54 protein-coding genes (1 of these 54 cut by a window edge) are annotated in these 56521 nt (G+C 61.3%); 27 read left to right on the top strand and 27 right to left on the bottom strand.

Annotated features, from left to right (window positions below; all coding sequences use genetic code 11):
- Nucleotides 1–1089, bottom strand: the 5' portion of a protein-coding gene (locus ASF70_RS06645; protein WP_062578544.1) for an ABC transporter substrate-binding protein. The gene continues 168 nt to the left of window position 1, outside the view; the window shows 1089 of its 1257 coding nt (coding positions 1–1089); its start codon is at nt 1087–1089; its stop codon lies beyond the left edge, outside the window.
- Nucleotides 1090–1107: 18 nt separating this feature from the next.
- Nucleotides 1108–2031, bottom strand: a complete 924-nt coding sequence (locus ASF70_RS06640) for an N-acetylmuramic acid 6-phosphate etherase (RefSeq protein ID WP_062578542.1) — start codon at nt 2029–2031, stop codon at nt 1108–1110.
- 205 nt (nt 2032–2236) lie between these two features.
- On the opposite strand from ASF70_RS06640, the gene ASF70_RS06635 reads away from it, so the two are divergent.
- Genes ASF70_RS06635 through nagA form a run of 4 tightly spaced genes read left to right on the top strand, consistent with a single transcriptional unit; the run spans nt 2237 to nt 6081 of the window.
- Nucleotides 2237–3130 carry an N-acetylglucosamine kinase gene (locus tag ASF70_RS06635; protein ID WP_062578540.1) on the top strand — a complete coding sequence of 298 codons (894 nt, stop codon included), beginning with the start codon at nt 2237–2239 and terminating at the stop codon, nt 3128–3130.
- Complete coding sequence (locus ASF70_RS06630; RefSeq protein ID WP_062578538.1) at nt 3127–3891, top strand: GntR family transcriptional regulator; 765 nt, start codon at nt 3127–3129, stop codon at nt 3889–3891. The genes ASF70_RS06635 and ASF70_RS06630 overlap by 4 nt, the downstream gene beginning before the upstream one ends.
- Before the next feature lie 10 nt (nt 3892–3901).
- Nucleotides 3902–4930 carry an SIS domain-containing protein gene (locus tag ASF70_RS06625; RefSeq protein ID WP_244473987.1) on the top strand — a complete coding sequence of 343 codons (1029 nt, stop codon included), beginning with the start codon at nt 3902–3904 and terminating at the stop codon, nt 4928–4930.
- Nucleotides 4927–6081, top strand: coding sequence for an N-acetylglucosamine-6-phosphate deacetylase (nagA, locus tag ASF70_RS06620; RefSeq protein WP_062578533.1), 1155 nt, complete (start codon nt 4927–4929; stop codon nt 6079–6081). Before ASF70_RS06625 ends, nagA begins: the two co-directional genes overlap by 4 nt.
- A gap of 12 nt (nt 6082–6093) precedes the next feature.
- Here nagA and ASF70_RS06615 read toward each other — a convergent pair whose 3' ends face one another.
- The 3 genes from ASF70_RS06615 to ASF70_RS06605 all read right to left on the bottom strand — a co-directional run bounded on the left by ASF70_RS06615 (nt 6094) and on the right by ASF70_RS06605 (nt 8741).
- Nucleotides 6094–7476, bottom strand: a complete 1383-nt coding sequence (locus ASF70_RS06615) for a sensor histidine kinase (RefSeq protein WP_062578531.1) — start codon at nt 7474–7476, stop codon at nt 6094–6096.
- A complete protein-coding gene (locus ASF70_RS06610) occupies nt 7473–8150 on the bottom strand; it encodes a response regulator transcription factor (protein ID WP_062578528.1) in 678 nt (225 codons plus the stop codon). Before ASF70_RS06610 ends, ASF70_RS06615 begins: the two co-directional genes overlap by 4 nt.
- 84 nt (nt 8151–8234) lie before the next feature.
- On the bottom strand, nt 8235–8741 hold the full coding sequence (locus ASF70_RS06605) for a DUF1993 domain-containing protein (protein ID WP_062454227.1): 507 nt from the start codon (nt 8739–8741) through the stop codon (nt 8235–8237).
- Between the two features lie 165 nt (nt 8742–8906).
- On the opposite strand from ASF70_RS06605, the gene ASF70_RS06600 reads away from it, so the two are divergent.
- The 4 genes from ASF70_RS06600 to ASF70_RS06585 all read left to right on the top strand — a co-directional run bounded on the left by ASF70_RS06600 (nt 8907) and on the right by ASF70_RS06585 (nt 13174).
- A complete protein-coding gene (locus tag ASF70_RS06600) occupies nt 8907–9974 on the top strand; it encodes an ABC transporter substrate-binding protein (RefSeq protein ID WP_062578526.1) in 1068 nt (355 codons plus the stop codon).
- A 230-nt stretch (nt 9975–10204) separates the two neighbouring features.
- Nucleotides 10205–11149: a tripartite tricarboxylate transporter substrate binding protein gene (locus ASF70_RS06595; protein WP_062578524.1), complete on the top strand. Its 945-nt coding sequence runs from the start codon at nt 10205–10207 to the stop codon at nt 11147–11149.
- A complete protein-coding gene (locus ASF70_RS06590; protein ID WP_062454230.1) occupies nt 11146–11634 on the top strand; it encodes a tripartite tricarboxylate transporter TctB family protein in 489 nt (162 codons plus the stop codon). Before ASF70_RS06595 ends, ASF70_RS06590 begins: the two co-directional genes overlap by 4 nt.
- 22 nt (nt 11635–11656) lie before the next feature.
- Nucleotides 11657–13174: a tripartite tricarboxylate transporter permease gene (locus ASF70_RS06585; RefSeq protein ID WP_062454231.1), complete on the top strand. Its 1518-nt coding sequence runs from the start codon at nt 11657–11659 to the stop codon at nt 13172–13174.
- Nucleotides 13175–13252: 78 nt separating this feature from the next.
- Here the strand turns inward: ASF70_RS06585 and ASF70_RS06580 are convergent, their stop codons facing one another.
- The 6 genes from ASF70_RS06580 to ASF70_RS06555 are packed head-to-tail and all read right to left on the bottom strand — an operon-like array spanning nt 13253 to nt 18674.
- On the bottom strand, nt 13253–14185 hold the full coding sequence (locus tag ASF70_RS06580; protein ID WP_062578522.1) for a glutaminase: 933 nt from the start codon (nt 14183–14185) through the stop codon (nt 13253–13255).
- A gap of 3 nt (nt 14186–14188) precedes the next feature.
- Nucleotides 14189–14875, bottom strand: a complete 687-nt coding sequence (locus ASF70_RS06575; protein WP_062578521.1) for an ABC transporter ATP-binding protein — start codon at nt 14873–14875, stop codon at nt 14189–14191.
- Nucleotides 14872–15621 carry an ABC transporter ATP-binding protein gene (locus ASF70_RS06570; RefSeq protein WP_062578519.1) on the bottom strand — a complete coding sequence of 250 codons (750 nt, stop codon included), beginning with the start codon at nt 15619–15621 and terminating at the stop codon, nt 14872–14874. The genes ASF70_RS06575 and ASF70_RS06570 overlap by 4 nt, the downstream gene beginning before the upstream one ends.
- Nucleotides 15614–16591, bottom strand: a complete 978-nt coding sequence (locus ASF70_RS06565; protein WP_062578517.1) for a branched-chain amino acid ABC transporter permease — start codon at nt 16589–16591, stop codon at nt 15614–15616. Before ASF70_RS06565 ends, ASF70_RS06570 begins: the two co-directional genes overlap by 8 nt.
- A 13-nt stretch (nt 16592–16604) precedes the next feature.
- On the bottom strand, nt 16605–17528 hold the full coding sequence (locus ASF70_RS06560; protein WP_062578515.1) for a branched-chain amino acid ABC transporter permease: 924 nt from the start codon (nt 17526–17528) through the stop codon (nt 16605–16607).
- Nucleotides 17529–17537: 9 nt separating this feature from the next.
- Nucleotides 17538–18674 (bottom strand): ABC transporter substrate-binding protein, encoded by a 1137-nt coding sequence (locus ASF70_RS06555; RefSeq protein ID WP_062578513.1) that lies wholly within the window; start codon nt 18672–18674, stop codon nt 17538–17540.
- Between the two features lie 222 nt (nt 18675–18896).
- Here ASF70_RS06555 and ASF70_RS06550 point away from each other — a divergent pair, with 222 nt between their 5' ends.
- Nucleotides 18897–19721 carry an alpha/beta hydrolase gene (locus tag ASF70_RS06550; protein WP_062578511.1) on the top strand — a complete coding sequence of 275 codons (825 nt, stop codon included), beginning with the start codon at nt 18897–18899 and terminating at the stop codon, nt 19719–19721.
- A 10-nt stretch (nt 19722–19731) separates the two neighbouring features.
- On the opposite strand, the gene ASF70_RS06545 is transcribed toward ASF70_RS06550, so the two are convergent.
- The 4 genes from ASF70_RS06545 to ASF70_RS06530 are packed head-to-tail and all read right to left on the bottom strand — an operon-like array spanning nt 19732 to nt 23214.
- The gene (locus tag ASF70_RS06545; protein ID WP_062454239.1) at nt 19732–20253 is read right to left on the bottom strand and encodes a winged helix DNA-binding protein; all 522 of its coding nucleotides are present in this window, start codon (nt 20251–20253) and stop codon (nt 19732–19734) included.
- A 55-nt stretch (nt 20254–20308) separates the two neighbouring features.
- Nucleotides 20309–21292: a TRAP transporter substrate-binding protein gene (locus tag ASF70_RS06540; protein ID WP_062578509.1), complete on the bottom strand. Its 984-nt coding sequence runs from the start codon at nt 21290–21292 to the stop codon at nt 20309–20311.
- 20 nt (nt 21293–21312) lie between these two features.
- Nucleotides 21313–22626 (bottom strand): TRAP transporter large permease subunit, encoded by a 1314-nt coding sequence (locus ASF70_RS06535; RefSeq protein ID WP_062578507.1) that lies wholly within the window; start codon nt 22624–22626, stop codon nt 21313–21315.
- A 3-nt stretch (nt 22627–22629) separates the two neighbouring features.
- Nucleotides 22630–23214 carry a TRAP transporter small permease gene (locus ASF70_RS06530; protein ID WP_062578505.1) on the bottom strand — a complete coding sequence of 195 codons (585 nt, stop codon included), beginning with the start codon at nt 23212–23214 and terminating at the stop codon, nt 22630–22632.
- Between the two features lie 197 nt (nt 23215–23411).
- On the opposite strand from ASF70_RS06530, the gene ASF70_RS06525 reads away from it, so the two are divergent.
- The 3 genes from ASF70_RS06525 to ASF70_RS06515 all read left to right on the top strand — a co-directional run bounded on the left by ASF70_RS06525 (nt 23412) and on the right by ASF70_RS06515 (nt 29122).
- A complete protein-coding gene (locus ASF70_RS06525; protein ID WP_062578503.1) occupies nt 23412–27038 on the top strand; it encodes a hydantoinase B/oxoprolinase family protein in 3627 nt (1208 codons plus the stop codon).
- A gap of 16 nt (nt 27039–27054) precedes the next feature.
- Nucleotides 27055–28266, top strand: a complete 1212-nt coding sequence (locus ASF70_RS06520) for a TIGR03862 family flavoprotein (protein WP_162237980.1) — start codon at nt 27055–27057, stop codon at nt 28264–28266.
- 67 nt (nt 28267–28333) lie between these two features.
- On the top strand, nt 28334–29122 hold the full coding sequence (locus tag ASF70_RS06515) for a YdcF family protein (RefSeq protein ID WP_062578500.1): 789 nt from the start codon (nt 28334–28336) through the stop codon (nt 29120–29122).
- 18 nt (nt 29123–29140) lie between these two features.
- On the opposite strand, the gene ASF70_RS06510 is transcribed toward ASF70_RS06515, so the two are convergent.
- On the bottom strand, nt 29141–29605 hold the full coding sequence (locus ASF70_RS06510) for a hypothetical protein (RefSeq protein ID WP_092664052.1): 465 nt from the start codon (nt 29603–29605) through the stop codon (nt 29141–29143).
- 121 nt (nt 29606–29726) lie between these two features.
- On the opposite strand from ASF70_RS06510, the gene ASF70_RS06505 reads away from it, so the two are divergent.
- Nucleotides 29727–30380 carry a trimeric intracellular cation channel family protein gene (locus ASF70_RS06505; protein ID WP_062578498.1) on the top strand — a complete coding sequence of 218 codons (654 nt, stop codon included), beginning with the start codon at nt 29727–29729 and terminating at the stop codon, nt 30378–30380.
- On the opposite strand, the gene irrA is transcribed toward ASF70_RS06505, so the two are convergent.
- Nucleotides 30377–30793, bottom strand: coding sequence for an iron response transcriptional regulator IrrA (gene irrA / locus ASF70_RS06500; protein WP_062454247.1), 417 nt, complete (start codon nt 30791–30793; stop codon nt 30377–30379). The genes ASF70_RS06505 and irrA overlap by 4 nt on opposite strands.
- A 306-nt stretch (nt 30794–31099) precedes the next feature.
- Between irrA and fabA the strand changes: the two genes are divergently transcribed.
- Genes fabA through fabI form a run of 3 tightly spaced genes read left to right on the top strand, consistent with a single transcriptional unit; the run spans nt 31100 to nt 33696 of the window.
- A complete protein-coding gene (gene fabA / locus ASF70_RS06495; RefSeq protein WP_062578496.1) occupies nt 31100–31615 on the top strand; it encodes a 3-hydroxyacyl-[acyl-carrier-protein] dehydratase FabA in 516 nt (171 codons plus the stop codon).
- A gap of 46 nt (nt 31616–31661) precedes the next feature.
- Nucleotides 31662–32885, top strand: a complete 1224-nt coding sequence (fabB, locus tag ASF70_RS06490; RefSeq protein ID WP_062454249.1) for a beta-ketoacyl-ACP synthase I — start codon at nt 31662–31664, stop codon at nt 32883–32885.
- Between the two features lie 4 nt (nt 32886–32889).
- The gene (fabI, locus tag ASF70_RS06485) at nt 32890–33696 is read left to right on the top strand and encodes an enoyl-ACP reductase FabI (RefSeq protein ID WP_062578494.1); all 807 of its coding nucleotides are present in this window, start codon (nt 32890–32892) and stop codon (nt 33694–33696) included.
- 37 nt (nt 33697–33733) lie between these two features.
- On the opposite strand, the gene ASF70_RS06480 is transcribed toward fabI, so the two are convergent.
- The 7 genes from ASF70_RS06480 to ASF70_RS06450 form a co-directional block, all read right to left on the bottom strand.
- Complete coding sequence (locus ASF70_RS06480; RefSeq protein ID WP_062578492.1) at nt 33734–34381, bottom strand: tetratricopeptide repeat protein; 648 nt, start codon at nt 34379–34381, stop codon at nt 33734–33736.
- Between the two features lie 83 nt (nt 34382–34464).
- A complete protein-coding gene (locus ASF70_RS06475) occupies nt 34465–35472 on the bottom strand; it encodes a class I SAM-dependent methyltransferase (protein ID WP_062578490.1) in 1008 nt (335 codons plus the stop codon).
- 92 nt (nt 35473–35564) lie between these two features.
- Nucleotides 35565–37697: a polyribonucleotide nucleotidyltransferase gene (gene pnp / locus ASF70_RS06470; RefSeq protein ID WP_062454253.1), complete on the bottom strand. Its 2133-nt coding sequence runs from the start codon at nt 37695–37697 to the stop codon at nt 35565–35567.
- Nucleotides 37698–38036: 339 nt separating this feature from the next.
- Entirely contained in the window at nt 38037–38306 is a 270-nt protein-coding gene (gene rpsO, locus ASF70_RS06465) for a 30S ribosomal protein S15 (protein ID WP_062454254.1), read from the bottom strand.
- A gap of 144 nt (nt 38307–38450) precedes the next feature.
- Entirely contained in the window at nt 38451–39380 is a 930-nt protein-coding gene (gene truB, locus ASF70_RS06460) for a tRNA pseudouridine(55) synthase TruB (protein WP_062578488.1), read from the bottom strand.
- Between the two features lie 16 nt (nt 39381–39396).
- Nucleotides 39397–39807, bottom strand: a complete 411-nt coding sequence (rbfA, locus tag ASF70_RS06455; protein ID WP_062454256.1) for a 30S ribosome-binding factor RbfA — start codon at nt 39805–39807, stop codon at nt 39397–39399.
- A gap of 170 nt (nt 39808–39977) precedes the next feature.
- On the bottom strand, nt 39978–41666 hold the full coding sequence (locus ASF70_RS06450; RefSeq protein WP_062578486.1) for a hypothetical protein: 1689 nt from the start codon (nt 41664–41666) through the stop codon (nt 39978–39980).
- 349 nt (nt 41667–42015) lie between these two features.
- On the opposite strand from ASF70_RS06450, the gene yghU reads away from it, so the two are divergent.
- Both yghU and ASF70_RS06440 read left to right on the top strand, forming a co-directional pair.
- A complete protein-coding gene (yghU, locus tag ASF70_RS06445; RefSeq protein WP_062578485.1) occupies nt 42016–42915 on the top strand; it encodes a glutathione-dependent disulfide-bond oxidoreductase in 900 nt (299 codons plus the stop codon).
- A 36-nt stretch (nt 42916–42951) separates the two neighbouring features.
- The gene (locus ASF70_RS06440; protein WP_062454259.1) at nt 42952–43329 is read left to right on the top strand and encodes a hypothetical protein; all 378 of its coding nucleotides are present in this window, start codon (nt 42952–42954) and stop codon (nt 43327–43329) included.
- A gap of 60 nt (nt 43330–43389) precedes the next feature.
- On the opposite strand, the gene ASF70_RS06435 is transcribed toward ASF70_RS06440, so the two are convergent.
- Nucleotides 43390–44508, bottom strand: coding sequence for a mandelate racemase/muconate lactonizing enzyme family protein (locus tag ASF70_RS06435; protein WP_062578483.1), 1119 nt, complete (start codon nt 44506–44508; stop codon nt 43390–43392).
- A gap of 29 nt (nt 44509–44537) precedes the next feature.
- A complete protein-coding gene (locus tag ASF70_RS06430; RefSeq protein WP_062578481.1) occupies nt 44538–45530 on the bottom strand; it encodes a GntR family transcriptional regulator in 993 nt (330 codons plus the stop codon).
- Nucleotides 45531–45640: 110 nt separating this feature from the next.
- On the opposite strand from ASF70_RS06430, the gene ASF70_RS06425 reads away from it, so the two are divergent.
- The 8 genes from ASF70_RS06425 to ASF70_RS06390 all read left to right on the top strand — a co-directional run bounded on the left by ASF70_RS06425 (nt 45641) and on the right by ASF70_RS06390 (nt 54356).
- Nucleotides 45641–46741, top strand: coding sequence for an Ldh family oxidoreductase (locus ASF70_RS06425; protein WP_062578479.1), 1101 nt, complete (start codon nt 45641–45643; stop codon nt 46739–46741).
- A gap of 63 nt (nt 46742–46804) precedes the next feature.
- Entirely contained in the window at nt 46805–47518 is a 714-nt protein-coding gene (locus ASF70_RS06420; protein ID WP_062578477.1) for a FadR/GntR family transcriptional regulator, read from the top strand.
- Between the two features lie 65 nt (nt 47519–47583).
- Nucleotides 47584–48555, top strand: a complete 972-nt coding sequence (locus tag ASF70_RS06415; RefSeq protein WP_062578475.1) for a sialic acid TRAP transporter substrate-binding protein SiaP — start codon at nt 47584–47586, stop codon at nt 48553–48555.
- A 70-nt stretch (nt 48556–48625) separates the two neighbouring features.
- Nucleotides 48626–49204 carry a TRAP transporter small permease gene (locus ASF70_RS06410; protein WP_062454265.1) on the top strand — a complete coding sequence of 193 codons (579 nt, stop codon included), beginning with the start codon at nt 48626–48628 and terminating at the stop codon, nt 49202–49204.
- Between the two features lie 4 nt (nt 49205–49208).
- A complete protein-coding gene (locus ASF70_RS06405; RefSeq protein WP_062578473.1) occupies nt 49209–50615 on the top strand; it encodes a TRAP transporter large permease in 1407 nt (468 codons plus the stop codon).
- A gap of 74 nt (nt 50616–50689) precedes the next feature.
- A complete protein-coding gene (locus tag ASF70_RS06400; RefSeq protein WP_062578471.1) occupies nt 50690–51754 on the top strand; it encodes an L-idonate 5-dehydrogenase in 1065 nt (354 codons plus the stop codon).
- Entirely contained in the window at nt 51751–52950 is a 1200-nt protein-coding gene (gene uxuA, locus ASF70_RS06395) for a mannonate dehydratase (protein WP_062578469.1), read from the top strand. Before ASF70_RS06400 ends, uxuA begins: the two co-directional genes overlap by 4 nt.
- The gene (locus tag ASF70_RS06390; RefSeq protein WP_062578467.1) at nt 52947–54356 is read left to right on the top strand and encodes a mannitol dehydrogenase family protein; all 1410 of its coding nucleotides are present in this window, start codon (nt 52947–52949) and stop codon (nt 54354–54356) included. The genes uxuA and ASF70_RS06390 overlap by 4 nt, the downstream gene beginning before the upstream one ends.
- 91 nt (nt 54357–54447) lie before the next feature.
- Here ASF70_RS06390 and ASF70_RS06385 read toward each other — a convergent pair whose 3' ends face one another.
- Entirely contained in the window at nt 54448–56034 is a 1587-nt protein-coding gene (locus ASF70_RS06385) for a gamma-glutamyltransferase family protein (protein ID WP_062578465.1), read from the bottom strand.
- Nucleotides 56035–56335: 301 nt separating this feature from the next.
- Here ASF70_RS06385 and ASF70_RS24435 point away from each other — a divergent pair.
- Nucleotides 56336–56521, top strand: a 186-nt coding sequence (locus tag ASF70_RS24435; RefSeq protein WP_210166803.1) for a hypothetical protein, incomplete at its 3' end; no start/stop codon positions are given.

Below are 56521 nucleotides of genomic sequence, written 5' to 3'. Positions count from 1 at the left end.
GTATTTTTCACGCCAGGAAACGAATTCCTGCGCCATCGGATCGGCCATCTTCACCGGCGACGAATTCAGGCTGAAGAAGCCCGGAAGAGAATTGGCGTAGATCTCGGCGAATTCCGGCGAAGCAACCCAGGTAAGGAACTTCTTGGCTTCTTCCGGATGCTTGCTCTTGGTGTTCAAGCCAACGCCGATATCCGGATGGTCGGAGATGTAGCCGGTTTCGCCAGCCTTCAGGACCGGCGGCGGGAACGCGCCCATCTTGAACTGGGCCTGGCTGGTGAACAGCGCGATTTCCCACGAACCGGCTGGGAAGATCGCCGCGCGGCCGAGCGTGAAGAGGTTCTGGCTATCGGCATAGGTCTGGGCTTCGAAACCGTCGCCGAGATAGGGCTTCCATTTGGCCAGCTCTTCGTAGGGCTTGACCCATTCCGGATCGGTCAGCTTCTGCTTGCCTTCGATCAGCGCCTTGCGGCCTTCCTCGCCCTTCCAGTAGTTCGGGCCGATGTTCTGGTAGCCCATCGTTGCGGCTTCCCAGAGATCCTTGGTGCCCATGGCAAGCGGGATGAACGTACCGTCAGCCTTGATCTTGTCGAGCGCGGCGTAGAATTCCTCGTTCGTCTTCGGCACCGCGATCTTCAGCTGGTCGAAGGCGTCCTTGTTGTAGATGAAGCCGTGGATGACGGATGCCATCGGCACGCAGAAGGTGGACTTGCCGTCGTCTGTCGACCAGGCGGCCTTGGCGACCGGCGAGAAATTGCTCATGCCCGACAGGCTGGTGAGATCGACGAGCTGCTTCTTGTTGAAGAGTTCGAGCGAGGCATCGAACGGACGGCACGTGATGATGTCACCGGCAGAGCCTGCATCGAGCTTGGCGTTGAGCGACGCATTGTACTCGGTCGGTGCGGTCGGCGAGAAGTTGAGCTTGATGCCGGGGTTCTTCGCTTCGAAGGCCGGGATCAGCTTTTCTTTCCAGATCGCCAGATCGTCATTGCGCCAGCTCTCGATGTTGAGCGTGACATCGGCCGCAGACGCTGCGCCCGCAGACGCGATCACCGTCGTGGCCAAAAGAATTGTTTTCAACAGGCTGTTCATGCTGTTCTCCCTTATTGGTTAGCGCCTTGCGGCGCGAGTCTCGGTCGTTTCCGTCATCTTCAGTTCCGCAAGTGCTTTCCTCAACACCTGATCGAAACGAATAAGCAGCGATTGTGCGGCGTCGATATCGGGGGCGCCTTCAGCCAGAAGCACGGCGATCTTCACCGATCCGTCCGCCACCTGCAGATATCTTACCGCCTCGTCGGCAGTCACGCCTGCGATATCGGCAACCATGCCGGCGGCGCGGGTGCGCAGCTTGGCATTGTCGGCGCGCAGATTGACCATGTGTCCGTCATGCACGTGACCGAGCTTGATCGCAGCCAGCGTCGACAGCATGTTGAATGCAAGCTTCTGTGCGGTCCCCGCGCCCATGCGCGTCGATCCAGCCACCATTTCCGGCGGCGTTTCGAGGAGGACGGCGACATCGGCATGATTGAAAAGGGGTGCATCGGGATTGTTGGCGAGTGCCACGACCCTGGCGCCACGGGCCCGCGCGAGCTCGGCGATCTTCAGAACGTAAGGCGTCGAGCCGCTTGCAGAAACGGCGAGAACGCAGTCTCCCGCCGCAATGACCGCTGCATCCTGATCGGCCAAGGCGACATCATCCTCCGGCGCGCCTTGTAGGTCGGCCAGAACGGACGTTCCGCCGGCAAGAAGAAGGACGATCTGCTCGCGTGCAATGCCGTAGGTTCCGGGAAGCTCGAGCGCATCGGCCATGGCCATCAGGCCGGAGCTGCCGGCGCCTGCATAGACAAGCTTTCCGCCACGCCTCAGAGCCGACGCAATGAGTTCCGCGGCATCCGCAAGAGCGGGGATCGCCGCATCGACGCTCTTGGCCGCCTGCTGCTGACCGGACGCCAGAAGCCGAAGGATTTCGGTCGGGGCGCGCGTATCGAGCCCTTCCGTATTCCCATGCCTGGCTTCGGTGGCTGTTTGGCTCATCCGTTTCTCCCTCAAGCAAAATGATGCCAAAAAAATACCAATTGTCCAGCAGGAAATTAACGAAAGTTACCAACTGAAACATGGCAGCTGGCGCTTAGGACTAATAATCGAGTTAAATTAGCGTGTTAGCGCCGCTCTGTCCGCATCAATAATTTCGCGCTTGGTAAATGGTATTTTTTTGGTATCATTCTTCGTGGAGGTATCCATGGCGGATTACGTGATCGGGATAGATGGCGGCGGGACAAGCTGCCGGGCGGCGCTGGCCGATAGGAACGGCACCCTGCTCGGCCGCGGCAAGAGCGGTGCCTCCAATATCCTGACCGATCCCGACACTGCCCTCAGGCATATTGCTGAAGCCGCAGAGCTGGCGTTCGAAGATGCTGGGCTCACGCCGGATCTTTCATCCGCATCTGCAATCCTGGGTCTTGCCGGCAACAATGTCGGCGGCGCGGTGGGCTATGTGACCGAACGTCTCCCCTTTGCCAGATCGCAGATCGTTTCTGACGGCGTCATCGCCTTGCAGGGCGCGATCGGTGACGAAGACGGTGCGATCGGCATCGTTGGGACCGGGACCGTCTACATCATCCGCAGCCACGGTCAGTTCAGATCCGTCGCCGGCTGGGGGTTTCAGGTGAGCGATCTGGGCAGCGGCGCAAGGCTCGGGCAGCTCGCGCTGCAGGAAACCCTGCTTGCCTTCGACCGGATAAGGCCGATGACGCCGCTCTGCGAGGCGATCTTGGCCGAGTTCGACAACAATCCGGAACTGATCGTCGATTTTGCCAGGCTGGCCAAGCCTGGCGACTTCGGGCGTCAGACGCCAAAGGTCTTCGACTTTGCACGGCGTGGCGACGAGACGGCTTTGCGTATTTTACATACCGGTGCAGCCGGCATCGACGAAGCGCTCGATACCGTTACCGCGCTGTCGGGCGACAAAACAAAACTCTGCCTGCTCGGCGGTCTCGCACCGCTCTATCCTCCCTATCTTGCCGAGAGGCACAGGCTCCGTCTTTCCGAGCCGCGGGCCGACGCACTGACCGGCGCCGTTGAACTGGCTGTGAAGGCCTTCGCAACCGGAGCCCGGATGGAGGCGTGCGCATGAGCGACACGCTGACGGCCATCTTGCCCCTCGACGGCCTGCAATCCGGTGGCTCCGGCCCGCTTTATCTCAAGCTGCGCCAGAGCCTGGAAGATGCGATCCGGTCCGGCAAGCTCGGCCATGGCGACGCGCTTCCTGCGGAGCGGGATCTTGCCGACTATGCCAGCGTCAGTCGCGTCACGGTGCGCAAGGCCGTCGATGATCTCGTCCGGGACGGGCTTCTGACCCGCCGCCATGGATCCGGGACCTTCGTGGTAAAACCGCTGTCGCGCGTCGAGCAACCCCTGACCAAGCTGACATCGTTTACCGAGGACATGGCACGGCGTGGCCTGGTTTCCCGATCGGAATGGCTGGAGCGCGGACTGTTTCATCCCTCGCCTGAGGAAATGATGATGCTGGGTCTTGCGCCCGGCACGATGGTTGCCCGGATAGGACGGCTGCGCTTCGGCAACGACATGCCGCTTGCGATCGAGCGCGCCAGCATATCGGCTGAATTCCTGCCCAACCCGGTGTCGCTCCAGCAGTCCCTTTATGCGGAACTGGAAAAGAAGGACGCGCGGCCGGTGCGTGCCATCCAGCGGATTTCCGCAACCAACCTGAAAAAGACAGACGCCGGCCTGCTTGAAGTGCCCATCGAGGCGGCGGGACTGTCGATCGAACGCGTTTCCTACCTGGCCTCCGGCCGGGTGGTGGAGCTTACCCGCTCGCTTTACCGCGGCGATGCCTATGATTTCGTGGCCGAGCTTTCGCTCGGCGACAGCTGATCAGACGAGGATGACGATGAAGACCCATATGCGCCAGGAAATCGACGAGATACCGGAGGCGACGGCCCGATTGCTCGACCGTTCGGCGGCAGACATTGCCAAGGCCGGCCAGGCCCTGCGCGACAAGGATCCGGCCTTCCTGGTAACGATCGCGCGCGGCTCCTCCGATCATGCCGCGACGTTCATCAAATATGCGATCGAGCTGACGGCGGGGCGCCCGGTTGCCTCGCTCGGACCGTCGCTTGCCTCGATCTACGGTGCCAATATGCAGCTTGGCGGTGGCGCTGCGATCGCCATCTCCCAGTCCGGCAAGAGCCCGGACATCGTCGCGATGGCGGAGGCTGCGACCCGGTCAGGAGCGGTGACGATTGCGCTGACCAATACGCTCCCGTCGCCGATCACCGAGGCATCGCTTTATGGGGTCGACATCAATGCGGGTCCGGAAATTGCCGTTGCGGCAACCAAGTCCTTCGTCAGCTCGATTGTCGCCGGTCTCGCCCTTCTCTCCGAATGGACCGGTGACGACGGGCTGAAGGCGGCGGTTCGCGCCATGCCCGGCCATTTCGATGAAGCCATCAAGCTCGACTGGAGCGCGTTTGCGAGCGAACTCGGCGACGCTGATTCGCTCTATATGCTCGGCCGTGGCCCGGCGCTAGCAATCGCCAGCGAGGCTGCGCTCAAATTCAAGGAAACGTCCAACATGCATGCGGAGGCCTATTCTGCGGCCGAAGTCCTGCATGGTCCGGTGGCGCTCGTCGAAAAGCGCTTTCCGGTGCTGACATTTGCCGCAAGGGACGCGGCGGAAGCTTCCGCCGTCCAGATCGCAGACAGTTTCGCGACCAAGGGCGCGCTCGCCTACGCGACCTCCGACCGAGTCACGGCTGCCCGAAAGCTGCCCTTCGTCGCAACAGGCCATCCGCTGACCGACGCGCTGGCGCTGATCGTGCCGTTTTACGGTTTCGTCGAAGCATGGTCGCGCTCTAAAGGGTTTGATCCCGACCAGCCGGCAGCCCTTAACAAAGTCACTGAAACCCTATGACCGACCTCAAGGCTCTGACTGCAAACCGCATCTTCGACGGCGCCGACTGGCATGAGAATGCCGCGGTCGTGTTTTCGAACGGCCGGATCGATCACATCCAGCCTTCGGCTTCGCTCGCACCTGAGATCGAGAGGATCGACGGTGGCGAGATCATCGCTCCGGGTTTTATCGACCTGCAGGTCAATGGCGGCGGTGGCGTGCTCCTCAACGAAGAGCCGACGGTCGAGGGTATCGCCACGATCTGCGCCGCCCATGCGAAGTTCGGGACGACGGCACTGTTGCCGACCTTGATCACCGACACGCCTGACATTTCCGCCCGGACTGTTGCCGCCGGTATCGATGCGAAGACGCGGGGCATTCGCGGCTTTCTCGGACTGCATCTGGAAGGACCGCATCTGTCCGTTGCCCGCAAGGGAGCGCATGATCCTACGCTCATCCGTCCGATGGAGGATCGCGACCTCGATCTGATGCTCTCCTGCGGACGGGCGCTCGATGTGCTGATGGTGACCATTGCGCCGGAAAGCGTGACACAAGAACAGGTCACAAAGCTCGCTGACGCCGGCATCATCGTCAGCCTCGGTCACACGGAAGCAAGCTACGATACGGCGGCGGCCTATGCCAAGGCCGGCATTCGCACCGTCACGCATCTCTTCAACGCCATGAGCCCGCTCGGTCACCGCGAACCGGGGCTGGTCGGGGCGGCGCTCGATACCGGAGCGCTTTATGCAGGCCTGATCGCCGATGGCATCCACGTCCATCCCGCGGCAATGGGGGCAGCGTTGCGCGCCAAAGCCGGTCCGGGAAAGATATTCCTGGTGACCGATGCGATGTCGACGATCGGGACAGACATGACATCCTTCACGCTCAACGGCCGCGAAATTCTGCGCAAGGATGGCCGGCTGACCCTTGCCGACGGGACACTGGCCGGCGCCGATATCGACATGATCTCGTCGGTTCGATACGTGCACCGCAATCTAGGCCTGTCGCTGGAGGAGGCCCTGCGCATGGCATCTGCCTATCCCGCGCAAGCTGCTCGCATCGAGAACCGGAAAGGCTTTCTGAAGCCCGGATATGATGCGGATTTCGTCGTGCTTGGCGCGGATCTTTCCATGAAAAGCACCTGGATTTCAGGAGAATGCGCGTACGCTTAAGGGCTGAAGGGCCTATCCCGCCAGCGGGAAATCGATCCGGACTTTCAGGCCTGTGCCGCCTGAGCCATCGTGAAGCGACAGGGCAGCGCCGTGAAGGCGGGCGATCTCTTCGACGATCGGCAGTCCGAGACCGGTGCCGGATGCATCGCCACGGCCGAGACGTCCGAACCGTTCGAGTACGATAGCTCGTTTCTCAAGCGGAATGCCCGGACCGTTATCCTCCACCTCGAGCCGGGCCGTCTCGTCGATCCGTTCGATGCGGACGGTGACCTCCGTGCCGGAGCCGGCATGAAGGATCGCATTGACGATCAGGTTCTTCACCAGTTCGCCGATCAGCAGCGGCTCGACGTTGACTTGCGCTGCGCCCTCTCCTTCGAACCCGAGGTCGATGCCGCGATCGGCGGCGCCCGGAACATGATCGCCCGTCAGGCCACGGACCAGATCGGTGAGATCGAGCCTGCGGAACGCTGCAGAGCGCCCGGCGGCATCGATCTTTGCCATCAGCAGCAGTTGCGCGAGGATATGTTCGGCACCGGCGACAGCTTCATCCGCCTTGCGGACCGCCGTCTTTGCCGTTGCCAGATCGTCCGCCCGGTCGGCAAGTGCGAGCTGTGTGCGCACGATTGCAAGCGGAGTTCGGAGCTGGTGGCTGGCATTGCCGGTAAAGTGGCGCAGGGCATTCAACGCGCTTTCGAGCCGCACCATGAATGAATTGACCGTATCGACCAGACCCTGGACCTCGTTCGGCACTCTTTCTCCGATCGGATGCAGATCGTCCGGGCTGCGCTCGGCGATCGCTTCGCTGAAGCGATAGAGCGGACGAAGCGACAGCGTGACGGCGATCCAGACGATCACGGCGGCACCGATGATCATGAAGAGAATTCGCAGCGCCGAGCGTATCAGGATGGTGCGCGTCAGCTGTTCACGGGCCATGGTGGTTTCGGCGACCGTGACGACGAAGGGAACCGAGCGGATGCCGGTCGACGCGGATCTGGCAAGGACGGCGACCCGGATGGGCTCGCCCCGAAAGCTGGCGTTCTCGAACGCCACCGCCTGGCCCTCCCGACGCGCGATGGAGGGAAGGTTCTGGTAGCCGGTGATGAAGGTGCCGGGCGGCCCGTCGACGCGGTAGAAGACCCGGTCCTGCGCGGCAGAGGTCAGCATTTCCAGCGCCACATAGGGGATGTCGACCTCGAGCGCTCCGTCTTCCGCGACGATCACGCGCTCGGCGATTGCGAGAGCCGACCCCGCAAGCACGCGATCGGACACTTCATTGGCCGTATCGAGCGCCTCATCCCATGTGTCGAACATGGCGACGCCACCGATCAGCGCCGTCGAGAGAAGCAGCCACGCTAGGAGGCGGCGGCGGAGCGAATAGGCGGCTGTCGGCGTCATTCCGGAGAGGCCATTTTCTCGAGATAATAGCCGATGCCGCGGGCGGTCTTGACGGTCAGGCCGTAGACCGCAAGCCGCTTTCTTAGTCGGCTCACATACTGCTCGATCGCATTGGACGAGAGGTCTTCGTCGAACCCTGTCAGCGACCGAATGATCGCCTCCTTGGACACGACCTTTCCGGCCCGCATGAAGAGGAGTTCGAGAAGGGCCACCTCGCGGGCAGGGATATCGAGCGGTACGCCCTGGCTCGAAAAGGTTCGCGACGTCAGATCGAAAGTAACGCCGCCATAGGTGACGACAGAGCTTCGAAGGCCCGCCTGGCGGCGAAGAAGGACGCGGATGCGCGCCTCGAACTCCGGCACGTCGAACGGTTTCGTCATGTAATCGTCGGCGCCGAGATCGAGGCCTTTGACCCTCTCTTCCGGCGTGCCGCGGGCGGTGAGGATCATCACCGCCGCCCGGTTCTGGCGGGCGCGCATGGCCTTCAGAACATCGAGACCATCCATTTCGGGAAGGTTGAGGTCGAGAATAACCAGATCGTAGCTTTCGGCGGCGACCGTTGCCTCCGCCGACGTTCCGTCGGCCACGAGATCGACCACATAGCCGCTGCCGCGCAAAATCGCGGCAAGGCCCGATGCCAGCGTCTGATTGTCTTCGACAAGAAGGATACGCAAACCGTCATTTCCCCGTTCCGGCTGACTCTTATCGCCGGGACGCGGGGTTGTCACTGGACAGAGCAGCGTCTGCCGATAGCTCGCCTAGCTACGGCCGAGATAATCGGTCTTGCCGATGGGTACGCCTTTGTGGCGGAGGATCGCGTAGGCGGCGGTGAGATGGAAATAGAAGTTGGGCAGGGCAAACCCGAGAACGTAGTCGGTGGCTGTGAATTTCATCTCGCCGGACCGGGTCTTCAGCACGACCTCGGCCTCGTCGCGACCGGACATGCTGGCGGGAACGACGGTCTTCAGGAAGGCGACCGTCTTGTCGATGCGGGCATGGAGATCCGCAAACGTGACTTCGTTATCCTCCATCGCGACGTTTTCGAGCTGGCCGACGCGCACCGGGACGAACTTGGCCGTGTCGCTAGCGCGCTGGATCTGACCCGTCAGCGGCAGCATGTCCTCGATCAGGCACGCTTCGAGAAGCTGGCTGTGGGGAATGCCCTTCTCGTCGGCGAAGGCTTCGGCCTTCTTCAGGATCTCGGAGAGATTGGCAAATCCACGGATAAAGGCCGGGACGGAGACGTCGTAGAGGGAAAGCGACATGGTTATGACCTCAAAGGGCTGGTGGGGAAATCGCCATTGACAGGTAATAACGGCGACCGGCAATACAACAGGGGAGCGGTAAACCGCGAGCCCTGCATTCCGGACGCCAGTGATGGATTTCCAACGGCTTGCCGCAAGCGCCCGGGTCGGGCATTCTTGCCCGCAATGAAAAAGCTTCTCCTCTGTCTTTGTCTCATCGCTGCGCCGCATCTGGCCGTCGCGGAAGTGCTGATGTTTCCTGCCCTTTCGGGCAACAAGGATGCGCCTGTCCTTACCGTCTATTCGTCGCTGGACGAGCCTCTTGCCAAGCCGATGATCACAGGCTTCCAGGCGTCCAACCCAGATGTGGCGGTGTCCTACGAGGACATGCTGACGGGAGAGATCTACGACCGGATCGTGCGGGAGACCGACGCGGGCCGCAAGACCGCCGATTTCGCGTTTTCGTCGGCCATGGATCTCCAGGTCAAGCTTGCCAATGACGGTTACGCCCAGGCGAGCGACCTGCCGATGAGCGGGCGATGGCCCGAATGGGCGAACTGGCGCAATACGGTTTACGCGCTGACCTTTGAGCCGGCCGTGTTCGTCTACAACAAGCCGAGTTTCAAGAACGAGGCGCCGCCTGCCACCCGCGCCGAGTTCATCGCGTTTCTGGCGCGCCAAGGCGACCAGGCGCATGGCCGCATCGGCACCTACGATATCGAACGCTCCGGCGTCGGTTTCCTGTTCATGTCGCGCGACCAGGAACAGTTCGGCGACATCTGGTCGGTGGTGCGGGCGATGGGCGAGGCAGGCGTCAAACTCTATTCGACAAGCGGCGCCATCCTCGAGAGGGTGGCGGATGGCCGTTTCCTGATGGGTTACAATATCGTCGGCTCCTATGCCGCCGACTGGGCCTCGCGGAACCCGAATGTCGGGATCGTGCTGCCGAAGGATTACACGGTAGTCATGTCGCGTATCGGGCTGGTGCCGCAAGCAGCTGAACGTGCCGATCTCGGAAAGCGCTACCTCGAATTCTTCATGTCGAAGGAGGGTCAGACGATCATGGCCCGCGAACTGCAGATCCCGGCCGTCAGTCCCGAAGTGTCCGGCAACAACACCGCAACGACGATGCGCGAGATGCTGGGCGGCCAATTGAAGCCGGTGCCGGTCAGTCTCGGGCTGATGGTCTATCTCGATCAGGTGAAACGGGCGCGGCTGATCTCGAAATGGAACGAGGTCTTGCGCCAGCAGTGATCAATTCTGGCGATTTTGAGGCATTTACCCTTGTCAAACAGACGCAGTCAGGGAAATGTCAGGTAGATGTCAGCTTGTTATGCTGCCTTAGAACCATTCGAGACCCGTTCGGAGGCGGACTCGATCGGTGACGGGAGGAGATCAACGGACGGCACCAGTCCGCTCAAATCGATCCTACCGTTGCGCCATCAAAGATTTCGTCCAAAAGGACGTCAACGGAGGACATACCCTTGAAACATTTTCTCATCGCATCTTTCCTCGCGGGCGCAGTCGCCTTCCCGGCCGTAGCGGCTGACTATTCGGTCATGGCACCGGCAGCGCCGGGCGGCGGCTGGGACCAGACGGCCCGCACCATGCAGGTCGCCCTGCAGCAGGAGAAGATCTCCAACCGCGTCCAGGTCATGAACGTTCCGGGCGCCGGCGGCACGATCGGCATCGCCCAGTTCGCCAGCCAGCAGAAGGGCAACCCGAACGCTCTGATGGTTGGCGGTTACGTCATGGTCGGCGCAATCCTCACCAACAAGTCGCCGGTAACCCTGAAAGACGTCACACCGATCGCACGCCTCACCGGCGAATACGAAGTGATCGTCGTCCCGACATCTTCCGACATCAAGACGATGGCGGATCTGGTCACCAAGCTGAAGGCTGATCCGGGTTCCGTATCCTGGGGTGGCGGTTCGGCTGGCGGCACCGACCATATCGGCGCTGGCCTCATTGCAAAGGCTGCCGGCGTAGACCCGACCAAGATCAACTACATCGCGTTTTCCGGTGGCGGCGAAGCGCTTGCCGCGATCCTGGGCAGCCAGGTGACGGCCGGCATTTCGTCCTACGGCGAATTCGAATCGCAGATCAAGGCCGGCTCGCTGCGCCTGCTGGGCATTTCGTCCGACAAGAAGATCGACGGCATCGATGCCCCGACGCTGAAGGAATCCGGTCTCGACGTCGTGCTGCAGAACTGGCGCATGGTTGCCGCTGCTCCCGGCATTTCCGAGGAGCAGAAGAAGACCATCACTGCCGACATCGAGAAGCTGGTAAAGTCCAAGACCTGGCAGGATAACCTGAAGACCAAGGGCTGGATGGACACCTACCTCTCCGGTCCGGCCTTCGATGAGCAGCTCGCAAAGGATATCGCTGCGACGGAAACCATCCTGAAGGACATCGGACTGGTCAAATGAGTTCTGAAAACACGACTACCGAACAGCGCCGCCCTGATTGGGCGGCGCTTGCCATTGCAGCCGTACTCGCGATCGTCGCCGCCGTCATCTTCATCGATGTCTCGCGGCTGACGAGTACGACTGGCTACTCGCCTGTCGGCCCCGCCTCCGTGCCCTACTGGATCGCTTTCGGCCTGATCGGCCTTGCCATCTGGACGGTCTTTGCGGCATTCCGTCGGGATTTCCCCGCGCGCGAACGGCAGGAATTCGGGCCCGTCGCCTGGGTTGTCGCCGGGCTTCTCGCCCAGATGATCCTGATCCGGTTCGTCGGGTTCTCGATTGCGACAGGCCTGCTTTTCGCTTTCGCCGCACGCGGCTTCGGTGCCCGTCGGCTGCATATCAGCATTCCGATCGGCATCGCGATCTGTCTCGCCATCTGGTACCTGTTTGCGGGCGTCCTGCAGCTTTCCCTTCCCGCCGGTCCGCTGGAAAACCTGCTCCTTTAACTTGGAGCCAGAGAGTTAATCCATGAGCACTTTCGAATTCCTTCTTCAGGGTCTGGCCTCTGCCGCAGAGCCGATGAACCTGTTTTACGCGCTCGTCGGCGTAACGCTCGGCACGATGGTCGGCGTGCTGCCCGGCATCGGCCCGGCAACCACCGTCGCGCTGCTTCTGCCCGTTACCTACCAGCTGGATGCGACCGGCTCGCTGATCATGTTTGCCGGCATCTATTACGGCGGCATGTACGGGGGATCGACGACCTCGATCCTTCTCAACACGCCAGGCGAAAGCGCCTCGATCGTGACCGCGCTCGAGGGCAACAAGATGGCCCGTGCAGGACGCGGGGGGCCAGCGCTGGCAACAGCTGCGATCGGATCCTTCGTGGCCGGTCTGATCGCCACGCTCGCGCTTGCCTTCGTTGCACCCTATATCGTGAAGCTTGCCCTGGTGTTCGGTCCGCGCGAATATTTCGCGCTGATGGTTCTCGCCTTCGTCACAGTCTCCTCGGCTTTCGGAAACTCGACGCTGCGTGGCCTGACATCTCTGTTCATCGGCCTTGCTTTGTCGCTTGTCGGCATCGATCAGCTGACCGGCCAGAACCGCCTCTCCTTCGGCGTACCTGACCTTCTCGACGGCATCGAGGTCACGACCATGGCGGTTGCCATGTTTGCGATCGGCGAGACGCTGTTTATCGCCGCCCAGGGTGCCCAGGCTCCCGACAAGGTGGAAGCGATCAAGGGCTCCGTGTGGATGACCGCCCAGGACTGGGCGCGTTCTTGGAAAGCCTGGTTGCGCGGGACCGTCATCGGCTTCCCGATCGGCGCAATGCCGGCCGGTGGTGCCGAAATCGGCACGTTCCTCTCCTATGCGACCGAGAAGCGTCTTTCCAAGCATCCTGAAGAGTTCGGTAATGGTGCGATCGAAGGTGTTGCCGGTCCGGAAGCTGCCAACAACGCGTCCGCCGCCGGTACGCTTGTGCCGCTTCTGACGCTCGGTCTTCCGACGTCGGCGACGGCCGCCATCATGCTGGCCGGTTTCCAGCAATATGGCCTGCAGCCGGGCCCGCTGCTGTTTGTCACCAACCCGCAGCTGGTCTGGGGACTGATCGCTTCGCTTCTCATCGCCAACCTGATGCTGCTGGTATTGAACCTGCCGCTGGTCGGTCTGTGGGTGAAGCTCTTGACGATCCCGAAGCCTTGGCTCTATGCCGGCATTCTCGTGTTTGCGACGCTTGGCACGATTGGCGCAAATCCGTCGGTGTTCGAGCTTGGCATGCTGCTCGTCTTCGGTCTCGTTGCCTACATCATGCGCGTGTTCGATTACCCGATCGCGCCTGTGATCGTCGGCCTGATCCTTGGCCCGCTGGCCGAGCAGCAGTTGCGCCGTGCCTTGTCGATCAGCCAGGGCGACGTGACGGTGCTGTTCACCTCGCCGATCGCCGCAGGCCTGCTGCTCGTGGCAGCGGCTGCCCTGATCGTACCGCTGGTGCTGCGCATGCGCGGTCGTGGCAATGTGCTGAACCAGATGGCTGCCAGCGAAGACTGAGAAACCCAGACTTCCCAAACGAAACAAGCCCGGTCTTCCGAATGGAGGCCGGGCTTTTTGTTTTCCTGGGGTGTTCTCTCAGTGCCCGAACACGGACCAGCCGGTTTCATCCGCCAGCATTTCGAGGGCGAGCGAACCGACCAGCGAATTGCCGTTCTGATTGAGACCTGGAGACCAGACGGCCATTGATGCGCGTCCCGGCGCCACGGCCATGATGCCGCCGCCGACACCACTCTTGCCGGGAAGCCCGACCCGATAAGCGAACTCGCCGGAGCCGTCATAGTGGCCGCAGGTCAGCATGAGGGCGTTGATGCGCCGTGCCCGCTGGCTTGAGACCACGGTGTGCCCGGTCATCGGGTTGCGGCCATTGGCGGCGAGGAATAGACCGGCCCGCGCCAGCTGCGTGCAAGTCATGGAGATGGCGCAGTGGTGGAAATAGACGCCGAGCACATGCTCGACCGGATGCGAGAGCTTGTTGAAAGAGCGCATGAAATTGGCAAGCGCAAAATTTCGGTAGCCGGTCGCTTCCTCGGATTTCGCAACCGACGGGTCGATCGCGATCGTTTCGTCATCCGCCAGATAGCGGACGAAGCGCAGGATCTCCCCGATCGCCTCGCGCGGCGTATGGCCAGCAAGAACGAGATCGCTGACGGCAATCGCGCCGGCATTGATGAAGGGGTTGCGGGGCTTTCCGGCCTCCTGTTCGAGCTGGACAATGGAGTTGAAGGGAGAGCCCGACGGCTCCCGACCGACCCGGTTCCAGGTGGTTTCGCCATGCTTGCCGAGTGCGAGCGTCAGCGTGAAAACCTTCGACACGCTCTGGATCGAGAAGGGTTCGGCACAATCACCAGCGCTATGGACCTTGCCGTCGACGGTGACGACCGCCATGCCGAACTTGCGTGGATCGACATGGGCAAGCTGGGGAATGTAGTCGGCCACTTTTCCCTCGCCCAGCCGGCTCTGCAGCTTGGCGTGGATCCGGTCGACGATGGCCTGCAGATCGTCCGTCATTGCTCACACTCCGAGATATCGATCCTGCAACCCTGGTGTCAGTTCGGCTGGGGCGCCGGTCCAGACGCTTCTGCCGTTTTCGAGGATGACGCACCGGTCGGCAACCGGCAAGAGCTCGGAAAGAGTCTTGTCGACCAGGAGAATGGACAGGCCCTTCGTCTTCAACTGGCGCAACGCCTTCCAGATATCCTGGCGGATGACAGGTGCAAGCCCCTCCGTCGCCTCGTCGAGGATCAGCAGCCGCGGATTGGTCATCAGCGCGCGTCCGATCGCCAGCATCTGCTGCTCGCCGCCTGAAAGCGATCTCGCCATCTGCGCATGCCGTTCCTCCAGACGGGGAAACAGGGCATTGATCTCTGAGACGGTCCATTCACCGGGTCTTGCGGCGGCGACCAGGTTTTCATGAACGGTCAGGTTCGGGAAACAGCGGCGGCCCTCGGGGACGAGCCCCACACCCAGCCGCGCCACCTTGTAGGGGGCCAGCTTGCCGGTGTCCTTGCCATCGAAGAGGATGCGGCCGGTTTTAGGGGCCAAAAGATTGCAAATCGACTTGATGGTCGTCGACTTGCCCATGCCGTTGCGGCCCATCAGGGCCACGACCTCGCCTTCCGCCACCGAAAATTCGACGCCGAATAGCGCCTGGCTGCTGCCGTAGTAGGTGGCGATATCCTGGACATCGAGCAGCATCAGGCATGATCTCCGAGATACGCGGTGCGCACCGCCGGATCGCGCCTTATATCCTCCACCGTGCCGGTTGCGATGATGCGGCCATAGACCAGAACCGATATCCGGTCGGCCAGCGCGAAGACGGCATCCATGTCGTGTTCCACGAGCAGGATCGGCGCTTCCTGGCGCAGCATATCGAGAAAACCGGTGAGCCTTTTCGAACCCTCCGGCCCCATTCCCGCCATCGGCTCGTCGAGAAGCAGAGCCTTCGATTGCAGGGCCAGCGCCATGGCGATCTCCAGCTGGCGGCGCTCGCCGTGGGAAAGCTCGGCCGCCGGCAGGCGTGCCCGGTCGGACAGACCGACGCGCTCGAGGATCGCCATCGCAGGATCGATCAGCGATCTGTCGCGCATGACAGGTCGGAAGAAACCGAAACTCGACCCCTGCCTCGCCTGAACCGCCAGCATGACATTACGCAGCGCTGAAAACTCCGGCGCCAGCGACGACACCTGAAACGTGCGACCGAGCCCCCGTCGGGCGCGAGCGGCAGCACTCAGTGCGCCGATGTCTTCACCCGCGAGGCGGATCGTGCCGCTATCCTGCTTGAGCGTGCCGCAGATCTGGTGAATCAGGGTCGATTTTCCGGCACCGTTCGGGCCTATAAGTGCGTGGATTTCGCCGGGCTTCAGGTCGAGCGTGATGCCGTCGGTGGCACGAAGTGCTCCGAAACTCTTAACGAGATTGTCTGTCTGGAGAACCGGCTCAACCATGTTTCGTCTTTCCGGCAAGCAGGCCCAGCAATCCGCCGCGGGCAAAGAGCACCACGCCGAGAAGGATGAGACCGAGGAAGAACTGCCAGCGTTCGGTTAGGCCACCCAGCGCGAACTCGAACGCCACATAAAGCGCTGCACCGGCGAGCGGCCCGAAAAGCCTGCCGGTGCCGCCGAGAATGATCAGCACAATCAGTTCGCCAGACATGTGCCAGGCAAGCATGGACGGGCTGACGAAGCGGTTGAGATCTGCGTAGAGCGCGCCGGCAAGGGCCGTGATCATGGCCGAGATGACGAAACCTGCGAGCCGGATACGGTAGTGGTCAATGCCGAGGGCGGCGACGCGGATCTCGTTCTGGCGCGTGGCAACCAGCGCCGCACCGAAACGCGACGCACGGATCAGTGCGAAAAGGCCGATGCCGGCCAGAAGCACTGCATAAGCGACAAAGAAGAAATTCAGCGGGCGCATCGTGTTCGTGCCCGGAAACTGGTTGCGCACCGCGATCGAAAGCCCGTCCTCGCCACCGTAAGCCGGCCAGGATATCGCAAAATAATAGACCATCTGCGCGAAGGCGAGCGTGATCATTATGAAATAGACGCCCGAGGTCCTGAGGCTGAGCGCCCCGATGGCGAGCGCCACCACACCGGCTGCGATGACCGCGACAAGCCAGATGATCGGCATCTGCGCCGTGCCTGAGAGATCGAACAGAAGCGGTTCGCCTGATAGCGCGTGGCTCGCAAGAATGCCGGCGGCATAGCCTCCGATGCCGAAAAAGGCCGCGTGGCCGAACGAAACCATACCGCCGAGGCCAAGCGCAAGATTGAGGCCGAGGGCTGCCAAAGCAAGGATAGCGATCCGCGTTGCAAGGGTTATGTAGAACGGCTGGCCGAGCGCGCTCGCGATCAAGGGGACAGCGAGCAGCAGCACAGCCAGCGTGAGATTGACTGCGTTTTCGCGGGTCAGCACCATCGTTGAACGGCTTTCATGCATGGGCTGGCGGAAACAGGCCGCGAGGTTTTACCGACAGGATGACCGCCATGACCACGTAGATCAGCATGGATGCCGCAGCGCCGCCGATCATGCCCGCCTGGGACGGGTCCATGAACAGGGTCAACAGTTGCGGCAGAAGAAGCCGGCCGAGCGTATCGGTGATGCCGACGAGCAGTGCGCCAACGAGCGCACCCTTGATCGAGCCGATGCCGCCGATAACGATCACCACGAAGGCGAGGATGAGGACCGGTTCGCCCATGCCGACCTGGACAGATTGCAGCGGGCCGACGATTGCGCCGGCAAGCCCGGCCAGAGCGGAGCCCAGTGCAAAGACCAGCGTATAGAGCGTGCGAATATCGACACCGAGGGCGCCGATCATCTCGCGGTCGCTTTCGCCGGCCCTTATGCGCATGCCGAGCCGGGTCTTGCCGATCAGCAGATAAAGGCCGAGCGCCACCAGCGCACCGACGGCGATGATCGCCAGGCGATAGACGGGATAGGTTGCATCCCCCGGCAGAGCGACCGCGCCCTGCAGCAAAGGCGGAATATCGAGATAAAGCGGGAAGGAGCCGAACAGCCAGCGGGTGCCTTCGGAAAAGATCAGGATCAGTGCGAATGTCGCCAGAACCTGATCGAGATGGTCGCGATCATAGAGCCTGCGGATGACCAGGAGTTCGACGATGGCACCGGCGGCCGCCGCACAGGCGAGGCTGGCGACAAGGCCGAGCCAGAACGACCCGGTCAATGCTGCAACGGCCGCGCAGGCGAAGGCGCCTACCATGTAGAGCGAGCCATGGGCGAGATTGATCAGGCCCATGACGCCAAAGATCAGCGTCAGCCCGGCAGACATGAGAAACAACATGACGCCGAGCTGGATGCCGTTCAGCAGCTGCTCGAGAGCAAGCGAAATGGTCACATGCTTCCCTTAGATCTTGCAGTCTTTGGCGTAGGCGTCTCCATGATCGGCAAAGATCTTCTCGACCGTCTTGTTGGTCAGAACGCCGTCCTTCTTCACCACTTCCGTCAGGTAGATATCCTGGATCGGATGCTGGTTGGTGTTGAACTTGAACTTGCCACGCGGCGACTTGATGTCGGCTTTCAGAAGTTCGGCGCGGAAAGCCTCGGTATCCTTGACGTCTGCCTTCGCGGCGGCCGACGCGATTAGCTGACCGGCATCATAGGCCTGGAGCGCATAGATGGACGGCAGGCGATTGTATTCGGCCTTGAAGTCGGCGACGAATTTCCGGCTGACATCGGTATCGAAATCCGGAGCCCACTGTCCGGACGCCTTGGCGCCAAGTGCTGCATCGCCGATGGCCGGCAACACATCCTGGCTGAAGGAGAAGCCCGGCCCCATGACCGGGATCTTCACACCCGACTGGGCAAACTGCTTCATGAAGGAAATGCCCATGCCGCCCGGCAGGAAGACGAAGATGCCGTCGGCACCCGACGCACGCATCTGGGCGATTTCGGCAGCGTAATCGGTCTGGCCAACCTTGGTATAGACTTCGCCCGCAAGCTCGCCCTTGTAATAGCGCTTGAAGCCCGTCAGCGAATCCTTGCCGGCCGGATAGTTCGGCGCCAGGATGAACATCTTCTTGTAGGACTTGTTGGCATATTCGCCGACAGCTTCGTGAAGATTGTCGTTCTGATAGGCAGCGTTGAAATAGAGCTTGTTGCAGCCGGCACCGGCGAGCGCTGCGGGTGCTGCATTGGTCGAGACGTAGAACTTGTCCTGCGCGACCGCACCTGGGACGACGGCCATCAACAGGTTCGACCAGACGATGCCGGTAAGCAGGTCGACATTGTCGCTCTGAATCATCTTGTCGGCGATCTGGACGGCAAGTTCCGGCTTCTGCGCATCATCTTCGGTGACGACGGTGATATCCTTGTTGCCGGACTGCTTGATCGCCAGCATGAAGCCGTCGCGCGTATCGACACCGAGGCCTGCACCGCCGCCTGATAGCGTGGTGATCATGCCGATCTTCAGCGGTTGGGCGATCGCCAGACCGGATGCGCCGAGGCCGAGTGCCATTGTGGCGGCGACCAGGATTTTCTTCATCGTCATTCTCCCCTTTTTTTGTCCCCTGCTCCGCCAATCCATCGATGGCGGTAAAACCGTTACCTTCCACATTCGCCGGCAAACTTCCACCGCGTGCAAGCGCAAAAAGCATCACAAAGCAAACTATGCCGACGAGGAGAAGTCTTGGAACAGCAAGGCAGGCTTTCCAGCGACATCGGGGGCGGGTTATGACGCTTGTCGGATCGAACAGGGGACAATCACATGCGACACGGGATCATCGACTGGGACGACGCCTATGCCAATGGCCCGAACATTCCAAAGGGTGAACAATGGCCTGCCGCTTGGGTGGAGCCGGCACGACTGTACCGCGAATCGCTCGCGGCCGAAGGCCGTGCGAAGCTCGGCATCGCCTATGGCGACAAGCTGCGCAACCGGTTCGATCTCTTGCTGCCCGCCGGAAAGCCGGAAGGCCTTGTCGTCTATGTCCATGGCGGGTTCTGGATCGCGCTCGACAACAGCTACTGGTCGCATTATGCCCATGGCGCTTTGGAAAGCGGATATGCGGTGGCTCTGCCGGCCTACACGCTTGCGCCGGAAAACCGGATCGCTGAGATTACCCATGAGATCGGAAAGGCGATCACGGCGGCAGCTGGCCTGATGGAGGGGCCGATCCGGCTTGCCGGACACTCGGTCGGCGGGCATCTGGTCACACGGATGATCACCACCACATCGCCGCTTGCAGAGACCGTCCGCCAACGCATCGTCAACACGGTGTCGATATCAGGCGTGCATGACCTTCGCCCGATCATGAAGACGAAGATGAACGAGAAGCAGCGGATCGATCCCGAGGAGGCGCAGCGCGAAAGCCCGGCCTTGCTGGAACCCCTCCCGAACACGCGCCTCACCTGCTGGGTGGGCGGCAACGAGCGCTCGGAATTCCTTCGCCAGAACGCCCTGCTCGCCAATATCTGGAAGGGACTCGGGGCCGAGACCGAAGCCGTCGAGGAGCCGGACAAAAACCATTTCACGGTGCTGGACGGGCTATCCGATCCGCACCATCCGCTGACGAGAGCGCTTTTGTCCTAGCGTTTTGTCGCTAGAGAGACGCGGCGCCGCGGGCGGCTTGATCGTAATGGCCGGACAGGGCGCGAAGGCGGGCTGCGACATCCGACAGGGAGTCGGCAGATACTTCGGTCGCCAGGACGGATTTGACGAGCAGGCTTTCCCGCATTGCCTTGTAGCGGGCACAGGCGGCAGCGCCCGCCTCTGTCACCATGACCAGCTTTTCCTTGCCGCGCCGGCCGGACTTGATCAGCTTCAGCCGTTCCAGCTTTTTCAGCGCGTAGGTCACGACGTGGGTGTCTTCGATATTGAGGACAAGCGCGATATCGGCCAGCGTCTTCGGTTTGTTGCGGCTGTTGACGTTGTGGAGGACGAGAATGTCGACGGTCGAAAGGTCGGGCACTCCGGATGCCGCCATGCAGCGCACCATCCAGCGGCTGAACGCATGGTTGAGCATGGTGAGGCCGAACTCGATTTCGGACAGAGCCGGCAGCGCGCCGCTTGCAAGGTGCTCCGAAGAAACGATCGGGCCAACAGTGTCTATCGGTTCGGACATGAACTTCTCCGGAATGAGAGGGCGCCGCGGCACGATTGCCACGGCGCTTCCGAAATCACATCTTCTTGTGGGCGTCCAGAATGGCGGCGCCATCTGCGCCGGCTTTCTTCGACCAATCCTCGGTCAGCTTGGCGCCGATTGCGGAAAGACCGGTCTTCAGTTCGGCGCTTGGTTCCAGAACCTGCATGCCGTTCTTCTTCAGCGTTTCCATGTAGGACGCCGTCTTTTCTGCCGCCATCGACCAGCCGCGGGTTTCTGCAGCGGCCGCGGCATCCGTCACGGCTTTCTGCGTGGCCGCGTCGAGGGCTGCGAACGCAGCCTTGTTGACGAAGATAACGTTCTTCGGGATCCAGGCCTGGGTGTCATAATAGTGGGTCAGGGATTCCCAGATCTTGCTGTCGACGCCAGTGGCGCTCGAAGTCATCAAACCATCGACGACACTGGTTGCCAGAGCCTGCGGCAGTTCGGCAGCCTGGACGGTGACCGGCTGGGCGCCGACCATTTCAGCAATCCGCGACGTGCCGACGTTGTATGCGCGCCACTTCAGACCTTTCAGGTCGGCAACGCTGTTGACGTCCTTCTTGGTAAAGACCCCCTGCGGCGGCCATGGCGTCGTGTAGAGAAGTTTCAGACCCTGCTTGTCGAGCGCCTGTTCGATCGCGGGCTTCGACGCTGTGTAAAGCTTCTTGGACTGTTCGAAGCTGGTGGCGAGGAACGGCACGACGTCGATCCCGAAGACCGGGTTTTCGTTTTCGTGCAGCGACAGCAGCACTTCGCCCGCCTGCGCCTGGCCGGTCTGGACCGCGCGCTTGATATCGGGGGCCTTGAAGAGGGAGGCATTCGGATGGACGGTGATCTTCAGCTCACCCTTGGTGGCAGCATCGATGTCCTTGGCGAACTGGTTGAGGTTTTCGACATGGTAGTTGGTCGGTGGGTAGGCGGACGGCAGGACCCAGTTGGCTGCGAAAGACGATGCTGTGGACGCGAGGAGCGCGGCTGCGGCAATGCCGAGGCGGGCGAGTTTTCCAGTGACCTTCATTTTGAGTTCCCTCTTTGTGATTAACCCGGGAATGCCATTTTCGGCAGAACCATCACGATTTCCGGGAAAACCGTAATGATGGCGACGGTCGCCACAAGCAGAAAAAAGAACGGCAGCGAGGCTTTTGCCACCGTCAGGCTATCGCGCCCGCTCATCGTCTGCAGAACGAAGAGATTGAAGCCGACCGGCGGAGAGACCTCCGCCATCTCGACGATCAGCACCAGGAAGATGCCGAACCAGACGAGATCGAAGCCGGCCTGCTGGATCATCGGCAGAACGACAACCGTGGTAAGGACGATCATCGACAGTCCATCCAGTGCCGCACCAAGCAGAATATACATGATCGTCAGCACGGCGATCAGAGCGTAAGGGCTGAGGTTGAAGCTATCGACCCAGGCAGCCAGCGCGTTCGGAATGCCGGTATATCCCATGGCGATCGACATGAAGCCGGCACCCGTCAGGATCAGCATGATCATGCAGGTGAGACGTGTCGCACCCATGACGCTGTCCCAGAAGGACTTCCAGCTGAGCGTTTTCGACCACGCCGCAATCGCGAGCGAGCCGGCCACACCCCAGGCCGCACATTCCGTCGCCGTGGCCCAGCCGAGCAACAGCGTTGCGAAGACGAGGATGATCAGGAGGCTGACTGGAATGAGGTTGGCCGATTCCTTGAGTTTCTCTTTAAAGCTCATTTTCGGCGGCGCAGGCGGCTGCTTGTCGGGGTTGAGCAGTGACCAAATGGCGATATAGCCGCAATAGAGGACCATCACGATCAGGCTCGGCAGGAAACCCGCGAGGAAGATCTGGATGATCGAGACGTTGGCGGCGACCGCATAGACGACCATGGTGATCGATGGCGGGATGAGAATGCCGAGCGTGCCGGCACCGGCCAGCGAGCCGAGGCTGACCATCTCGTCATAGCCTCGCTTCTTCAACTCCGGCAGGGCGATCTTGGCAATCATCGCCGTGGTTGCAGCCGAGGAACCGGAGATCGAGCCGAACAGGCCGCATCCGAGAACGTTGACATGCATGAGCCTGCCCGGGAGCCAGCCAAGCCAGGGTGCCAAACCCCGGAACATCTCTTCGGACAGCTTTGTCCTGAAAAGGATTTCGCCCATCCAGACAAACAGCGGGAGCGCCGCCAGCGACCAGGACGCGCCGTTGCTCCAGGAGTTGGTGGCCAGCACCGCGCCAAACGGAATGCCCGGCACGAAAAGCATGGCAATCAGGCCGCAGATCAGCAGCGAGATACCGATCCAGACGCCGGCGGCGAGAAGCGCCAGCAGCGCGACGAGGACGACGCCGGCAATTTCGACGAGTTCGATCGTTCCCATGTGTCAGGCCCCGCTCTGCATTGCGCGTTCGATCACTTCTTCAGCGGTTTCGGCAGGCGGCTTTTCGTAGCGCGGCGACCCACCGAAAAGCACGTGCAGAAGCTCGTCCGTCATGGCGACAGCCAGGATGATCAGGCCGCCGGAAAAACCGATCTGGGGGATCCACAGCGGCATGGCGATGACGCCTTGGGCAAGATCGTTGAACCGCCACGACGTGACGTTCATGTCGAAAGCGTACCAGGCGAAATAGAGGGCAGCGGCGGACCCAACCAGCAGGGCAAAAATCTCGACCATCTGGCGGGTACGGCCGGTGAACCTTTCCACCAGCAAGCCGACGCGGATCATTTCGCCGGAGCGGAATGTATGGGCGAGACCGAGGAAGGCAGACGCCGCCATTGCCCAGGATGCGAAATCGTCGCCGGCCGGAACGTCTATCCCAAGCGGGCGACCTGCGGAGAGCGCGAGCATGATGAGGAAGATCGCAATCAGGAAAAGCCCGGCCAGCCAGCCGGACACGAGGTACAAACCGTCCAACCCTTTGCGGAGCCATTCGGGGAAGATGCTGTGGCGTGGATCAACGGTGGACACGGTTTGCCCTCCGCACAAGAATGCGTAGATCGCTCATATGGCTTCCCCTCGGTTGCCTTTGCGGCGCGGCTCTTCTGGCCACTTTGCCTGTTATAAAGGCATGATGCCGTACTGGGCATTTTCCTGTCAATCGATCATTGACGTTTTATCGACGAAATGTTCTCGTGGCCTCAAATCGATCGTTACGGGGGCATTGCATGGCGCAGGACAAGTGGGATTTCTGGATCGACCGCGGCGGCACATTTACCGATATCGTTGGGCGCAAGCCGGATGGGACACTTGTGGCCCACAAGGTCCTTTCGGAAAATCCCGAAGCCTATCGCGATGCTGCCGTGCAGGGCATTCGCGAGTTGCTGCAGGTCGAAGCTGGGCAACCTATTCCGGCCGAACTGGTCGGCGCTGTTAAAATGGGAACGACCGTCGCCACCAATGCGCTGCTGGAGCGCAAGGGCGAGCGGACGCTTCTCGTCACCACACGCGGCTTCAAAGATGCGCTGGCGATCGGTTATCAGGCCCGAACCGACATCTTTGCCAAGAAGATCGTGAAGCCCGAACTGCTCTACACGGCGGTCGTGGAAGTCGAAGAACGCGTGCGTGCCGACGGAGAAGTCGAGGCGGAGCCGGACGAGGCGACGGTGCGCGCGGACCTTCAGGCGCAGTTCGATGCGGGCTACCGTGCGATCGCTATCGTCTTTATGCATGCCTATCGTTATCCGGCTCATGAACAGCTCGTTGCAACGATCGCCCGCGAGATCGGCTTTGCTCAGGTCTCGGTCAGCCATGAGGTTTCGCCACTGATCAAGCTGGTCGGCCGCGGCGACACGACCGTCGTCGACGCCTATCTCTCACCGATCCTGCGCCGTTACGTCGATCAGGTGGCGAGCGAGCTTGGCACGGATGCGGAGACTGCCGGTTCTGAGGGACCGCAGCTGATGTTCATGCAGTCGTCTGGGGGCCTTACCGCGGCACGACTGTTTCAGGGCAAGGACGCAATCCTGTCAGGCCCGGCCGGCGGCGTCGTTGGCGCGGTCGAAACCTCGCGACTTGCCGGGTTCGACAGAATGGTCGGCTTCGACATGGGCGGCACGTCCACCGATGTTTCGCACTATGACGGAGAGCTTGAACGTTCGTTCGAGACCGAAGTCGCTGGCGTGCGGATGCGCGCGCCGATGATGTCGATCCACACGGTCGCGGCCGGCGGGGGCTCTATCCTGCATTTCGAAAACGGTCGGTTCCGCGTCGGCCCGGATTCCGCCGGCGCCAATCCCGGCCCGAAGGCCTATCGCCGCGGCGGACCGCTTACCGTCACCGATGCGAACGTGATGCTGGGCAAGCTTTCACCAGAACTCTTCCCTAGGATTTTCGGGCCAAACCGCGACGAGCCACTGGATGCCGGTGCCGTGCGGAAAGCCTTCGAGGAGATGGCGACGGTGGTCGGCGATGGCCGCACGCCGGAACAGGTGGCGGATGGCTTCCTTGCCATCGCGGTCGAGAACATGGCCAATGCCGTCAAAAAAATCAGTGTCCAGCGCGGCTACGATGTCACGTATTACGCGCTGACCTGTTTCGGTGGCGCCGGCGGTCAGCATGCCTGCCTGACAGCGGACGCGCTCGGTATCTCGACGGTCCTGATCCATCCGTTTTCCGGCATCCTGTCCGCCTACGGGATGGGTCTCGCTGATATTCGCGCCACCCGCCAGCGTACGGTGTCGCGGCCGCTTACCAAAGCACTGGCGTCGCTTGACCCGGTTCGCGACGAACTTTCCGCCAGCGTGCTCGAGGAAATGGGTTCGCAAGGCGTGGCTCAAGCGCAGACCGAGGTTCTGCACCGCGCCCATCTTCGCTATCAGGGCACGGATACGACCCTCTCGGTCGCGGTGACAGATGCCGCCGAGATGACGGCAGCGTTCGAGACTGTCCACCGGAAGCAGTTCGGCTTTATCTTCGAAAACCGCGAGATCATCTTCGAGGCCTACGAGGTGGAGGCGATCGGTGGCGGTGCCGATGCATCGGAACCCGAGTTTGCGCTGGACGACGCGGCCCCAACGGCTGCGGAGAACACGCGGTTCTTTTCCACCGGCGCGTGGCGCGATGCACCTGTCTATCGCCGCGCCGACATCGGGCCCGGCGCGCGTGCCAACGGTCCCTGCCTGATCGTCGAGCCGCACCAGACCATCGTGATCGAGGACGGCTGGGCTTTCGAAGTGACCCGGCTCAACCACGTCGTCCTGAAGCGTATCGTGGAGCTCTCGCGTGCCAAGGCTGTCGGCACCCAGGCCGATCCCGTTCTGCTCGAGGTCTTCAACAACCTGTTCATGTCGATCGCCGAGCAGATGGGCGTGACGCTGCAGAACACGGCGTCCTCCGTCAACATCAAGGAACGACTGGATTTCTCCTGCGCCGTGTTCGACGAGAACGGCGCTCTGGTCGCCAATGCACCGCATATGCCGGTTCATCTCGGATCGATGGACCGCTCCGTTGAAAGCATTATTGCGCAGAACCAAGGCAAGATCTGTCCCGGTGACGTGTTTGCGTTGAACGCGCCCTACAATGGCGGAACGCATCTGCCCGATATTACCGTGGTGACACCGGTGTTCGATGACGCGGGTGAGAAGATCCTGTTCTACGTCGCCTCGCGCGGTCACCATGCCGATGTCGGCGGCACAGCGCCGGGCTCGATGACACCGCTGGCGACGACCGTCGACGAAGAAGGCGTCCTGTTCGACAACGTGCTTCTGGTCGATCGCGGCCGGTTTGACGAGGCGGGCATCACCAACCTCCTGTCCGACCATCCCTACCCTGCCCGCAACGTTGCACAGAACGTCGCGGACTTGAGGGCGCAGATCGCGGCCAATGAAAAGGGCGTCTACGAAATGCGCCGGATGATCGCGCAGTTCGGGCTAGATGTCGTGCAGGCCTATATGGGCCACGTGCAGGACAATGCGGAGGAAAGCGTTCGCCGCGTGCTGGAAAAACTTGGTGACGCGGAGTTTTCCTACGCGACAGACCAGGGCAGCACGATCAAGGTCAAGATCACCATCGACAGGCAAAAGCGCGAGGCGACGGTCGATTTTACCGGCACCAGCGAGCAGAAAAAGAACAATTTCAATGCGCCCGAACCGGTGACGCGCGCGGCCGTTCTTTACGTGTTCCGCGTGATGGTGGAGAGCTCGATCCCGATGAATGCCGGGTGCCTGAAGCCGATCCGCATCATCGTGCCTGATGGTTCGATGCTCAAGCCGCAATATCCGGCAGCGGTCGTTGCCGGAAATGTCGAGACGTCGCAGCACGTGACGAATGCTCTGTTCGGCGCGCTGGGTGCGATCGCAGCAAGCCAGGGCACGATGAACAACCTGACCTTCGGCAACGCCACCTACCAGTATTACGAGACGCTGTGCTCCGGTTCGCCGGCCGGCCGGTTCAACGACGGTAGCGGCTTTGCCGGCACCGACGCTGTCCATGTGCACATGACCAACTCGCGTCTCACCGATCCGGAAATCCTGGAGACGCGCTATCCGGTGCTGCTCGAAGATTTCCACATCCGCGACAATTCCGGCGGGCAGGGGCAGTTTGCGGCAGGCGACGGCACGAAGCGGACGATCCGGTTTCTCGAAACGATGGACTGCGCCATCCTCTCCTCGCATCGGACGCTCCACCCGCACGGCCTTGACGGCGGCGGAGAGGGCGAACTCGGGATGACCACCGTGCGCAGGCTCGACGGCTCGATCGAGACACTTCAGGGCTGCGCCCAGACGGTGATTGAGGCGGGCGAAGCGGTGACCGTGACCACGCCGACGGCTGGGGGCTATGGCAAAACGGCGTGATCTGCCGTAACCGGAGATCATGACCAGACAGGTTGCGATCATAGGCGGTGGGCCGGCGGGACTGATGGCGGCGGAGCATCTTTCCGCTGCCGGATTTTCGGTGACCGTTTACGAGGCGATGCCGACCTTTGGGCGGAAATTTCTGCTGGCTGGAAAGTCCGGGCTCAATATCACCCATGCGGAGGATTTTGATCGGTTTGCCGGACGTTTCGGCTCGCCTTCCTCGCGGATGCAACCGGCGCTTGATGCGTTCACGCCATCGGATGTTCGCGCCTGGGCACAGGAGCTCGGGACGGAAACATTCGTGGGGACATCGGGCCGGGTTTTTCCGGTTGCCATGAAAGCATCGCCACTGCTGCGGGGGTGGCTTGCCCGGCTGGGCAACCAGGGCGTGGTGCTGAAGACCCGCCATCGCTGGACGGGGTTCGAAGGCGGCGGTTACCGATTTGAAACTGTTGATGGCGACCTTCTCATCCGCCCGGATGCGGTCATTCTGGCGGTTGGTGGCGCAAGCTGGCCACGGCTGGGTTCGGATGCGGCCTGGGTGCCGTGGCTGAAGGCCGAGGGGATTGCGGTAACGGAGTTCCAGGCGGCCAATTGCGGCTTCGACGTTGCGTGGAGCGACGTGTTCGTCGAGCGTTTTGCCGGGGCACCGCTCAAATCCGTCTCGACGCGATCGGATGCGGGCACCTATCAGGGCGAGTTCGTGATTTCGAAACACGGGATCGAAGGCAGCCTTGTCTATGCGCATTCGGCAGTCCTGCGTGAACTGATCAACAGGGATGGAAAGGCGGCTCTTGATGTCGACCTCGTGCCGGGCCGCAGCTTTGATCGTCTCGTGCGCGACCTCTCGCGGCAGGATGCGAAAGCGAGCTTTTCCAACCGGTTGCGCAAGGGTGCAGGCCTCGACGGCGTCAAGGCTGCCCTGCTGCGCGAACTGATACCGGATGTGAACCGGATGCCGCCGGAGGATCTGGCACGGGCGATCAAGTCCCTGCCGATCCCGCTGCTTCGCCCCCGCCCGATTGCGGAAGCGATCTCCTCGTCCGGTGGCATTGCCTGGGACGAGCTCGATAGCGGCTATATGCTCAAGCGGCTTCCCGGTCTGTTCGCAGCCGGCGAGATGCTCGACTGGGAGGCGCCGACCGGCGGCTATCTTCTGACCGCCTGCTTTGCCACGGGCCTTGCTGCGGCGCGCGGCGTTGAAGACTATCTCAAGACAGAGTGACCGTTGCCGCGTTCACCATCGGCCCGCGACAGGATAGACTGGCCGGGACTCAAACAGACGACGGTCCATGTTTTTCATTTCCAAGCTGATCTGGCTGCTCGCACAGCCGCTCTCCATCGCCTTCCTGCTTTCGGCCCTTGCCGCTCTCTTCGGACTTTTCGGCCTGCGGAAGCTTTCCGGCATGTCGGCACTTCTTTGCGCGCTCACCCTGTTCGTGACGCTCTATACGACGGCGGGCGCTTTGGCGCTGCAGTCTCTGGAGGCCCGCTACCCGAAGCCGGCAACCGATCCCGCCGACCTTTCCTGCACGATCATTCTCGGCGGCGCCTTCGAGAGCGAGGTGACGGCGGCGCGGGGTGGCATCGAATTCAACCAGGCGGCGGACCGCTTTATCGAAGCGGGTCGGCTGGCGCTGCAATTTCCGCAGTCGCGCATCCTGATTTCCGGCGGCGACGGATCGTTCAGTGGCGTCTATGAAGGCGAAGCGCAGGCGTCCGAACGGTTTTTCACGGCCTTCGGCATAGCAGCGGACCGGGTGGTGAAGGAAAACACATCGCGCACCACCTACGAGAATACGCTCAATACAGCTGAAATTCTGAAGCAGCGTGGCTTCAGCGATTGCGCGCTGATCACCTCGGCCTTCCACATGCCCCGTTCCGTCGCCCTGTTTCAGAAGGCGGGAATAGCGGTCCGGCCTTGGCCCACCGACTTTCGCACCAGCGGCATCGTATCCGCCAAGCTGGATTTCACCCAGCCGGCGCTCAATGCGCAGCTGACGGCGACGGCCGCGCGGGAGTGGATGGCCGTTCTCGGCTATAGGTTCGCGGGCCGTATCGACAGCATCAAGGCGCCCTGATCCCTGAAGGGGCCGCGATTACTGTTTCGAGATCGTCACGAAACGGCCGCCGCGGACGCGGACCCGCATGACGCAGGGCGCGGCATCGGTGCGCTCGCAGAACCGCGGATGCATCTGCAGCATGAACACCATGTTGCCGAAATACTGGACGAAATCGTAGCCGTAGATCTGGGCGGTGGCGATCATGATATAGCCGCCCTCCTTCGCCTGGACGTAGAAGTTCTGCGGGCAGCCATCTGCATTGCATTTGGGGCCGCGAACGCCGTCGCACGTCAGGTCGCTGTGATCGGTGACGACGTCCGTTATGCCATCATTGTTGATGTCGAAACGTTTGACGAAGCCCGGACCGAACTCGACTTTTCCGCAGGTTTTCTGGAAATGGCTCTTTTCCGTGACTTCCGGATCGCTGAACAGTTTCTGCTGGGCTGACGCGAACGTCGGCAGCAGGACGAGAGCGACCAGAAGTATCAAGACCTTATTCACCGCACCTACCCATATTCTCAAATCATCTGTTCATGACATCATCGGACCTGACCGGAGATGCCGTTGCCGTTGTTAGCGTGATCATCTAGAGCAATGCACTTGCGCGACGCTGGAGAATGGAATGTCCCTGCTGATGATCCTCGATTATGCCGGCATCGCGGTGTTTGCCGCAACCGGTGCGCTTGCGGCATCAAGAAAGGAGCTCGATCTCATTGGGTTTCTGTTCTTCGCAGCCGTGACCGGGCTCGGCGGCGGCACGGTGCGTGACATCATTCTTGGCCGTACCCCGGTCTTCTGGGTTCTCGACCCGACCTATATCCTGATCTGCGTCGTAACCGGCGTTCTCGTCTACCTGACGGCACACCGGGTCGAATGGCGCTATCGCCTGCTGATCTGGCTCGATGCGGTGGGCCTTGCCGCCTACACCGTGCTGGGTGCGGCCAAGGGCCTGGCCGCGACCGGATCACCCACGATCGCGATCATCACCGGCGCGCTGACGGCGGCATTCGGCGGGATCTTGCGCGATCTTCTCGCAAACGAGCCTTCCGTGCTGCTGCGCTCGGAAATCTATATCACGGCCGCGATTGCCGGCGCGGGTGCGTTCACGGCGGCACAAGCGCTCGGTTTTCCGCAGTATGTCAGTTCAGGCTTCGGGGTATGTGTCGCCTTCGCCTTGCGGGGCGGCGCGATCCATTACGGCTGGACGCTGCCACGCTACAAGTCACGTCCGGGGCGACCAGCAGACGAGGCGATCAAGGGCAAGGCCAAGGATTAGCCGCGCTTTTCGCGCAGCCGGATGATGACGTCGACATGGGCGATTTCCATGCCCTCGGGCGCATCCGGGAGATTGCCGATTTCCAGATTGCTGATCGGGATATCCAGCACCTCGTTGCGCCCTTCGACAAAGAAGTGATGGTGATCGGAAATATTGGTGTCGAAATAGGTGCGTGCGCTCTCAACGGCGAGAACGCGGATGAGGCCTGCCTCGGTAAACTGGTGGAGGGTATTATAGACGGTTGCGAGCGAGACCGGCACGCCGGCTTCCGTGGCTTCCGCGTGCAGTTCCTCGACCGTCAGATGCCGATCACCCTTTGCAAACAACAGATCCGCCAACGCGACGCGCTGCCTCGTCGGTCGAAGGCCGCAATGGCGCAATCTAATCTCGATGTTCGGCATGGCATCCGCCATATGTGCTTCGGCTCCAACCGTTTCGTCACACGGGATCTAATCTGATTTCCGATATAACTTTTAAGATGAATTCTTTCAATAGTGTCCCTTAGCACGTCCTTCAGCGGTCGGCAAAAACGCTAATTTTCGGTGTTTTACCACTGGTTTGCGCTCTCCGCTTCCTATATGCGGACCTGAATGCGATGCTTCCGCAGCTGCAGTCTTCCCCAGACAGCACCTGTGTTGTCATGGCAAGACTTCAATTTCGGCCCATCTTGCTCTAAAGCTTGGGAAACAAAAGCTTCAAACGGGGGGAAACGGAAATTCATGTCCACCAGACAGTCCAGCTTCAGCTACGAAGAAATCCTCGCTTGCGCCCACGGTGATCTGTTTGGTCCCGGCAATGCGCAGCTGCCGTTGCCGCCCATGCTGATGGTCCACCGGATCACGGAGATCTCGGAAACCGGCGGCGCCTTCGACAAGGGTTACATCCGGGCTGAATACGACGTGCGTCCGGACGACTGGTATTTCCCCTGCCATTTCGAAGGCAACCCGATTATGCCGGGCTGCCTTGGCCTTGACGGCATGTGGCAGCTGACCGGCTTCTTCCTGGGCTGGCTGGGTGAACCCGGCCGCGGCATGGCGCTTTCGACCGGCGAAGTGAAGTTCAAGGGCATGATCCGCCCGGACACCAAGCTTCTGGAATACGGCATCGACTTCAAGCGCGTCATGAGGGGTCGCCTCGTGCTGGGCACCGCCGACGGCTGGCTGAAGGCCGATGGCGAGACCATCTATCAGGCGACGGACCTCCGCGTGGGTCTGTCCAAGGAAAAGACCGCCTGAACTGCTTGAAAAGCGCAGCTGTCGAAAACAACAAAGGTTTGATGAAATGAGACGGGTAGTTGTCACTGGGCTCGGTATCGTGTCCTCGATCGGTAACGACGCAGCCGAAGTCACCGAGTCCCTGCGGCAGGCAAAGTCCGGTATTTCTTTCTCGCCGGATTTCGCCGAGCACGGCTTCAAGTGCCAGGTCTGGGGCAAGCCCAACATCGATACGACGGAACTCGTCGATCGCCGCGCCATGCGCTTCCTGTCCCAGGGTGGAGCGTGGAACCATGTGGCGATGAAGCAGGCGCTGGCCGATTCCGGACTTGAGGAAAAGGATTACAGCGAGAACGAGCGCACCGGCATCATCATGGGTTCGGGCGGTCCTTCCACCCGCACCCTGATCGAAGCGGCCGAGACGACGATCAAGAACAACAGCCCGAAGCGGATCGGTCCGTTTGCCGTGCCGAAGGCGATGTCGTCGACAGCGTCTGCGACGCTTGCGACCTGGTTCAAGATCCACGGCGTCAACTACTCGATCTCGTCGGCCTGCTCGACGTCTGCGCATTGCATCGGCAATGCCGCGGAGATGATCCAGTGGGGCAAGCAGGACGTGATGTTCGCCGGCGGCCACGAAGACCTCGACTGGACCATGTCGAACCTGTTCGACGCGATGGGCGCCATGTCCTCCAAGTACAACGACCAGCCAGCGACGGCTTCGCGCGCTTATGACGCCGACCGCGACGGTTTCGTCATCGCCGGTGGCGCGGGCGTTCTCGTGCTTGAAGAACTGGAGCATGCCAAGGCGCGCGGCGCCAAGATCTACGCAGAACTCACCGGCTACGGCGCCACATCCGATGGCTACGACATGGTCGCACCATCTGGCGAAGGCGCCATCCGCTGCATGCGTCAGGCGCTTGCCAACGTGGAAGGCGAGGTCGACTACATCAACACCCACGGCACCTCGACACCGGTTGGCGATTCCAAGGAAATTGGCGCCATCCGCGAAGTGTTCAAGGACAAGATCCCGCACATCCAGTCGACCAAGTCTCTGACCGGCCACTCGCTCGGCGGTGCCGGAGTGCAGGAATCCATCTACGGCCTTCTGATGATGCAGGAACGCTTTATCGGTGAAAGCGCGCACATCCAGACGCTGGATCCGGAATTTGACGGCGTACCGATCGTTCGCAAGCGGATCGACAATGCCAAGATCGACACTGTGCTCTCCAACTCGTTCGGCTTTGGCGGCACCAACGCCACGCTCGTCTTCCAGCGTCATAACGGATAATTTGATGTCCGGAATCATGCAGGGCAAGCGCGGCCTGATCATGGGCGTTGCCAACAACCACTCGATCGCCTGGGGAATTGCCAAAGCGGTCGCGGCACAGGGTGCGGAAGTGGCTTTCACCTATCAGGGTGAAGCGCTGGGCAAGCGGGTCAGACCGCTTGCCGCCGAACTCGGCTCAGATTTCGTGGTTCCCTGCGACGTCGAAGATATCGCGTCGGTCGACGCAACGTTTGAAGCGCTGCGCGAACGCTGGGGCACGATCGACTTTCTCGTTCATGCCATCGGCTTCTCCGACAAGAACGAGCTGAAGGGCCTCTACGCCGACACGACGCGCGAGAATTTCTCGCGTACGATGGTGATCTCCTGCTTTTCCTTCACGGAAATCGCCAAGCGCGCCGCAGCCCTGATGCCTGATGGCGGCTCTATGCTGACGCTGACCTATAACGGTTCACAGCGCGTCATTCCGAACTACAACGTGATGGGCGTTGCCAAGGCAGCGCTTGAAGCCTCGGTGCGCTATCTGGCCGCCGATTTCGGCCCGAGCGATATCCGCGTCAACACGATCTCTGCCGGCCCCGTGCGCACGCTTGCCGGCGCCGGGATTTCCGATGCACGGGCGATCTACGCCTGGAACCAGCAGAACGCGCCGCTGCGCCGCACTGCCACGATCGAGGATATCGGCGGCTCCGCGCTCTATCTGCTGTCGGATCTCTCCCGCGGTGTGACCGGCGAAGTCCATTACGTCGACGCCGGCTACAGCATCACCTCACTGCCCAGCCTCGACAAACTGCGCAAGTCCGACGCTCCGTAGGGTTTAGCGCCTGCTATCCTAACATGGGCGGGCATTCTCAAAATGCGTTCAATTCCCGGATCGCGTCCGCATTGCCGGCGTTCGCTGCCTGCTTGAGCAGTTCTTTGGAGCGCCGTGGATCGCTCGCTCTGATCAACTGCGAAAGCTTCAGCTGTGCCCAGTGATCGTGGGTGAAAGGCAGGCTCTTTTCGAAATAGCGCTGCGCAAGGGCAAGGTCCTTTGCGACACCCTCCCCGTCCATCAGCATGAAGGCCAGCATGTGGTATGCCCACAGGTTGCCTTTCTTGGCGGAGCGTTCGTACCAATCGACGGCCCGTGACGGATCAACCTGCAGGCTCAAGCCCTTCTGATAGAACCAGCCGACCTTCAGCTCCGCATGCATGTCGCCAGCGTCGGCGGACTGGCGATACCAGCGAAGCGCTTCCGGAAGATTGATTGGGACACCTGAGCCTATCTCATAAGCTTCACCGAGCTTGTATGCTGCCGCAGCGTTGCCGTTCCTGGCTGCGAGCCGGAAGTAATGCGCAGCGATGCGAAGGTCATCCGGCCCTTTGACCTTGTATTTGCGATAGGTTTCCGCGGTGTTGAACCATTCCCAGGTCAAGCGAACACTGGCGCGCGGCTCTCCGGCGCTCGCCGTTTCAGTGGCGATCAAGAGCAGAAGTGCTGAAACAACGCCTTTCATACAAAAACCCCGACAGCTCGAACGCAACTTCAGTGTGCATTCGAGCTGTCGGGACGGGCAATCCTAGATTTTGAGGGGTGACGTTACTTCTTCGCCCACAGGATCTTGAAGCGGGCGTTGCGGCAGGTTTCGCCGTATTCCCGGAACGCTTCCTCGAGCACCGGCTCGTATTGCATGCCGCGATTGGCGACCAGCATCAGCCTGCCGCCGCTTCTGAGCGCGCCTGCCGCCGTGCGGATCATCGTCTTGCCCAGTTCCGGATCCGCAGCCTGCGTCTCATGGAAGGGCGGGTTCATGATGACGAGGTCGTATTTTTCCTTTGGCGGCTCGGTTCCCAGATCCTGCCAGAAGAAGCGGGCTTCGAGATCCGGGCAATTGTGCGCAACGTTCTGCTTTGCAAATTCCAACGCCCGGTGATCGGCCTCGAACAGGTCGATACGGTTCACGCGGGGCGAACGCTCGGCCAGCATCACCGAAAGATAACCCCAGCCCGCACCCAAATCGGCGGCATTGCCATCGAAATCCGTCGGGAAGCGGCTTACCAGAAGTTCGGAACCCGGATCGATGCGGTCGTGCGAGAACATGCCGGGAGCGGCCTGGAAGCGACCATCGACCGTCACGGCCGTTTTTTTCAGTGCCTGGATCGCGCCAGACGCATCCTCCGGCCGGCCGAACCAGATGGCAACGCCGTGATACTTCGGCGCGTAGTCCAGCGTGATGCCGAGCTTCAGCAGCATCGTTCGAATGGGCGCGATACCGTCTTCCTTGCCGCCGGCAACGACGATAACTCCGCCGACCTTCACCCGCGCAAGCGCTTCGGCAATGCGGTTTTCGTTCTCGCCGCGATGCTTGCCGCACAGGACAAGCGCACCGTCGTAATCCTCGCCCTCGGGCTCGGGAAACGCGTTGTCGCGCAGGCTGCGGAACAGTGGGCGGAACGGCTGGATGGCCGTGATCTCGGCATCAAACCCGTCAGGCAGGGCATTGCCCGCTTCCGCACCCAGAAACAGTATGCGCTCACCCTCGCCGGGCGTTTGGATCGCGTCGGTGGCGAAGGGATGGAAAAGGGTCTTCAGGGCTTCTCGGGTCATGATCGGATCTCGGGCGGTCGTGTCGTCGGTGAAAACAAAAAAGGCGCGGAAGTTATTCCTTCCGCGCCTCGATCTCTCGATAGGTCGAGGGCTTATTCGGCAGCTTCGCCGTCAGCCTTCTTGACTTCCTGGCCGGTGGCCTGGTCGACGGCCTTCATCGACAGGCGAACCTTGCCGCGCTCGTCGAAGCCCATCAGCTTGACCCAGACCTTCTGGCCTTCCTTGACCACGTCCTGGGTCTTGGCAACACGGTCGGAAGCGAGCTGGCTGATATGGACCAGACCGTCGCGGGCGCCGAAGAAGTTGACGAAGGCGCCGAAGTCGGCGGTCTTCACAACGGTACCTTCGTAGATGGTGCCGACTTCCGGTTCAGCAACGATCGAATGGATCCACTTGCGGGCCGCTTCGATTTCCTTGCCGGAGGCGGAGGCAATCTTGACCGTGCCGTCGTCTTCGATGTTGATCTTGGCGCCGGTCTTTTCAACGATTTCGCGGATGACCTTGCCGCCCGAACCGATGACTTCACGGATCTTGTCGACTGGGATGTTCATCACTTCGATGCGCGGTGCGAATTCGCCGAGTTCCGAGCGACCTTCGGTGATGGCGTTGGCCATTTCGGCGAGGATGTGCTTGCGGCCACCCTGTGCCTGGCCGAGCGCGACCTTCATGATCTCTTCGGTGATGCCGGCGATCTTGATGTCCATCTGCAGCGAGGTGATGCCGTCGACAGTACCTGCAACCTTGAAGTCCATGTCGCCGAGATGATCTTCGTCACCGAGGATGTCGGAGAGAACGGCAAAGCGTTCGCCTTCGAGGATCAGGCCCATAGCGATACCGGCAACAGGCTTTGCGAGCGGGACGCCAGCGTCCATCAGGGCAAGCGATGTGCCGCAGACGGTTGCCATCGAGGACGAGCCGTTCGACTCGGTGATCTCGGAGACGACGCGCAGCGTGTAGGGGAACTGTTCAGCCGTTGGCAGCATCGGACGGATCGCGCGCCATGCGAGCTTGCCGTGGCCGATTTCGCGACGCCCTGGGGAACCCATGCGGCCGGTTTCGCCAACCGAGTAGGGAGGGAAGTTGTAATGCAGAAGGAAGCGTTCCTTGTACATGCCGGTCAGGCTATCGACATACTGTTCGTCTTCGCCGGTGCCGAGCGTCGCAACAACGATCGCCTGGGTTTCGCCGCGTGTGAACAGGGCCGAACCGTGGGTGCGCGGCAGGATGCCGACTTCCGACACGATCTTGCGAACGGTCTCGAGATCACGACCGTCGATGCGGCTCTTGGTGTCGAGGATGTTCCAGCGAACGATCTTCGCCTGCAGGTGCTTGAAGGTCGCGCCGATGACTTCGGCCGGGTACTTCGGCTCTACGCCTTCCGGGAAGAAGTGTGCCTTGACCTTCGCCTTGACGGCGTCGACGGCAGCGTAGCGTTCAGCCTTTTGAGTGTTCTTGTAGGCGGTGCGCAGTTCGGCTTCGAAGTGCTGCAGCATTTCGGCTTCGAGCGCGGAATGATCTTCCGGCTGGAAATCGCGTGGCTCCTTGGCGGCAACTTCAGCGAGCTTGATGATCGCGTCGATAACCGGCTGGAAGCCCTTGTGGCCGAACATGACGGCGCCGAGCATGATCTCTTCGTTGAGTTCCTTGGCTTCCGACTCGACCATCAGGACGGCGTCCTGGGTGCCGGCAACGACGAGGTCGAGAACCGACTCGTCCATCTCGTCGAGATGCGGGTTCAGAACGTATTCGCCGTTGATGTAGCCGACGCGTGCGCCGCCAACCGGGCCCATGAAAGGAACGCCAGAGATCGTCAGGGCAGCGGAGGCTGCAACCATCGACAATACGTCCGGATCGTTTTCAAGGTCGTGCTGGATGACGGTAACGACGACCTGGGTCTCGTTCTTGTAGCCTTCCGGGAAAAGCGGGCGGATCGGACGGTCGATCAGGCGGGAAACCAGCGTTTCCTTTTCCGACGGGCGACCTTCGCGCTTGAAATAGCCGCCCGGGATCTTGCCGGCGGCATAGGTCTTTTCCTGGTAGTTTACGGTCAGCGGGAAGAAGTCCTGGCCGGGCTTGGCCGACTTGGCCGAAACAACGGTGGCGAGAACGACGGTTTCGCCGTAGGTGGCGAGAACCGCGCCGTCAGCCTGGCGGGCGATCTTGCCCGTTTCAAGCTTCAGCGGGCGGCCTGCCCATTCGATTTCGACGGAGTGGGTATTGAACATATGGTGTCCTTTAATGCGGGAGCACGCGCAGTGCCGTAGCCGGCGCAGTGCATAGTCGACCGCAATCGATGTGACAGATCACGGGCAAGACAACGGGAGGCTTCGGGTCGGCGACTTCGGTGGTCGACGTCTGATCAGGGTCTTTGAGTGATCCCTGGTCGAAAGCATCCGGCAATCCTGCCCCATGACAGGTCAACGGTTTGGTTTTTGCAGATCCGGCCCATCCGGGTCTGCGGGCATTCTTGCGGCGCGAGATAAAGCGCATCGCAAACATTGCATCGGACGCTTGGCCCGAATGAGAAACCGGCAGGCGCCCGATTGAGCGCCCGCCGGAAATTTTTAGCGGCGAATGCCCAGAGCAGCAATCAACTTGCTGTAACGGGATTCGTCTTTCTTCTTGACGTAGTCGAGAAGCGAACGACGTGTGGAAACCATGGTCAGAAGGCCACGACGGGAGTGGTTGTCCTTCTTGTGGCCCTTGAAGTGTTCGGTCAGATTGTTGATCCGCTCGGTGAGGATCGCAACCTGGACTTCCGGCGAACCGGTGTCGCCTTCAACGGTTGCGTATTCCTTGATGAGTTCGGCCTTGCGCTCTGCAGTGATCGACATCGTGTTATCCTTTCGAATATGAGGATTATGGGTCGCCTAAGGCCGGGATGCCGTCCAGTCTTGGCCGTGAAACGCAAAACAGGCGGAAAAGCCTGCTTTTGCTGGCGGTGCCTATAGACCATTCAAGGAGAGAATGGAAGAGGCTCAGCCAAACACCCGCTTGGGACGGAACTCTCCCTGGCCGATCTCGCCGATGGCGAGCAGCTTGCCGCGCACGGTCGCATAGGCTTCCGCTTCGTCAGCCGGTGCATCGCGGCCGCGCAGGATAATCGGATTGCCCATCTTGATGCGGTGGGCCTGATCGTCTGTGACAGGCAGATGCGGCAGGCTGGAAAGCGCTTCAGACGTGTTGATCATGAAGGCATCAAGGGCTGCAAGCCGTTCGTCGCGATCCTCGATCTTTTCCAGGGCCACGAGTTCGGCGAGCGGCACCATGCGGTCTTCGGCAAAGGGCGCAACGAAGGTGCGGCGCAGTTCCGAGATATGACCGTAGCAGCCGAGATCGCGGCCGAAGTCACGGGCGAGCGCCCGAACATAGGTGCCCTTGCCGCATTCCACTTCGAAATGCGCCTTGTCCGGTGTCACACCGAGGAGCGTCAGGCGAAAGATCTGGACCTCGCGCGAGGGGATTTCGACGGTCTCGCCGTCGCGGGCGAGGTCATAGGCCCGTTCGCCGGCGATCTTGATCGCAGAAAACTGCGGCGGGATCTGATTGATCGTGCCGGTGTAGTTGGGCAGAAGCGCGCGGATCTGCTCTTCGCTCGGACGGCTGTCGGACGATGCGGTGACAGCGCCCTCGAGGTCGTCGGTCGACCGCTCCTCGCCCCAGGTGACGGCGAATTCGTAGATCTTCCGCCCATCCATGACATAGGGCACTGTCTTCGTCGCATCGCCAAGCGCGATCGGCAGCATGCCTGACGCAAGCGGATCCAGCGTGCCGGCATGGCCGCACTTCTGGGCATTGAACAGCCACTTGATCTTGGACACGGCTTCGGTCGAGCCGAAATCGATCGGCTTGTCGAGAATAAGCCAGCCGGAAACCGGCCGGCCCTTTGGTTTGCGGGGTTTGGACATCAATACTTCTTGATTGTTATTTCTGGTCTTTGGTTTCGTCGCTGTTGAGATCACGCTGGACCTCCGGCGAGCGAAGAAGCTCGTCGATCTTCTTGTAGTTGTCGAAGCTCGTATCGTCGCGGAAGCGCACTTCCGGCATGTATTTCATCTGACGGAGCTGGCCGGCTATTCGGCCGCGGATATACTTGGCATGCCGGTTAAGCGCTGCGATCACGATGTCATGGTCAGCGACGCCAAGGGGCGTCACATAGGCCGTCGCGACCTTCAGATCGGTCGACATGCGCACTTCCGAAACGGAAATCACGGTTTTCTCGAGCAGGTCGTCGCGAACTTCGCCACGTTGCAGGACCTGGGTGATGGCGGCGCGTACCTGTTCGCCAACACGAAGCATGCGCTGCGACGGCGCCGAGGATGTGGGCTTGGTCATGTTGTTTCTTTCGTATAACGCCGCCGGGGCTCGTCCCGATGGGGCGCTTCGTCAAATGAAGGCGGTCACATGACAAAGGCCCGGCGAAAGGTCAAGGTCCAGCGGGTATTTAATCGGTCTGACTTGGAGGCCGTCGATGCCGATGACGCCTGAAAACAGCGTGTCGTCACTCATGCAACCGAGACGAGGGACGCTTCGCCAAGGGGTGTGGTTCCCATGATCTTCGCGTGCAGTTCACGTTCCAAACCCATTGTGTAAAGGGCGGAAATGCGAGCCCCGAGTTCGATGAGGGCAGGCTCGATGGCGGCCAGTGGCCGGGCGCTTGCGAAGGCTTCGCCCTCTTCCACGCAGGCCCGCAAAACCTCACCAAGCTCAACCTTGAAATCAAGCCGAGCAAGCGAGGCATCGATTTCGCCGACGGCGGATCGGCTGTGTTCGCCAAGCAGCGACATTTCGGTCCCCATGCGATCGCCGACAACGCGGATATTGGCGAGTGCCTGTTCGAGCCGAAGATCGAGCGAGCCGCCCGTATCTTCGCAGGCGCTGAGCTTTTGCGCAGATTCTTCCAGCATTCTGAGATGAACGAGGATCTTGTCGGCGGCACCATCCAGTTCGCCCGCGTAATTGCGCAGTTCGGCGGCAACCACGTTGATCGCCTTGCCCTGATCTCCGATCCTGCCGCAGCGCAGATTGGTATTGAGGGCCATGTAGTGAATATCGGTGCGGACCAGTTGCACGACGCCGATGCTGGTGACGAGCTCGCTTACGGTCTGGCCGGTCGACCGGCTGAGTTCCGTCGCCTCGCCGGCAACGGCTTCGATCTGGCGAACCGCTTCGCGCGCAACGCCGACGCCGGTGTCGAGCTGGCGCATGGCGGCGTCGCTGCCCTGGCCTTCTGCCATCGTTTCCCGGATTGCATCGATCTTCTGGAGCTCTGAACGGAAACTCGTCACGCTTGCGACGATCTTTGCCGTGTCACGCTCGAAATGATCGATGGACTGCCTGAGCTGATGGGAGACAAGCCTCCGGATGACAGCGGACAGGTTGTCGCGCTGAGGACCGGTCAGCGGCGTAGCGTCCGGTGAGGCCAGAAAATCGTCGAGGAGCGTGAGCGTTGACTGGCAATGCTCGATCCGCTGGCGGGTTGTGTCGCCGATCTGCATGGCAGACAGCGTCGAGGCGAGCTTGGTCTGGATGCCGCGCGCGATTGCCCGGACGCTTGCAGCCTGTTCGATCATCGATCTGCGATTGAAGGCAATCGCCTCACCACCGTTCGACAGTCCCGCTGCGATCTGCGGGATGGTATCCTCGTAGGAGCTTACAATCCTCTTCCCTCTTGTGATCAGGGAACCCAGTCCCTGGCCGAGATACTGGACCTTGTCCGAGAAATCATTGACCTGACGGGTGCCGTCCTGAATCCTTTGCAGGATTTCCTCAGCAAATCCTGCAAAGTCGGCAATTCCGGCGCCGGTGATCTTTGCAGTAACTGCAAAGGTGCGCAGATAGCGCAGGGTTTCCTGCATGTCCTCGGCATGGCCCTTCAGGTGCCCCTGGGCGTCGGAAATGAGGGTGAACTGGACCTGTCGGCCTTTCTCGTTTTCGCTCAGCTGAGAAAGCCGCGCGACCGTCTGGGTGAGCTCGAACAGGGATGCGTTCGCCGTTTCTTCGTCGAGCGAGCTCTCGGCCTGATCGAGCGAGGCGACCAAGCGGTTGAGAACGTCGAGAATGGAAAGAAGCGCTCGTCCGCCTTCGGTGAAGCGTTCCTCAAGGCGCGAACGGGCAGCGTCCAGCCGCGCGGCAAACGCCGAGGCGTCTGCGGAAACACCCTCTTCTATCGATACGACCGCTCTGACTGCCATGTCCACCACCTTTTCCAGCTTCGCCGCAACGTTGAGTTCGTCGCTGGAAAAACCGTTCGCCCTGTTTGTTGTGGGACACGTCTCCGCCTGAAGCAGGCACGGGTGTCCTCGAATAGCTGGACAGTGCCGGTGCAACGGTTAACTGAACAAGAACCGATCGCGGAGTTGCGTGTACGTGGTTAACCATTGCCGCTCGTTCGGAACACGATGGTGCAGCATAGAGAGATCCTGACCAGCACCAAAAAACGCGATACGATGGCGCTATAAAACGGGAAATCTCTTCTCGTTTTTCCTATATCGCAGGCATCGTTCGTATTTTAAGAGCAATTTTTCAGGAAGGACCGCCCTGATGACCGAGAAAACTCCTGCCGACAATTTTCCTGCCGGCTACGAGCCGCCGAAGATCTGGACCTGGGAAAAGGGCAATGGCGGCCAGTTCGCCAGTATCAACCGCCCGATCGCCGGCCCGACGCAGGACAAGGAACTGCCGGTCGGAAGGCATCCGCTGCAGCTCTATTCGCTGGGCACGCCAAACGGCGTCAAGGTGACGATCATGCTGGAAGAGCTTCTGGCAGCCGGTCACACACAGGCCGAATACGACGCCTGGATGATCAATATCGGCAAGGGCGATCAGTTCGGATCCGGCTTTGTCGACATCAATCCGAACTCGAAGATCCCCGCACTTTGCGACCATGCGCCGAAGGATGGCGGCAAGCCGCTGCGTGTGTTCGAATCGGCCTCGATCCTCGTCTATCTGGCGGAGAAGTTCGGCGCCTTCCTGCCGACCGATCTGCGCACCCGCACGGAAACGATGAACTGGCTGTTCTGGCAAATGGGCTCGGCACCGTTTCTCGGCGGTGGATTCGGGCATTTCTACGCCTATGCGCCGATCAAGATTAAATACGCGATCGATCGCTATGCGATGGAGACGAAACGCCAGCTCGACGTGCTCGACCGGCATCTTGCCGACAACCGTTATATGGCGGGCGACGAGTATACGATTGCGGACATGGCGATCTTCCCCTGGTACGGCACGCTGGCGCTCGGCCAGGTTTACGGCGATGCAGGTGATTTTCTCGAGGTAAAGAGCTATGAGAACCTGCAGCGCTGGACGGCGGAGGTTTTCGCACGGCCGGGCGTGAAGCGCGGCCGCATGGTCAACCGGACATCCGGCGAGCCATCCGAGCAGCTGCACGAGCGCCACGACGCTTCGGATTTCGATACGAAGACACAAGACAAGATCGGCTAAAAGCCGGTCAGCCGCATAGGACTTGAGGATACGAGCATGGCAAACCTGCCTGAAATGACAAAACACCGAGGCTTTCCAGGCGGGATGCCAAGCACGGGGGTGCAGTTCACCATCCGCCGGGCCAATCCGAAAGGCGTGACGCCGATCAAGGCTCTGCCGCGCAGGGCACGTCCCGGCACGAAAGAGCACAAGATCGACGGGGCCTTTCTGCATGCGCTGTGGCATCACTTCGGCACCGAACCCTTCGAGCGCGGCAATCTCGATGCTGCGCGTCTGAGCCTTCTGTTCGGGCGCGAAGTGCTGCCTGCCGACAAGACGTTCGACCCGCTTTCCTATGAGGCGATGCTTGTCATCAACGAAAAGCTGGCGCGGCAGAACTTTCCGGAATCGTTCGAGAATATCTTCGAGATCTGACGGCGTTTGTCGACGTTGTAGAGAAGGCCGCTGGCGAACGTCGCCGGCGGCCTTTCGCATTCAGCCGAGGCTCTTGCCGTATCGCTCGAAGCTTTCTTTCAGCACCGTCGTGCTGGCGCCTGGCTGCTGTGGCCTTCGATAAATGCCGCCATCGACATTGGACGGTTCCTCGAAGTGGTCCTTGATCCAGGGAATGTATTCAAGGATCGTTGAGGCCGGATGCCAGTAGCTGAGATGGACGTGAACCTGGCTCATCTCGCCCGCATGCGGCACGACGGGAAGCCGATGGGCCAGTGCCAGATCCGCAACCTGGATATATTCGGTGACGCCACCGAGACGCGTGACGTCAGGCTGGACGTAGGACACGGCACCGGCTGATATGAACGCCCGGAACGCATCAACGGTATAGAGCTGCTCGCCAAGCGCGATCGGGATCGTGCTGCTTCTCGCAAGGGCCGCATGTCCGGCAATATCGTCGTACCAGAGCGGCTCCTCGAACCAGTAGATATCGAGATCGCGGGCCCGCTCGCAAAACCGCTGGCAGGTCGGGAGATCCCATTTGCCATTGCCATCGATGGCGATCCGGACATCTGGGCCCAGCCGCTTGCGCACCGCTTCCAGGCGGCGCACATCGATATTGGGATCGTCATGGCCGACCTTGAGCTTGATCCGGGTGAAGCCTTCTTCCTCCACGGCGCGCGCCGACCCGGCCAGCAGGTCCTCCAGCGAAAACGACAGCCAGCCGATATCGGTATTATACGCCTCGAGACGATCGGTTCTTGCGCCTCCGAGCAGGCTCCAGAGCGGCACGCCGGCCTTTTTCGCCTTGAGATCCCAGAGCGCGACGTCGACGGCGGCGAGTGCCAGATGGGTAATGCCCGCACGGCCGACCCATTGCAGGGAGGGATAGCGTGCGAGCTTGGTCCACAGGCGCTGATGTTCGTTGGCATCCTCGCCGATCAGCAGCGGCGCGTAGCAATCCCTTATACAGGACGTGATCAGCCGGTCGGAGGCGATATGGGCATGGGTGCCGGTAAAGCCGTAGCCCTTCAGCCCGTCGGTGGTCTCGATCACGGTGCCGACGACACCCCAATGGGTGATGCTGTGGGTGCTGTCGGAAATCGAGTCCGAGGTCAGCGGCAGATGCAGGATGAATGGCTGTACGGATTTGATTTTCATTGTTGGGCTCCTCCTCCCGGTGGTAGACATCAGTCTGTTTTGACGTGCCCCTGCCGCTCCAGATAAGGCAGGTCAGGCAGGGCGATGTTTCGCGATGCGGCAGCCCCAATGCGGGCGATTGCGCGGTCGCGTGAGATCCGCAAATGCCTCTCCAGCGCATCGCATGCGGCGCCGATATCGCCGGAAGCGAGCGGCGAAAGCACGTCCAGATGCTCCAGCAGGAATGGCTCGCCGTCATAGCCGGTGGTCTTCGGCTGATAGAGAAAATGGTGGGCGACCAGGATCGCCTGCGGCAGGCTGATCGCCTGCATCAGCGCGCGGTTGTCGCAGTATCCGAGAAGCTCCGAATGCAGCTGATGTTCGACGCGGTCGAGCATGTCGCCGGTAACCGTCTCGGCAGCGGCGATCGCCTGCTCGACGAACTCGATGCATCCCGCCACGTAGCCATCGGGCAAGTGCGGGAAGGCCTGCTCGAGAGCCAGCGGTTCCAGCACCCAGCGCAGCTCGTAGAGCTGGCCGATATGGACAGGCGTCAGGCCCGGCGCCAGCCAGCGGCCGGCATCGTCCTTCAGCACCACGCCGCGTTGCTGCAGCCTTGCCATCACGTCCCGTGCTACGGTTCGGCTGACACCGTGGGCTGCGGCAAGCGCTGCTTCGTTGATACGCCAGCTGGCAAGCGAGGTGCGGGAAACGATCTCGATCTCGATCTGGCGGTAGATCAATTCCCAGCTCGACAGGAAATGGATCTTCTCGTCGGAGCCCGCAGAATGGCTCGACGGGGCGGCGGGCGCGGTGCCGCTTTCCGAGGACAGGATCTGGTATCCCCTTCCCGGGACGCGCTGCATCAGGCCTCGCAGTTCAAGCTCGCCCAAGGCATGGCGCGCTGGCGCCCGGCTGATGCCGAAGCGGTCGGCAAGGCTGGTTTCGGTCAGATACGCGCCGGCAGACAGCGCACCGGAGGCGATCTCGGATGCCAGTATCTCGCACACACGTTGATGAAGCCTCGGGGACGGGCCAGCCATTCGGGTCTCCAGGACATGAAACGCAATCTATCGAAATCGCAGTGCATGGATTGCATCTTCCAAATCGGATGTCTAGTGTAGACAAAAGACATTGTGGAGGATGTCCTGACATGCCGACTGGGAAAGACAGAGCGCGCGTTTCACTCACCGAGCTCGATCGCTTTTGCCGCGAGGTCCTTCTGGCTTGCGGCGCAGACGCTGCGACGGCAGACGCTGCAACGCGGGCGATGATGCATGGCACACGCCATGGCGTGGACAGTCACGGGGTGCGTCTTCTCGACCATTACGTGACTGCGCTTGAAGGCGGGCGCCTCAACAAGGTGCCGAAGCTAAAGCCCGTCGGCGGTTTCGGGGCGGTGGAGACGCTGGACGCGGATCATGCGCATGGCGCACTCGCGACCTATACGGCGATGGACCGAGCGATCGAGCTCGCGCGTCAGTTCGGCATCGGCGCTGTGGCGATCCGCAACAGTTCGCATTTCGGCCCGGCCGGCGCCTATGCGCTGGAGGCGGCCCGCCAGGGCGTGATCGGCTTCACCTTTTGCAATTCCGACAGTTTCGTGCGCCTGCATGACGGTGCATCGCGCTTCCACGGCACCAACCCGATTGCCGTCGGCGTGCCGGTGGAAGGGCAAGATCCGTGGTTGCTGGACATGGCAACCAGCGCCATTCCCTATAACCGCGTGCTGCTCTACCGCAGCATGGGCACGACCCTGCCGCAGTCGGTCGCGTCAGATGTTTCGGGCATCGACACGCTCGATGCGGACAAGGCCGACATGCTGGCGCCGCTCGGCGGCGAATTCGGCTTCAAGGGCGCGGGTCTTGCCGGGCTTGCGGAAATCCTCAGCGCTGTCGTGACCGGCATGAGCCTGAGTTTCGACCTCGCCCCGATGGGCGGTCCCGATTTTTCGACGCCTCGTGGTCTCGGAGCCTTTGTCTTTGCGATCCTGCCGGAGGCGTTCGGCGATCGGGAGACGTTCGATGCGGGCATGACACGCTATCTGGATGTGCTGCGCAGTTCGCCGGCCCGCGCCGACTGCCGAGTCATGGCGCCGGGCGACCGGGAATGGGTGGTTGCGGCGGATCGACAAGCATCCGGCGTCACGCTCGATCCGGCGACACACGCCGCTTTCGGAGTTCTTGCGGGTCGCTACGGGGCGCAACTGCCGGTTTTGGAGATGCCGGCACAGTCACAGGTTGATGGCACTTGACTTCCCAAAATTGGTAAGACAATCTGACCGCATTGCGCGTCGGGAGGATGCGTGGAGGACACCATGTTCGTCGCCCTTGTGCCGCGCCGCCTTTACAGGCAGGCCGCGGAACAGCTTCGTACGCTGATCGAAGCCGGAGAAGTCCGGCCAGGTGAGCGGCTGCCGGCCGAGCGTGAGCTTGCCGAGCGCCTTGGCGTGTCCCGCCCCACCATTCGCGAAGCCCTGATCGTGCTCGAAGTCGAGGGTCTGATCCAGATCCGCATGGGATCCGGCGTCTATGTGAGCGCCAGATCAAACCGGCAGCCGGAAATCCTTGCCGCCGATGACAGCGATGGTCCTTTTGAAATCCTGCAGGCGCGCTGCCTGATCGAGAGCGCTATTGCCGAAGAGGCAGCCCGCAAGGTCGACAGCGAGAGCATCGCCAAGCTCAATTCGATCCTTGCGGAGATGGAGGGTTCGCTCGACGATTCGCACCAGGCGCTGGCGCTGGACCGGGCGTTTCATACGGCGATTGCGGACATGATCGGCAATTCGGCGCTCAACCGCTTTACCGGCCTGATCTACGACAAGCGGCTGTCGCCGTATTTCACCAAGCTGGCCAGCTATTTCGAAGGCCCGCACACCTGGAAGGCAGCACTCGAAGAACACAAGATCATTCGCGACGCGCTTGCTGCGGGCAACCCCGCCGATGCGCGCGAGGCCATGCGGCAGCATTTGACGCTGTCGCAGAAGAGATTCTCGGAAAGCTTCGGAGAGGAGCCGACGAGGAACGACTGATACGACCGCGAGGAGGCGGCGGATCGAGACGATAGTTTGAGATTTCAATTCGGGAGGAGAAAGTTATGTTGAAGTTTAACACTATTTTAGGTGCCGCCGCCGTCGTCATGGCGTCGGCAATCGGCGCACAGGCGCAGACAGCGCTCAAGTGGGCGCATGTCTATGAGACCTCGGAGCCGTTCCATACGGAATCCGTATGGGCTGCAGGCGAAATCGCCAAGCGGACCGAAGGTCGCTACAAGATCGACGTCTTCCCCGCGTCGCAGCTCGGCAAGGAAGCCGACATCAACCAAGGTCTGAAGCTCGGAACGGTCGACATGATCATTTCCGGCTCCAGCTTCGCGGCCCGCGATTACAAGCCGATCGGCGTGACCTACTTCCCGTACATCTTTCGCGATCCGGCGCACCTGATCGCCTATGTGAAGAGCGACGTCTTCAAGCGTCTCTCCAAGGGGTATGAAGACAAGACCGGCAACGTGATCACAGCCGTCAGCTACTATGGCACGCGCCATACGACATCCAACAAGCCGATTGAAAAATGCGCCGATCTGAAGGGCGTCAAGATGCGCGTTCCGGACGTTCCGGCATACCTTGCCATGCCACGGGCCTGCGGCGCCAACACCACGCCGATCGCCTTTGCGGAAGTCTATCTCGCCCTGCAGAACGGCACGGTCGACGCCCAGGAAAATCCGCTGACCACGATCGAGGCGAAGAAGTTCTTTGAAGTCCAGAAGAACATCGTTCTGTCCGGTCACATCGTCGACCATCTCAACACGGTCATTTCCAAGAGCCGCTGGGCAAGCCTGTCGGACGAAGACAAGAAAATCTTCACGGAAGTGACGCAGGAAGCCGCCACCCGCACCACCAAGATCATTGAGGAACGCGAAAAGGCGCTCGTCGAGGACTTCAAGAAGCGCGGCCTCAACGTTGTTGAAGTCGACAAGGCCGACTTCGAAAAGACGGTGCTCGAGAAGGTGACCTTCGAAGAGTTCGGCTACGCGAAATCCGATTGGGAAGCCATCCGCGCCATCAAGTAACGCGGATCACGCCAACGTTCGCGCGGCTCGCAAGAGCCGCGCCTTCCCTTCGTGAAACTGGATCGGATCCATGTCGACATCCCCGGAAATCCACACTCAGGTGACCCCTGAGGAGCTTGCCCATACATTCGACGAAGCGCCCGTCGATGTGGACCTTAAAATCTATGCCTTCGAGGACTGGGTCACGCTTGCCCTGTTCTGGGTGATGACGGGCTGCGTCTTCCTGCAGTTCTTTACCCGTTACGTCCTCAACGACAGCTATGCCTGGACAGAGGAAATCGCCGTCAATTGCCTGATCGGCGTGGTTTTCCTCGGTGCCGTCATGTGCGTGCGCATGTCGCGCCACATTCAGGTGGACGTTCTCTATCACTACCTGCCGCCGCATGTGACGCGCATCATGGCGACGTTGGTCGACATTATCCGGGTCGGTTTCTTTGCCTACGGATCATGGCTGATGTGGCGGTACATGGAAATCGTCGAGGGCGAGGAGATGGTCACCGTAAACCTGCCCCGCAACATCGTCTTCTACAGCGTGCTGGTTGCCTTCGTGCTGATGCTGCTGCGCTCCATCCAGGTTTTCGTCGCCAACATGCGCCGCGGTTATTCGGTGCTCGAGCGCCCCGAAGAATTCCAGAACGCCGAGGATTGATTTCATGCTGCTGCTTATCGGTTCGTTTCTTCTCCTGATGGTGCTGGGTCTTCCGGTCGCCATCTCCATGGCAACCTCGTCGGTCCTCTACATCGTCTTTTACAATGTTGCGCCTGACATCATCGTCGCGCAGCGGCTGATTGCCGGTGTCGAGAGCTTCCCGCTTCTGGCTGTTCCCTTCTTCATTCTGGCCGGCAACCTGATGAACAGCGCCGGCGTGACCGGTCGTATCTATTCGTTCGCGGTGGCACTGGTCGGCTGGATGAAGGGTGGCCTGGCGCAGGTGAACATCATCGGCTCGGTCATCTTTTCCGGCATGTCCGGAACGGCGCTTGCCGATGCTGCCGGTATCGGCACGATCGAGATCAAGGCGATGAAGGACCACGGCTATCCGATCGAGGCCGCCGTCGGCGTCACCGCAGCGTCGGCAACGCTTGGTCCGATCTTCCCGCCATCGCTGCCTTTCGTGATCTACGGCATGATGGCCAACGTCTCGATCGGCGCTCTGTTCATGGCCGGCATCGTGCCGGGTGTGGTCATGACCGTGCTGATGATGGTGACCGTTGCTATCTTCGCCTATGTGAAACGCTGGGGTTCCGATACGCCGTTCAGCTGGAGGAACATCCTCAGTGCATCGACGGAAGTCCTTGTCGTGGCGATGGTGCCGATCGGTATCTATCTGCTGACGCTGATGGGACTGTCGCTCAACCTGTCGATCCTGATCGCGCTCGTCGTGCTTCTCGCCTGCGACTGGTATTTCGACTTCTCCGCCGTCATGGCGCTGATGACCCCGGTCATCCTGATCGGCGGCATGACGATGGGTTGGTTCACGCCGACGGAGGCAGCCGTTGCCGCCGTGCTGTGGTCGCTGTTCCTCGGCCTCGTGCGCTATCGCACCATGACCTTCAAATCGCTTGCCAAGGCAACCTTCGACACGATCGAAACGACGGCCTCCGTGCTGTTCATCGTGGCCGCGGCCTCCGTCTTTGCATGGCTTTTGACGGTCAGCCAGACGGCGCAGCTTCTGTCTACGGCGATCACCAGCCTGACCGACAGCAAGTGGGTGTTCCTGATCCTCGTCAACCTGTTGATGCTGTTCGTCGGCTGCTTCCTCGATACGATCGCCGCGATCACCATCCTGGTGCCGATCCTGCTGCCGATCGTGCTTCAGTTCGACATCGATCCGGTGCATTTCGGTCTGATCATGACGCTCAACCTAATGATCGGGCTGCTGCACCCGCCGCTCGGCATGGTGCTGTTCGTCCTGTCCCGCGTCGCGAAACTGTCCGTCGAGCGCACTACGATGGCCATCCTGCCCTGGCTGGTGCCGCTGCTGCTCGCACTGGTGCTGATCACCTTCGTGCCGGCAATCACGCTGTGGCTGCCGACTGAAATGGGCCTGATCCGCTGATACCGACACCCATTCCGCGCCGGCCGGCCCGGCGCGGAATGACCGATCGAAACGCACGAAACGAGGCTATCCCCATGCTTACCCGCGTCGTCCGCCTGCATGGCAAACGCGATCTCAAGGTCGAGAGCGAGGGTTATGGCGCTCCTCGACCCGGTGAAGTGCTCCTGCGCATGGCGATGGGCGGCATTTGCGGCTCTGACCTGCATTATTACCAGGACGGCGGCTTCGGCCCGATCCGCGTGCGCGAACCGATCATTTCCGGACACGAAGCATCCGGCTTCGTCGAAGCGATCGGAGACGGCGTTTCCGGTCTCAGCGTCGGCACCCTGGTCGCCGTCAATCCGTCCCAACCCTGCGGCCATTGCCATTATTGCGGCATTGGGCAGCCGATCCACTGCCTCGAAATGCGGTTCATGGGCAGCGCCATGCGCCTGCCGCACGAACAGGGCATGTTCCGCGATCATCTCGTGGTGCCGGCAATCCAGTGCCATCCCGTGTCGGCCGATGTTTCGCCTGAGGAAGCCGCCTGCGCGGAACCGCTCGCAGTCTGCCTTCATGCGGTCTCCCAGGCGGGCGATCTCAGAAACAAGCGCGTTCTCGTGACCGGTGCCGGTCCGATCGGCCTTCTGACCGTCGCAGCCGCCCGGTATGCAGGGGCGGCTGAGATCATCGTGACGGATCTTGCCGACGCAGCCCTTGCCCGGGCTCCCGCGATGGGCGCGACCGATACGGTCAACGTCGCCGAAAACGCGGAAGCGCTTTCGCCCTATCTCGAAGGCAAAGGCACGATCGATGTGGCCTTCGACTGCTCTGCCGCCGGCCCGGCGCTTCGCACCGCTCTTGCAGCCCTGAAGCCGAGAGGAACTCTTGTTCAGGTGGGCGTGACGGGCGACATCACGATCCCGCTCAACATGCTGGTCGGCAAGGAAATCAACTGGCGCGGTTCGCAGCGCTTCGATCGCGAGTTTGCAGAAGCGGTCGATCTGATTTCGCGGCGCGCCATCGATGTGCGGCCGATCCTTTCGCATACATATCCACTCGAGGACGCGCTGAGCGCCTTCGAACAGGCTTCGGACCGTTCCGTCGCCTGCAAGGTGCAGATCGCACTTTTCGACCATGAAACGGGAAGAACAGAATGAAACATACCTGGCGATGGTTCGGACCGATCGACAAGGTCTCGGTGAGGGACGCGGCGCAGGCCGGCGCGGAAGGCATTGTCAGCGCCCTGCATCACATTCCGACAGGGGCAGTGTGGCCGGCCGACGAGATCGAGAAGCGACACGCGGAAATCAAGGCCGGCGGCCTTTACTGGGATGTGGTCGAAAGCGTGCCCGTCTCGGAAGAAATCAAGACCCAGACCGGCGACTGGCGCACCCATGTCGCCAACTGGCAGGAAAGCCTGCGCCGCCTTTCGCAAAGCGGCATACGCACAGTCTGCTATAATTTCATGCCGGTCCTCGACTGGACCCGGACCGACCTGCGCTGGGAAACCAGACATGGCGCAAAGGCAATGCGCTTCGACCTTACCGATTTCGTCGCCTTCGACATCCATATTCTGAAGCGACCGGATGCGGCCGCCGATTATCCGGAAGCCCTGCAGGACAAAGCGGCGAGGCGCTTCTCCGAGTTCGCGGACGACAGGATCGCAGCACTCGGCCGCAACATCGGTGCCGGGCTGCCGGGATCAGCGGACGGATACTCGCTCGACCAGCTTCTGGAGAAGCTGAGGACCTACCACGGCATCGACCGCGCAAAACTCCAGTCGAACCTCGTCGATTTCCTCTCGCAAGTCGTGCCTGTCGCCGAACAGGTGGGGATCAACATCTGTGCTCATCCGGACGATCCGCCATGGCCGCTGCTTGGCCTGCCGCGGATCCTTTCGACCAAAGACGATTACGCCCATATGCTCAAAGCAGTCGACAGCCGCGCCAATGGCGTGACGCTCTGCTCGGGCTCGCTCGGCGCCCGTGCGGATAACGATCTCCCTCGCATTGCCGAGCGTTTTGCCGACCGCATCCATTTCGTCCATCTGCGCAACGTGACACGCGATGAGGACACATTGCCATGTTCCTTTTTCGAGGACGAACATCTCGAAGGTGGCACCGACATGGTGGCGGTCATCGCCGCCCTGTTGAAGGAAGAAAAGCGGCGTCACCGCGAAGGACGTGAGGATCACAGGATTGCCATGCGGCCGGACCATGGTCAGGAGATCCTCGACGACCTCACCCGTGGCGCCCAGCCGGGCTATCCGGCGATCGGCCGGCTGAAGGGGCTGGCGGAACTGCGCGGCATCGAGCGCGCGCTCAGCCATCCGGAATTTGGAGCAAGAGAATGACACTGCAGAGACTTTCATCCGCGACGGTGTTGCCTGAAACCGTGACCGGTCCGACGTTCGACCGCACGAAACTTCGCCCCGGGATCGTGCATTTCGGGCTCGGTGCCTTTCACCGGGCGCATCAGGCGGTCTACACCCAAAAGGCGCTCGAGGCGGAGTTCGGTCCCTGGGGCATCGTTGCCGTCAACCTGCGCTCGCCGGAGCCGGTCAAAGCGATTGCCGAACAGGACGGGCTCTACTCGATCACCGTGCGCGACACCGAGGGCGATCGTTCCCAGGTGATCGGTTCGACCGTCGACTGGATCTGCGCTGCGGACCAGCGCGACCAGGTTCTGGCCTATCTCGCCAGCCCCGACATCCGGATCGTCACACTCACCGTCTCCGAAAAGGCCTACGGGCTGCATCCGACGACAGGCGGCCTCGATCCCGATCACCCCTCCGTTGCCGCGGATCTTCAAAACCCGCAGGCGCCGGTCGGCCCGATCGGTTTCATCGTCGAAGGGCTGGCGCTTCGACGCAACCTGGATGTCGCGCCTTTCACCGTGCTCTGCTGCGACAATCTTCCGTCCAATGGCAAGATCCTGCGGCGGCTGGTGCTCGACATGGCAAACCGGCGCGACCCGGCTCTTGCCGAATGGATTGCCGAGAACGGTGCCTTTCCCTCCAGCATGGTGGACAGGATCGTGCCCGCCGCCACGGAAGAAACCCGGCAGCGCGCATCCCGACTGCTCGGCGTCGAAGACGCACTGGCGCTCGATACGGAGCCGTTTCTGCAATGGGTGATCGAAGACGAGTTCGTCTCCGGCCGACCGCAATGGGAAGCCGCCGGCGCCCTCTTTGCCGTCGATGTCGAGCCCTATGAAAAAATGAAGCTGCGGCTTCTCAACGGTTCGCATACGCTGCTTGCGCATCTGGGCCTGCTGGACGGGCTGGAATGCACCCGTGACGTGATGACGGTCGAACGGCATGTTGCGGATGTCGAGCGACATCTCAACACCGTGGTCAAGACGCTCGACCCGGTGCCGGGAATCGACCTTTCGGCCTATATCCAGCAGCTTCTGCAACGCTTTGCCAATCCGACAATCGCGCATCGCTGCGCGCAGATCGCGATGGATACGAGCCAGAAGATCCCGCAGCGTATTTTCGGACCCGCAGTCGAGGTTCTCCGCCAAGGCGAGGATGGGGCGGCCTATGCGCACGTCGTCGGCGTCTGGCTTGCGGCCGTTTGCCGGCTACAGGACTGCAACGATCCGCGCCGCGACGAGCTTCTCTCCGCCGCTGCCAAGAGTTCGGACGAGCAGCCCTCGGCCCCGTTTTTCAAGATCCCGGGCCTGTTTCCGCAGGCTCTGATCGATTCCCAGGCATGGCGCGCGCTAGTGGATGCGGAAATGAAACAGTGGCGCTAGGGCGTACCTCCGTCCGCTAGAACGACAAGAAGCCCGCACTCGGCGGGCTTTTTGCACTTCCGAACGACGGTAATGGAATACGCCGCTATGGCTAGAAGCCGAGCGCCATGCCATCCTTGCGGCTGTCCGACCCACCCTCAAGCAGGCCGTCGCGGATGCGGATGGCCTGACTGCCTCCGATCGGGCTGGTGACGATCTTCAGCACATGGCCTCTCGCTTCAAGATCTGCCCGCACCGCCGGGCTGACGGTGGGCTCGAGTTCCAGCACGCCGCCGAAGCCGAAACTGCGCGGCACGTCCATGGCCGCCTGCAAATCGAGACCTCTGTCGATCACGCCCGACAGGAAGGCCGCATGACCCGCTGCCTGGTAATGGCCGCCCATCACGCCAAACGGCATCACCGTTTTGCCATCCTGCGTCACCATGCCGGGAATGATCGTGTGCATCGGGCGCTTCGACGGGCCGATCGCATTCGGATGCCCCTCGATCAGCCGGAAAGACGCGCCACGGCTGTGGAACAGCACGCCGGTCTTCGGGTCGAGACGCGTCGAGCCGAAGGGATGGAAGATCGAGTTGATAAAGGAAATCGCGTTGCCCTGCGTATCGACGACGCAGAGATAGATCGTGTCCTTGTGTTCTGGCTCGTCCCACAGAACCGGCGGCAATGCCTTCTTCATGTCGATACGGCTGCGGAGCGTCGCAGCGACTTCATCGGACAACAGCTGTTCGGCAACGCCCGCGCAATGCTCGGGGTCTGCAATCAGGGCGTCGCGGTGATGATAGGCGATCTTTGTCGCCTCCGCGTGGACATGGATCCGATCCGCCTCGTCCATGGCGGCGAGATCGAAGCCTTCGACGATCTTCAGGATCAGCAGCGCCGCCAGCCCCTGTCCATTCGGCGGGCACTCGTGGACGTCGAAACCCTTGTAGCTGGCGCTGACCGGATCCATCCAGTTCGCGCCATCCGTGCCGGCCTCGAAATCCTCGAGCGTGTGCAGACCACCGAGCGAGCGCAGATGGGCAACCATCTTTTCCGCCGTTTCCCCTTCGTAGAAGGCGGCAGCCCCGCCTGCAGCAATCTCCTCGAGGCGGTCTGCCAGGAGCGGCTGGCGGATGACGGCGCCTGCAACGGGCGCCTTGCCTTCAGGCAGAAACACCGCAGCGGCGTGGCTGTCGCCGGCGATGACTTTTTCATTGCCCTTCCAGTCCATCGCGACACGAGGCGTGACGGGAAAGCCGGAACGCGCATAGCCGATCGCGCGCATGAACAATCGCTCGAGCGGCAGAGTTCCATGGTCTTTGTGAAGACGGCACCAGGCGGAAATGGCACCCGGAACGGTGGCCGAATGCGGGCTTGTCTGGGGAATCTCGCCGCTTAAGCCGAGCTCTGTAAGGGCTGCAATGGAGGCGGCGGCAGGCGCGCGGCCCGAACCGTTGAGCGCCTTGACCGCGCCGCCCGCAGGTGCGTAGAGCGCAAAGCAATCGCCACCGATACCGGTCATCAGGGGATCGACGACGCATTGGACGGAGACAGCCGCAATCGCTGCGTCGACAGCATTGCCGCCATCCTGCAGGACTTCCAGACCGGCTGCCGTGGCAAGCGGATGCGACGTGGCAATCATCGCGCCGGTCGACATGGTCGACGTGCGCCTTGCGGAAAAGAAATCGAAATCAGACATGTCATTCCTTTGTTTCACTGACAGCCTTTCATGGCCTCAGCGCCTACGGGTCCAAACGTCATCATATTCGGAGGGGATGTCGGTCAGCGGCAAACCTTTCGGCAGCCCGCCGCCCTTGGACGATAACCTCCATCAGGCAATCGGCTTGCACGATAGTGCAGCGAACGGCAAACCTGCAACCTCAAGGAAGGAAAGGCGGTCTCGCAATTTCGTTTGAGCACTGAAACCTGCGCCCGTGCAGATTTGTCTTAAGCCCTGGCAGAGGCTAGCAACACGAGCGTCGCTCGAAGAGTTGTCAGGATTGCCTGAGGAGAAGCCCAGCAAACCCGATCGCATCCGGCGTCACCCGTCTTTGGCGGACACGGCGTATCGGCCGTCGATGCGGTTCGGTCAGGCTACAAACGCAAAACACCCGCAGCTTATGGCTACGGGTGTTTTTGATAATGATGATTTGGTTGCGGGGGCAGGATTTGAACCTGCGGCCTTC

Source organism: Rhizobium sp. Leaf321 (assembly GCF_001423215.1).
Lineage (GTDB): Bacteria > Pseudomonadota > Alphaproteobacteria > Rhizobiales > Rhizobiaceae > Neorhizobium > Neorhizobium soli.
The sequence above is the reverse complement of the archived record's forward strand: the minus strand, read 5'-3'. Positions and strand labels throughout refer to the sequence as shown.

Excerpts from the sequence above, each read along its gene's own strand:
- ASF70_RS06640 (WP_062578542.1), bottom strand. The coding sequence starts at position 2,031 with ATGAGCCAAACAGCCACCGAAGCCAGGCATGGGAATACGGAAGGGCTC.
- ASF70_RS06635 (WP_062578540.1), top strand. The coding sequence starts at position 2,237 with ATGGCGGATTACGTGATCGGGATAGATGGCGGCGGGACAAGCTGCCGG.
- ASF70_RS06630 (WP_062578538.1), top strand. The coding sequence starts at position 3,127 with ATGAGCGACACGCTGACGGCCATCTTGCCCCTCGACGGCCTGCAATCC.
- ASF70_RS06625 (WP_244473987.1), top strand. The coding sequence starts at position 3,902 with ATGACGATGAAGACCCATATGCGCCAGGAAATCGACGAGATACCGGAG.
- nagA (WP_062578533.1), top strand. The coding sequence starts at position 4,927 with ATGACCGACCTCAAGGCTCTGACTGCAAACCGCATCTTCGACGGCGCC.
- ASF70_RS06615 (WP_062578531.1), bottom strand. The coding sequence starts at position 7,476 with ATGACGCCGACAGCCGCCTATTCGCTCCGCCGCCGCCTCCTAGCGTGG.
- ASF70_RS06605 (WP_062454227.1), bottom strand. The coding sequence starts at position 8,741 with ATGTCGCTTTCCCTCTACGACGTCTCCGTCCCGGCCTTTATCCGTGGA.
- ASF70_RS06600 (WP_062578526.1), top strand. The coding sequence starts at position 8,907 with ATGAAAAAGCTTCTCCTCTGTCTTTGTCTCATCGCTGCGCCGCATCTG.
- ASF70_RS06590 (WP_062454230.1), top strand. The coding sequence starts at position 11,146 with ATGAGTTCTGAAAACACGACTACCGAACAGCGCCGCCCTGATTGGGCG.
- ASF70_RS06585 (WP_062454231.1), top strand. The coding sequence starts at position 11,657 with ATGAGCACTTTCGAATTCCTTCTTCAGGGTCTGGCCTCTGCCGCAGAG.
- ASF70_RS06580 (WP_062578522.1), bottom strand. The coding sequence starts at position 14,185 with ATGACGGACGATCTGCAGGCCATCGTCGACCGGATCCACGCCAAGCTG.
- ASF70_RS06570 (WP_062578519.1), bottom strand. The coding sequence starts at position 15,621 with ATGGTTGAGCCGGTTCTCCAGACAGACAATCTCGTTAAGAGTTTCGGA.
- ASF70_RS06565 (WP_062578517.1), bottom strand. The coding sequence starts at position 16,591 with ATGGTGCTGACCCGCGAAAACGCAGTCAATCTCACGCTGGCTGTGCTG.
- ASF70_RS06555 (WP_062578513.1), bottom strand. The coding sequence starts at position 18,674 with ATGAAGAAAATCCTGGTCGCCGCCACAATGGCACTCGGCCTCGGCGCA.
- ASF70_RS06550 (WP_062578511.1), top strand. The coding sequence starts at position 18,897 with ATGCGACACGGGATCATCGACTGGGACGACGCCTATGCCAATGGCCCG.
- ASF70_RS06545 (WP_062454239.1), bottom strand. The coding sequence starts at position 20,253 with ATGTCCGAACCGATAGACACTGTTGGCCCGATCGTTTCTTCGGAGCAC.
- ASF70_RS06540 (WP_062578509.1), bottom strand. The coding sequence starts at position 21,292 with ATGAAGGTCACTGGAAAACTCGCCCGCCTCGGCATTGCCGCAGCCGCG.
- ASF70_RS06535 (WP_062578507.1), bottom strand. The coding sequence starts at position 22,626 with ATGGGAACGATCGAACTCGTCGAAATTGCCGGCGTCGTCCTCGTCGCG.
- ASF70_RS06525 (WP_062578503.1), top strand. The coding sequence starts at position 23,412 with ATGGCGCAGGACAAGTGGGATTTCTGGATCGACCGCGGCGGCACATTT.
- ASF70_RS06515 (WP_062578500.1), top strand. The coding sequence starts at position 28,334 with ATGTTTTTCATTTCCAAGCTGATCTGGCTGCTCGCACAGCCGCTCTCC.
- ASF70_RS06505 (WP_062578498.1), top strand. The coding sequence starts at position 29,727 with ATGTCCCTGCTGATGATCCTCGATTATGCCGGCATCGCGGTGTTTGCC.
- irrA (WP_062454247.1), bottom strand. The coding sequence starts at position 30,793 with ATGGCGGATGCCATGCCGAACATCGAGATTAGATTGCGCCATTGCGGC.
- fabA (WP_062578496.1), top strand. The coding sequence starts at position 31,100 with ATGTCCACCAGACAGTCCAGCTTCAGCTACGAAGAAATCCTCGCTTGC.
- fabB (WP_062454249.1), top strand. The coding sequence starts at position 31,662 with ATGAGACGGGTAGTTGTCACTGGGCTCGGTATCGTGTCCTCGATCGGT.
- fabI (WP_062578494.1), top strand. The coding sequence starts at position 32,890 with ATGTCCGGAATCATGCAGGGCAAGCGCGGCCTGATCATGGGCGTTGCC.
- ASF70_RS06480 (WP_062578492.1), bottom strand. The coding sequence starts at position 34,381 with ATGAAAGGCGTTGTTTCAGCACTTCTGCTCTTGATCGCCACTGAAACG.
- ASF70_RS06475 (WP_062578490.1), bottom strand. The coding sequence starts at position 35,472 with ATGACCCGAGAAGCCCTGAAGACCCTTTTCCATCCCTTCGCCACCGAC.
- pnp (WP_062454253.1), bottom strand. The coding sequence starts at position 37,697 with ATGTTCAATACCCACTCCGTCGAAATCGAATGGGCAGGCCGCCCGCTG.
- rpsO (WP_062454254.1), bottom strand. The coding sequence starts at position 38,306 with ATGTCGATCACTGCAGAGCGCAAGGCCGAACTCATCAAGGAATACGCA.
- truB (WP_062578488.1), bottom strand. The coding sequence starts at position 39,380 with ATGTCCAAACCCCGCAAACCAAAGGGCCGGCCGGTTTCCGGCTGGCTT.
- rbfA (WP_062454256.1), bottom strand. The coding sequence starts at position 39,807 with ATGACCAAGCCCACATCCTCGGCGCCGTCGCAGCGCATGCTTCGTGTT.
- ASF70_RS06450 (WP_062578486.1), bottom strand. The coding sequence starts at position 41,666 with ATGGCAGTCAGAGCGGTCGTATCGATAGAAGAGGGTGTTTCCGCAGAC.
- yghU (WP_062578485.1), top strand. The coding sequence starts at position 42,016 with ATGACCGAGAAAACTCCTGCCGACAATTTTCCTGCCGGCTACGAGCCG.
- ASF70_RS06440 (WP_062454259.1), top strand. The coding sequence starts at position 42,952 with ATGGCAAACCTGCCTGAAATGACAAAACACCGAGGCTTTCCAGGCGGG.
- ASF70_RS06435 (WP_062578483.1), bottom strand. The coding sequence starts at position 44,508 with ATGAAAATCAAATCCGTACAGCCATTCATCCTGCATCTGCCGCTGACC.
- ASF70_RS06430 (WP_062578481.1), bottom strand. The coding sequence starts at position 45,530 with ATGGCTGGCCCGTCCCCGAGGCTTCATCAACGTGTGTGCGAGATACTG.
- ASF70_RS06425 (WP_062578479.1), top strand. The coding sequence starts at position 45,641 with ATGCCGACTGGGAAAGACAGAGCGCGCGTTTCACTCACCGAGCTCGAT.
- ASF70_RS06420 (WP_062578477.1), top strand. The coding sequence starts at position 46,805 with ATGTTCGTCGCCCTTGTGCCGCGCCGCCTTTACAGGCAGGCCGCGGAA.
- ASF70_RS06415 (WP_062578475.1), top strand. The coding sequence starts at position 47,584 with ATGTTGAAGTTTAACACTATTTTAGGTGCCGCCGCCGTCGTCATGGCG.
- ASF70_RS06410 (WP_062454265.1), top strand. The coding sequence starts at position 48,626 with ATGTCGACATCCCCGGAAATCCACACTCAGGTGACCCCTGAGGAGCTT.
- ASF70_RS06405 (WP_062578473.1), top strand. The coding sequence starts at position 49,209 with ATGCTGCTGCTTATCGGTTCGTTTCTTCTCCTGATGGTGCTGGGTCTT.
- ASF70_RS06400 (WP_062578471.1), top strand. The coding sequence starts at position 50,690 with ATGCTTACCCGCGTCGTCCGCCTGCATGGCAAACGCGATCTCAAGGTC.
- uxuA (WP_062578469.1), top strand. The coding sequence starts at position 51,751 with ATGAAACATACCTGGCGATGGTTCGGACCGATCGACAAGGTCTCGGTG.
- ASF70_RS06390 (WP_062578467.1), top strand. The coding sequence starts at position 52,947 with ATGACACTGCAGAGACTTTCATCCGCGACGGTGTTGCCTGAAACCGTG.
- ASF70_RS06385 (WP_062578465.1), bottom strand. The coding sequence starts at position 56,034 with ATGTCTGATTTCGATTTCTTTTCCGCAAGGCGCACGTCGACCATGTCG.